Source organism: Schaalia canis (assembly GCF_003858455.1).
Taxonomy (GTDB): domain Bacteria; phylum Actinomycetota; class Actinomycetes; order Actinomycetales; family Actinomycetaceae; genus Pauljensenia; species Pauljensenia canis.
In genome coordinates, this window is record NZ_RQZF01000001.1 from 1 (window position 1) to 57,671 (window position 57,671).

Annotated in this window: 49 protein-coding genes and 1 tRNA gene; 34 read left to right on the plus strand and 16 right to left on the minus strand. The window is 57.2% G+C overall.

All coding sequences use genetic code 11. From position 1 onward, the window contains the following. Positions 1-390: 390 nt before the first annotated feature. Entirely contained in the window at positions 391-1,032 is a 642-nt protein-coding gene (locus EII11_RS00005) for a hypothetical protein (protein ID WP_124867353.1), read from the minus strand. A 251-nt stretch (positions 1,033-1,283) separates the two neighbouring features. On the opposite strand from EII11_RS00005, the gene EII11_RS10425 reads away from it, so the two are divergent. From EII11_RS10425 to EII11_RS00110, 22 genes are all read left to right on the plus strand, one after another. Then, positions 1,284-1,448 carry a hypothetical protein gene (locus tag EII11_RS10425; RefSeq protein ID WP_165867005.1) on the plus strand — a complete coding sequence of 55 codons (165 nt, stop codon included), beginning with the start codon at positions 1,284-1,286 and terminating at the stop codon, positions 1,446-1,448. 215 nt (positions 1,449-1,663) lie between these two features. Next, positions 1,664-2,503, plus strand: a complete 840-nt coding sequence (locus tag EII11_RS00010) for an alpha/beta hydrolase (RefSeq protein ID WP_165867006.1) — start codon at positions 1,664-1,666, stop codon at positions 2,501-2,503. Between the two features lie 167 nt (positions 2,504-2,670). Continuing rightward, entirely contained in the window at positions 2,671-4,032 is a 1,362-nt protein-coding gene (locus tag EII11_RS00015) for an MFS transporter (protein ID WP_124867357.1), read from the plus strand. Positions 4,033-4,099: 67 nt separating this feature from the next. Beyond that, complete coding sequence (locus EII11_RS00020; protein WP_240622986.1) at positions 4,100-4,966, plus strand: phosphatidylinositol-specific phospholipase C domain-containing protein; 867 nt, start codon at positions 4,100-4,102, stop codon at positions 4,964-4,966. Positions 4,967-4,981: 15 nt separating this feature from the next. Further along, positions 4,982-5,758: an inositol monophosphatase family protein gene (locus EII11_RS00025; protein ID WP_124867359.1), complete on the plus strand. Its 777-nt coding sequence runs from the start codon at positions 4,982-4,984 to the stop codon at positions 5,756-5,758. A 176-nt stretch (positions 5,759-5,934) separates the two neighbouring features. Beyond that, the gene (locus EII11_RS00030) at positions 5,935-7,053 is read left to right on the plus strand and encodes a LacI family DNA-binding transcriptional regulator (RefSeq protein WP_165867007.1); all 1,119 of its coding nucleotides are present in this window, start codon (positions 5,935-5,937) and stop codon (positions 7,051-7,053) included. A 163-nt stretch (positions 7,054-7,216) separates the two neighbouring features. Further along, positions 7,217-8,188: a hypothetical protein gene (locus EII11_RS00035; protein ID WP_124867363.1), complete on the plus strand. Its 972-nt coding sequence runs from the start codon at positions 7,217-7,219 to the stop codon at positions 8,186-8,188. Then, a complete protein-coding gene (locus tag EII11_RS00040) occupies positions 8,185-10,065 on the plus strand; it encodes an HAD-IIA family hydrolase (RefSeq protein ID WP_240622987.1) in 1,881 nt (626 codons plus the stop codon). The genes EII11_RS00035 and EII11_RS00040 overlap by 4 nt, the downstream gene beginning before the upstream one ends. Further along, entirely contained in the window at positions 10,065-10,256 is a 192-nt protein-coding gene (locus EII11_RS00045) for a hypothetical protein (RefSeq protein ID WP_124867365.1), read from the plus strand. Before EII11_RS00040 ends, EII11_RS00045 begins: the two co-directional genes overlap by 1 nt. Further along, entirely contained in the window at positions 10,253-11,098 is an 846-nt protein-coding gene (locus EII11_RS00050) for a TlyA family RNA methyltransferase (protein ID WP_124867367.1), read from the plus strand. Before EII11_RS00045 ends, EII11_RS00050 begins: the two co-directional genes overlap by 4 nt. Positions 11,099-11,109: 11 nt before the next feature. Beyond that, the gene (locus EII11_RS00055; protein WP_124868210.1) at positions 11,110-11,994 is read left to right on the plus strand and encodes an NAD kinase; all 885 of its coding nucleotides are present in this window, start codon (positions 11,110-11,112) and stop codon (positions 11,992-11,994) included. Then, on the plus strand, positions 11,991-13,658 hold the full coding sequence (gene recN, locus EII11_RS00060) for a DNA repair protein RecN (protein WP_124867369.1): 1,668 nt from the start codon (positions 11,991-11,993) through the stop codon (positions 13,656-13,658). Before EII11_RS00055 ends, recN begins: the two co-directional genes overlap by 4 nt. After that, on the plus strand, positions 13,655-14,860 hold the full coding sequence (steA, locus tag EII11_RS00065) for a putative cytokinetic ring protein SteA (protein ID WP_124867371.1): 1,206 nt from the start codon (positions 13,655-13,657) through the stop codon (positions 14,858-14,860). Before recN ends, steA begins: the two co-directional genes overlap by 4 nt. Before the next feature lie 15 nt (positions 14,861-14,875). Beyond that, positions 14,876-15,799: a copper transporter gene (locus tag EII11_RS00070; protein ID WP_124867373.1), complete on the plus strand. Its 924-nt coding sequence runs from the start codon at positions 14,876-14,878 to the stop codon at positions 15,797-15,799. Between the two features lie 91 nt (positions 15,800-15,890). Further along, positions 15,891-16,541 carry an NUDIX domain-containing protein gene (locus tag EII11_RS00075; protein ID WP_124867375.1) on the plus strand — a complete coding sequence of 217 codons (651 nt, stop codon included), beginning with the start codon at positions 15,891-15,893 and terminating at the stop codon, positions 16,539-16,541. Positions 16,542-16,739: 198 nt separating this feature from the next. Further along, positions 16,740-17,435 carry a helix-turn-helix transcriptional regulator gene (locus EII11_RS00080; protein ID WP_124867377.1) on the plus strand — a complete coding sequence of 232 codons (696 nt, stop codon included), beginning with the start codon at positions 16,740-16,742 and terminating at the stop codon, positions 17,433-17,435. Between the two features lie 41 nt (positions 17,436-17,476). Beyond that, on the plus strand, positions 17,477-18,925 hold the full coding sequence (sufB, locus tag EII11_RS00085; RefSeq protein WP_124867379.1) for a Fe-S cluster assembly protein SufB: 1,449 nt from the start codon (positions 17,477-17,479) through the stop codon (positions 18,923-18,925). Between the two features lie 61 nt (positions 18,926-18,986). After that, entirely contained in the window at positions 18,987-20,126 is a 1,140-nt protein-coding gene (gene sufD, locus EII11_RS00090; protein ID WP_240623018.1) for a Fe-S cluster assembly protein SufD, read from the plus strand. Positions 20,127-20,205: 79 nt separating this feature from the next. Continuing rightward, on the plus strand, positions 20,206-20,958 hold the full coding sequence (gene sufC / locus EII11_RS00095) for a Fe-S cluster assembly ATPase SufC (RefSeq protein WP_124867383.1): 753 nt from the start codon (positions 20,206-20,208) through the stop codon (positions 20,956-20,958). Between the two features lie 71 nt (positions 20,959-21,029). Continuing rightward, on the plus strand, positions 21,030-22,358 hold the full coding sequence (locus EII11_RS00100) for an aminotransferase class V-fold PLP-dependent enzyme (RefSeq protein ID WP_124868212.1): 1,329 nt from the start codon (positions 21,030-21,032) through the stop codon (positions 22,356-22,358). After that, positions 22,358-22,828 (plus strand): Fe-S cluster assembly sulfur transfer protein SufU, encoded by a 471-nt coding sequence (gene sufU, locus EII11_RS00105; RefSeq protein ID WP_124867385.1) that lies wholly within the window; start codon positions 22,358-22,360, stop codon positions 22,826-22,828. Before EII11_RS00100 ends, sufU begins: the two co-directional genes overlap by 1 nt. Then, positions 22,825-23,253: a metal-sulfur cluster assembly factor gene (locus EII11_RS00110; protein WP_240622988.1), complete on the plus strand. Its 429-nt coding sequence runs from the start codon at positions 22,825-22,827 to the stop codon at positions 23,251-23,253. Before sufU ends, EII11_RS00110 begins: the two co-directional genes overlap by 4 nt. Positions 23,254-23,527: 274 nt before the next feature. Here the strand turns inward: EII11_RS00110 and EII11_RS00115 are convergent, their stop codons facing one another. The 4 genes from EII11_RS00115 to EII11_RS00130 all read right to left on the minus strand — a co-directional run bounded on the left by EII11_RS00115 (position 23,528) and on the right by EII11_RS00130 (position 28,407). Next, positions 23,528-25,228 carry an AMP-binding protein gene (locus EII11_RS00115; protein WP_124867387.1) on the minus strand — a complete coding sequence of 567 codons (1,701 nt, stop codon included), beginning with the start codon at positions 25,226-25,228 and terminating at the stop codon, positions 23,528-23,530. 139 nt (positions 25,229-25,367) lie between these two features. Next, a complete protein-coding gene (ypfJ, locus tag EII11_RS00120; protein WP_124867389.1) occupies positions 25,368-26,264 on the minus strand; it encodes a KPN_02809 family neutral zinc metallopeptidase in 897 nt (298 codons plus the stop codon). A gap of 2 nt (positions 26,265-26,266) precedes the next feature. Next, the gene (gene tgt / locus EII11_RS00125; RefSeq protein WP_124867391.1) at positions 26,267-27,622 is read right to left on the minus strand and encodes a tRNA guanosine(34) transglycosylase Tgt; all 1,356 of its coding nucleotides are present in this window, start codon (positions 27,620-27,622) and stop codon (positions 26,267-26,269) included. Next, positions 27,619-28,407: a queuosine precursor transporter gene (locus EII11_RS00130; protein WP_124867393.1), complete on the minus strand. Its 789-nt coding sequence runs from the start codon at positions 28,405-28,407 to the stop codon at positions 27,619-27,621. Before EII11_RS00130 ends, tgt begins: the two co-directional genes overlap by 4 nt. Before the next feature lie 147 nt (positions 28,408-28,554). On the opposite strand from EII11_RS00130, the gene EII11_RS00135 reads away from it, so the two are divergent. Beyond that, positions 28,555-30,165, plus strand: a complete 1,611-nt coding sequence (locus tag EII11_RS00135; protein ID WP_124867395.1) for an ABC-F family ATP-binding cassette domain-containing protein — start codon at positions 28,555-28,557, stop codon at positions 30,163-30,165. On the opposite strand, the gene metX is transcribed toward EII11_RS00135, so the two are convergent. The 6 genes from metX to EII11_RS00165 form a co-directional block, all read right to left on the minus strand. Next, positions 30,162-31,382, minus strand: coding sequence for a homoserine O-acetyltransferase MetX (metX, locus tag EII11_RS00140; protein ID WP_124867398.1), 1,221 nt, complete (start codon positions 31,380-31,382; stop codon positions 30,162-30,164). The genes EII11_RS00135 and metX overlap by 4 nt on opposite strands. 355 nt (positions 31,383-31,737) lie before the next feature. After that, positions 31,738-32,517, minus strand: coding sequence for an amino acid ABC transporter ATP-binding protein (locus EII11_RS00145; RefSeq protein WP_124867400.1), 780 nt, complete (start codon positions 32,515-32,517; stop codon positions 31,738-31,740). Continuing rightward, on the minus strand, positions 32,514-33,455 hold the full coding sequence (locus EII11_RS00150) for an amino acid ABC transporter permease (protein ID WP_124867402.1): 942 nt from the start codon (positions 33,453-33,455) through the stop codon (positions 32,514-32,516). Before EII11_RS00150 ends, EII11_RS00145 begins: the two co-directional genes overlap by 4 nt. Positions 33,456-33,527: 72 nt before the next feature. Beyond that, positions 33,528-34,463 carry an ABC transporter substrate-binding protein gene (locus EII11_RS00155; RefSeq protein WP_124867404.1) on the minus strand — a complete coding sequence of 312 codons (936 nt, stop codon included), beginning with the start codon at positions 34,461-34,463 and terminating at the stop codon, positions 33,528-33,530. A gap of 171 nt (positions 34,464-34,634) precedes the next feature. After that, positions 34,635-35,333 (minus strand): DUF4191 domain-containing protein, encoded by a 699-nt coding sequence (locus EII11_RS00160; protein ID WP_124867406.1) that lies wholly within the window; start codon positions 35,331-35,333, stop codon positions 34,635-34,637. A gap of 153 nt (positions 35,334-35,486) precedes the next feature. After that, on the minus strand, positions 35,487-36,692 hold the full coding sequence (locus EII11_RS00165) for an MFS transporter (RefSeq protein WP_124867408.1): 1,206 nt from the start codon (positions 36,690-36,692) through the stop codon (positions 35,487-35,489). Positions 36,693-36,876: 184 nt separating this feature from the next. Here EII11_RS00165 and EII11_RS00170 point away from each other — a divergent pair, with 184 nt between their 5' ends. Then, the gene (locus EII11_RS00170; protein ID WP_124867410.1) at positions 36,877-38,277 is read left to right on the plus strand and encodes a protein kinase domain-containing protein; all 1,401 of its coding nucleotides are present in this window, start codon (positions 36,877-36,879) and stop codon (positions 38,275-38,277) included. 105 nt (positions 38,278-38,382) lie between these two features. On the opposite strand, the gene sucB is transcribed toward EII11_RS00170, so the two are convergent. From sucB to EII11_RS00190, 4 genes are all read right to left on the minus strand, one after another. Continuing rightward, complete coding sequence (gene sucB, locus EII11_RS00175) at positions 38,383-40,137, minus strand: 2-oxoglutarate dehydrogenase, E2 component, dihydrolipoamide succinyltransferase (protein WP_124867412.1); 1,755 nt, start codon at positions 40,135-40,137, stop codon at positions 38,383-38,385. 27 nt (positions 40,138-40,164) lie between these two features. After that, positions 40,165-41,538, minus strand: a complete 1,374-nt coding sequence (lpdA, locus tag EII11_RS00180; RefSeq protein WP_124867415.1) for a dihydrolipoyl dehydrogenase — start codon at positions 41,536-41,538, stop codon at positions 40,165-40,167. Positions 41,539-41,703: 165 nt separating this feature from the next. Continuing rightward, positions 41,704-42,165, minus strand: a complete 462-nt coding sequence (locus EII11_RS00185; RefSeq protein ID WP_124867417.1) for a tRNA (cytidine(34)-2'-O)-methyltransferase — start codon at positions 42,163-42,165, stop codon at positions 41,704-41,706. 24 nt (positions 42,166-42,189) lie between these two features. Continuing rightward, the gene (locus EII11_RS00190; RefSeq protein WP_124867419.1) at positions 42,190-42,723 is read right to left on the minus strand and encodes a YbhB/YbcL family Raf kinase inhibitor-like protein; all 534 of its coding nucleotides are present in this window, start codon (positions 42,721-42,723) and stop codon (positions 42,190-42,192) included. A gap of 100 nt (positions 42,724-42,823) precedes the next feature. On the opposite strand from EII11_RS00190, the gene EII11_RS00195 reads away from it, so the two are divergent. Genes EII11_RS00195 through EII11_RS00210 form a run of 4 tightly spaced genes read left to right on the plus strand, consistent with a single transcriptional unit; the run spans position 42,824 to position 49,002 of the window. Further along, entirely contained in the window at positions 42,824-43,357 is a 534-nt protein-coding gene (locus tag EII11_RS00195; RefSeq protein WP_124867421.1) for a hypothetical protein, read from the plus strand. Next, positions 43,354-45,060, plus strand: coding sequence for a DNA polymerase Y family protein (locus tag EII11_RS00200; protein ID WP_124867423.1), 1,707 nt, complete (start codon positions 43,354-43,356; stop codon positions 45,058-45,060). The genes EII11_RS00195 and EII11_RS00200 overlap by 4 nt, the downstream gene beginning before the upstream one ends. A 43-nt stretch (positions 45,061-45,103) precedes the next feature. Beyond that, positions 45,104-45,718, plus strand: a complete 615-nt coding sequence (locus EII11_RS00205) for a thymidine kinase (RefSeq protein ID WP_124867425.1) — start codon at positions 45,104-45,106, stop codon at positions 45,716-45,718. 50 nt (positions 45,719-45,768) lie between these two features. After that, complete coding sequence (locus tag EII11_RS00210; protein WP_165867009.1) at positions 45,769-49,002, plus strand: DEAD/DEAH box helicase; 3,234 nt, start codon at positions 45,769-45,771, stop codon at positions 49,000-49,002. A gap of 61 nt (positions 49,003-49,063) precedes the next feature. Here EII11_RS00210 and EII11_RS00215 read toward each other — a convergent pair whose 3' ends face one another. Further along, positions 49,064-50,098, minus strand: a complete 1,035-nt coding sequence (locus tag EII11_RS00215; protein ID WP_240623019.1) for an alcohol dehydrogenase catalytic domain-containing protein — start codon at positions 50,096-50,098, stop codon at positions 49,064-49,066. A gap of 78 nt (positions 50,099-50,176) precedes the next feature. Between EII11_RS00215 and EII11_RS00220 the strand changes: the two genes are divergently transcribed. The 6 genes from EII11_RS00220 (at position 50,177) to EII11_RS00245 (ending at position 57,629) form a co-directional block, all read left to right on the plus strand. After that, positions 50,177-53,497: an error-prone DNA polymerase gene (locus EII11_RS00220; protein WP_205649180.1), complete on the plus strand. Its 3,321-nt coding sequence runs from the start codon at positions 50,177-50,179 to the stop codon at positions 53,495-53,497. Between the two features lie 121 nt (positions 53,498-53,618). Further along, the gene (locus EII11_RS00225) at positions 53,619-54,101 is read left to right on the plus strand and encodes a MarR family winged helix-turn-helix transcriptional regulator (RefSeq protein WP_205649198.1); all 483 of its coding nucleotides are present in this window, start codon (positions 53,619-53,621) and stop codon (positions 54,099-54,101) included. A 237-nt stretch (positions 54,102-54,338) separates the two neighbouring features. Beyond that, a tRNA-Leu gene (locus EII11_RS00230) sits at positions 54,339-54,425 on the plus strand. Between the two features lie 181 nt (positions 54,426-54,606). Beyond that, a complete protein-coding gene (locus EII11_RS00235; protein ID WP_124868218.1) occupies positions 54,607-55,293 on the plus strand; it encodes a DsbA family oxidoreductase in 687 nt (228 codons plus the stop codon). Continuing rightward, a complete protein-coding gene (locus tag EII11_RS00240) occupies positions 55,290-56,363 on the plus strand; it encodes a GNAT family N-acetyltransferase (protein ID WP_124867434.1) in 1,074 nt (357 codons plus the stop codon). Before EII11_RS00235 ends, EII11_RS00240 begins: the two co-directional genes overlap by 4 nt. Before the next feature lie 168 nt (positions 56,364-56,531). Beyond that, on the plus strand, positions 56,532-57,629 hold the full coding sequence (locus tag EII11_RS00245; protein ID WP_124867436.1) for an NAD(P)/FAD-dependent oxidoreductase: 1,098 nt from the start codon (positions 56,532-56,534) through the stop codon (positions 57,627-57,629). The last annotated feature ends 42 nt before the right edge of the window (positions 57,630-57,671 follow it).

Consider the following 57,671-nt stretch of genomic DNA (forward strand, 5'->3'; position numbering starts at 1 on the left):
CAGACGACGAAGTCAACGTAGTGTAGAAGAGGTAACACACAATCATCCGAGCAAGGAGCTCTTATGAATCTCGATGACCTCAAGAAGGCCGACTCAGCCCAACGGCGGCGCTGATTTCGGAGCAAATTCTCTCAGCAAGTGTCTTGAGCTGTAAATCTGAGAGCTCGTGAAGCAGAGAACGCCCAGGTCGGGCAAGGAAGTCAGTTTTGAGTTCTGCGCAGTCGGCATAGTGACGTCGCTCTTCAGCAAATTGCCCGAGCGCTTCAACGATAAGTGCAGATGTCCCAGGCTTTTGGAAGCAGCCACAAACTTATCTCGATGCCGAGATAAGTTTGTGGGGGAGAGATTTAATCGCTAAGGAAAGTCGCTCCTTCCTTGATGGGGGCACTCTTAATGTAGAGAGGATGAGATCAAGTCCTTTCTATGCCTCACAATCAGGAAATGAGAAAGGAAGATCACCACGAGGCCCACATTTGCCCCCATCAATACCCGCCATACGAGGAGTTCTGCCGCAGCAGCGCCGCCATACTCAAGAGGTGGTGGCGGTGCCACAAGAAGGACCAATGCTAGACCCAGTGGCACACACAAGCGCGCCAGTAAGCCCAACAGTCCGGGGATTCTTCCGAAAGCGCCGACAACAGCGATGCCTGCAGCAGGTATCGCGCAGAGTGCTAGGGCTGTGAGGGCGAGTAAGGGGAGTTGTGTACTTGGAGTGAGAGGGCCATACCAAGCAATGGTCGTTGCAGCCAGAAAACCTAGGCAGAGAAAGAAACTTTGCAGGTAACGGCGCCACCCAGACCGCTGCGAATGGCGCATCCCAATCCATGTAGAGGCGCATGCCGCGACCGCCCACAGCCAGGTGCCGCTCGTCAGATGATTCACGAGCCACAATGGTGATCCGGCTTCAGGGGCGGCAGGGGCAGCCTCGATAATCAGGCGCGCCAATGTGCCAAAGAGGGCGCCCCCACTCAGAAAAAGGACAATCGACCACAGAAACGAGTGGCTGTGAGACGGCGCTGCGCGGGTGCTCATGGGCTCATTGTAAAGCAGCACATCTCGGTCGCTGATGCTGAGCGCGTCACTCATGACGGCAGTGGACAAGTGCGTACTTATGAGCACTGATCGCACAGCGCACGAAGATAGCCGGATAGTCTTAATCAAGATGATAGGGTGATGCTGAAGATTCAGTCACACTTTGCGCAGGTGCAAGGGGCACTTCATGACTGACTGTACCCTCATTCTCCACAAGATGAGGCTCACGACGAGGGGAGCAAAGAATGTATATGTCTCATTCTGACGAGCAAGAAGTTCGTCGAATCACGCAGGTTCCCGATGGAGACCATTGGCGCGATAACTATTTCGCTACTCGTCTTATGTTCGGCCCGCTTTCTGCAGCATTTGGTGTCATCGCGGGGATCATCGCCGTCGTCGGCTATTTCTGGGGATGAGAATACCTCGGCTCTAAAAGCTCCCGCACTTGTGGCAGTAACAGACAACCTCCCCAATCCTGGTGCCACCTGTGCGTTTATCGCTCTAAGCTGAGGCAATGGACTATCGCAACTATGGGAGTTTTCTTCCCCATCCGCGACAAGGAGCCGCCACAGATCCTGCGACATCGCAGTCGTGGGCATGGAAGGGGCATACGATTCATGTCGCCCGGCGAGTGAACGCACACGCACCTGTCCAGATGATTGTCTGTCACGGTGCCGGAGGGTACTCGGACGCGCTATGGCCGATATGCGCTCAAATCCCCGTGCGCCTATGCGACCTTCATATTCCTGATCTTCCTCTTTACGGGCACACCTCCACCTCCGAACCGCGCATGGTTCGCTACGGGGACTGGATTGATTGTCTACACGACTACATCCAGAACATTGACGACGGACGCCCAGTTATCCTCTGGGGTTTTAGCATCGGGGGACTACTTGCTCGCGAGGTCGCTAGTCGCTTGCCTTTCGTCAACGAAGTTATCGCGACCTGCCTCGTTGATCCGCGTTCCCTTCGTGCTCGCCTCCATATTGGACGCTGGGGGTTAGGTGTGATGGGAGCGCCTTTCCTTGGTCTAGGCAGGCGTTCTCCGTTCGCAGAGCTCATGATTCCCATGCGATATGTCGCCAATATGGGGCGAATGAGTCGCAATAGTGACCTTTCGCTCCTGTGTATGCGTGATCCACGCGGAGGGGGAACAAGAATCCCTCTTGGCTTCTTGGCATCGTTCCTTACGTACCGTCATGCATTCACGACATCTCAAGGCCGGGAACCTGTACACACAACCCTCGTTCACCCTGCAAAAGATGCGTGGACGCCGCCCTCGTTAAGCGTGAAGACCTTGGATCGAATGGATGGATCGAAGCGGATCGTCATGTTGGAAAACTGCGGTCATTTTCCCGTGGAAGAACCGGGCCTGACACAGCTTATTGCTGTGGTGACCCAGCTCCTTGAGGACGCTACTAGAACTCCTGAGAAGAGCAGATCGAAACGTTTGATAAAAGGGAATGAATAATTCACCTCTAGAGGAGTAGGCGAGAGTTGTAGCGCTGAAAAATAGCCAAAAAATCGTTTCGACATCGGTTGCAAGGTGGCCCTGGCAGGTTTAGCATGGCGATAAGCGCGCACGCAACGGAGCATGATGCGCTAACACCCTAACCACGCATCAGCAAAGGAGCTGTCATGCCGCAGGTATTGAAGAACCTTGGGTTCTCGCCCCTCGCCCTCTTCCAACTCGCCCTCATCACCGTTAATGCCCAGCTCATCTATGCTTTCTGGGACATTCGCAACACCCTCCCCAAAGACTTCCCCACGGCAATGGGAGTCACCGACGCCCAAGCTGGCCAGCTCTACGCCATGCAAGGCCTGGTGATTCTCCTCGGTACCATCGCACTGGGATGGATTGGCGATCGCTTCTCCATCCGCTCCATCATGCTCATCGCCACCATGGGTGTCGGTGCGATCTCCCTCTTCATCACCGTCAGTTCGCCCAACCTGTCCTTCCCCGTCCTTCTCATCTGCTTCTTCTCCATGCTCCTGCTCTCTGAAGTACTCTTCAAACCAGCAAACTTCAAAGCGGTGCGTATCTCAACGACAGAAGAACACCAGGGCGCAGCCTTTGGCTTCTTCGAGTTCGGCCGCGGCCTGCTCGCTTTCCTCATCTCCCTGCTGTGGACAGCCATGATCGGAGCAGATGCCTCTCCAAAGACCATCATGATGACTGCATCAATCATCGTGCTCGTCACCGGCATTGCTGTTTACTTCGTTGTCCCCAAGGACACGCGTGTTGGAGACGACGAAGAGGTCACTGTTTCTAGCACGAAGGAAGCCATCAAGGGCGTAGCTGAGGTCGCCAAACTCCCTGTCGTCTGGGTAGCTGGCATTAACGTCTTTTGCATTTACGGCACCTTCGTTGCAGCGGGTACCTACTTCGCTCGATTCCTCCAAGCTGGCTACGGTACGAGCGCAGTCGCCGCAGCAGCCTTTGCCACCACTGTTATTGCGCTGCGTATGCTGCCGTTGGTATCAACGATTCTTGTTGAAAAGGTCTTCAAGACAGCCACCCGCTTCATGCGCGCTATGGAAGTTGTCCTTGCAGTGCTGCTGGTTATCATCGCTGTCATGTTCTACACGAACCCAGCCTCCGTCTCTGAGTTCCCAGCAGGACAAGCTCCCGACGGAATCGTCAGCAGTGGCGTCTTCTGGACGCTCATTGTCCTCATGCTCATGGCTTCAGCCGTCACCTTCATGATCCGCGGCGTCTACTACGCTCCCATCGGTGAATTTGGCGTACCCAAGAAGCAGTCATCTTCGGCAATGTCCTTCGCCATCACCTTGGGATATATTCCAGCCCTACTTGCACCGCCGACCCTCGGTGCTCTCATTACGCCAGCCGTTAAAGATGCGGACGGTACCGTTGTGACCGAGGTCCTCACACCAACAGCAACCTTGGGAACCGCCTTCATCGGACTGGCAATTCTGGCACTCGTAGCGGCAGTACTCTCACACATTCTTGTCACCATGCACGCCAAGCGCGCTGCCTGAAACCCTCGTGGGTGGGCGGAAGGCAACCCCTTCCGCCCACCCCAACACGACAGAGGAAATGAAAGCCATGAGCCTTGGAATCCCTCACACCCGAAACACCACATGGATGAGCGCACTCACAGACGACACTGCGCTTACCGCCCTCGCCATTCCCGGCACTCACGACACCATGACTGCACGGTGCACTGAGCGTTACTACGCCACCCAAGAAGACTCACTCGCTGAACAACTCACCTACGGAGTGCGTTTCCTCGACATTCGCCTTCGACGCACCCTCGTCGCCGCCCACCGAGAATGGGTAAGTGACATCTCAGGCCAGGATATCCTCGACACAGTCGGACAATTCCTTGCCGACAACCCCAGCGAATGCGTCATTATGCGTATCCAAAATGCCAACGAGGCAAAGGACGACTACCCCGCCTACGGAGAGGCCATTCACGGCCTCATCGGAGCGAACCTCGACATCTTCCACCTCTGGGAAACACCACACTCCCCCTGGCCAACACTCGGACAATGCCGAGGCCGCGTGCTCGCACTTGAGTGTGCGCCCCCAATGTACGCATTCAGCGAGCGGCAGGGGATCGTGTGGGCACAAAACTGGCACGACAACCCCTACCTCGATATTCAAGATCTATGGGATGGCCCCAGTATCGAGGACAAGAAAAACGCCATTGCACGGGCGTTGCGCCACGGTGACGACGACTTAAATACCCTTATTATCAACCACATCAGTGCAACGAACGGCGAACTTGGCTACCCCGATGCCTACGCTCAGATCCTTAATCCCTATACGCGGACGCTCAATGAGGCGATTCGCCACGAAGCAACCACGGAATCCGAAAACTACAGGGGGAGAGGAATCCAGATTTATGACTTCATCAGTCCTGAATTAGCGGCTGCGGTCATTGAACTCAACGACAAGAAAAACCACTAGGGAAAGAAGATCGTCATGCCACTCAACCGAGAAAAACTCCTCGAGATCGCGGTTGACGTTGTCGCAGAGGCCGCACGCTTAGCGCGAGAATCACACAAAACATACGAAGTCTCGACTAAGTCAACACGCAATGATCTTGTCACGACCGTCGACATAGCGATCGAAGGACTTATTACCTCCCGTCTGCACTCCAAGACCGGCTACCCCTGCATGGGAGAAGAAGGCCACAGCATCGACTCCTTTGCTGGACCCGTATGGGTCATTGATCCAATCGATGGGACAATGAACTACGTCATGACACACAGAGACTACGCCATATCATTGGCCCTGTGCGTTGACGGGATTCCAATCATCGGCGTGGTGTGTGATGTCACCGCAGATACCGTTTACACCGCCATCGAAGGGCAGGGAGCATGGTGTGACGGCAAACAACTCTCTTCCGTCCCCGAAAACACCTCATTTCGCGAGGGAATACTTATTGCCGACGTCAAGGAACTAGAAGCCCTGCCGCGCCTCACGCAGCTCGTGCGAGAATCGCGCGGACACCGCCGTTACGGATCGGCTGCCCTTGAATGTATCGAGGTCGCCCGACAACAAGCTGCAGCCTTCGTCCATCTGTGGGTCTCTCCATGGGACATAGCTGCAGCCCAACTGATTTGCCAAGAAGCTGGTGTGCGCGTAACGCGGATGGATGGCACCCCCTTGGATACCCGGTATAAGGGGTCCATTCTGGCTGCTTGGCCACAGGCGCACTCAGAGATGCTCCAACGACTCTGCATCGACCCCTGCTGAATGTGGCACGTCAGTGTGGCTGCCACAGCCCTAGACGCAGATCATGAAAAACAACGGAGGGAAATAGAACAGAATTCGCGTGCACATTAACGATGCGAATAAAAGGCTCTCAACGGCGAAAGATATACTCACACATGTCACATCTATGACAGATAAGAGAGATGTTTGGAGGGGAAATGAAACAATCGCGCGTCACCTTGCGCGACATTGCCGACACAGTTGGAACCTCAATCAGCACCGTCTCTCTGGCACTACGCGACGACGCCCGTGTCAGCGAAAAACTACGCCGAACCATTCAAAACACCGCAGCAGAACTTGGGTACAAAGTTGACCTGCTCGGTTCCATGATGCGCTCCAATACCCCCCATGTCCTAGGAGTCGTCGGAAGATTCGACCAGGAACTACATGCACATTACATCCGCCTTCTGGGGGAAGAAGCCCGATTGCGCGGTTATCAGCTTGTTGCAGAGAACGCCGCTGCCTACGAGCACATGAGCGAAGCATTCAAAACACTTGCCCAATTCCGAATTACGACAACTATTGCCATTAATCCTGACCCGGATGACCATAACGAGAGCTCTGAAAATGGGCCAAGCGTGGTTATCGGACAGGAAAGGGTTTTCCCACACGCTGACCTTATGACCAGCCGAAATGAATCCGGCGCAGAAGAACTAGCCGAACATCTTGACACACTTGGCCATCGTTCCATTGTCTACTTCGATGGTGAACCCGGCGTATCAGCGCAAAGCCGACGTGAGGCCGTAATCGCGGCATGTCATCGCCACCGAATCCGAGTCGACACTGTTGCCGCCGGCGCAACGATGGATGCTGGTTTTACCGCAGCCTCCCGTTTGATGGCTGACCAGTGGGCGCAACGACGTCAAAGGACGCGAAGAACAGACGGCGGACGACTTGGAGACTACTCTGCGCTTGTGGGCTACAACGACCATTGCATCCAGGGCGCCGCTGTCGCGCTCATGGGGGCCGGCGTGCGTATTCCCACAGATATCTCCCTAGCCGGCTTTGATAACTCTCAGGTCGCTCAGTCAACGACCTTCAACCTCACCAGCGTTGACCGCGGAGTCCGAAAAATCGCCACAATCGCCCTTGATCGCGCAATTGAGCGCATTACACATCCTGACCTTGACGGCATCACCATAGGCGTTGATTCGCACCTTGTCATCCGCACATCAACCGGACGGGCGTTCTACCTCAATGACTCAACGCCTATCCTCTTTCCTAGCCGGAATCCTCCGACAGACGACAGCGTGGGCAGAGCCACATGTGAACACTGAGTTCGCCTCTCCACCTGCATGCGGATGCCGCGTATGATGAGAAGCAGTGTGAATGGCGTGCGCTCCAAGGACCCGCACGCCTCTGAATGCCCAGGCTATCTTGCGACACCACTGCGAGAACCAGTCCTGCGAAGCAACCAACAAACGACGAATACGATCGTGAATGAATGCGTCCCAACTGGGACTGGCAGAAGAGACAGAAAACAATCGCCGCAACGGCAGAAATAGAGGAACACCATGGCAGACGATTACCGAGGACGACCCGACAACTCTCATGGTGGGCCCCGCCGTCAATGGCGCGATTCTGGTGACCGATCATGGCGCGGCGAAGATCGCCCACGTCGCTCATTTGGCGATCGGGATGATCGCCGCAACAATTTTGATCGTGACGATCGTGGGGATCGTCGTTCCTTTGGTGATCGGGATGATCGTCGCGGTGGATTTGGCCGTGATGACCGAGGGGAACGTCGTGGCGGTTTTGGCCGTGATGACCGAGGGGAACGTCGTGGCGGTTTTGGGCGTGATGATCGCCGTGGTGGTTTTACCCGTGATGATCGTGGGGATCGTCGTTCCTTTGGTGATCGGGATGATCGTCGCGGTGGTTTTAGCCGTGATGACCGAGGCGAGCGTCGTGGCGGTTTTGGCCGTGATGATCGCCGTGGTGGTTTCACTCGTGATGATCGTGGGGATCGTCGTTCCTTTGGTGATCGGGATGATCGTCGCGGTGGTTTCACTCGTGATGACCGAGGCGAGCGTCGTGGCGGTTTTGGCCGTGATGACCGTCGTGGTGGTTTCACTCGTGATGATCGTGGGGACCGTCGTGGTGGTTTTGGGCGTGATGATCGCCGTGGTGGTTTTACCCGTGATGATCGTGGGGACCGTCGTTCCTTTGGCGATCGAGGCGAGCGTCGTGGCGGTTTTGGCCGTGATGACCGTCGCGGTGGTTTCACTCGTGATGACCGAGGGGATCGCCGGGGCGGCTTCCAACGAGACGACCGACGCGGAGGCCGCGACCAACAACGCGGCGCAGACTACCGCTCCACCGACGAATACGTTTCTCCCACAGGTGACGAACCGACAATTCCCGCAGGCGTATCTGCCGAAGAACTTGACGCCCTCGCACTACGCTCTTTGAACACCCTGTCAGGGGCAAACCGCGATATCGTCGCACGCCATCTCGTCATGGCAGGCCAGCTCATCGACCTTGACCCCGAACAGGCCTACGCCCACGCTCAGGCTGCCGCCAAGCGCGCGGGACGAGTCGATGTTGTCCGTGAAGCAGCAGCACTTACCGCCTACGCTTCGGGCCGCTACGAAGAAGCCCTGCGCGAGGTGCGTGCCGTACGCCGCATGCGTGGCGACAACTCCCTACGAGCAGTCGAAGCCGACGCAGAACGCGGAATGGGACGCCCCGAAAAGGCTATCCAAATCATCGACGAAACCGAGACGAAGGGCATGGAGCTTTCCGAGCAGGTTGAGCTCGTGCTCGTCTCCTCCGGTGCGCGGGCAGACATCGGACAAAATGAAGTTGGCCTACTCATCGTCGACGAAGCTTTGGCAGCACTGCCTGAAGATACCGACCCGGCACTGGTCATGCGACTCATGTCTGTTAAAGCTGATCGCCTGCGTGAACTCGGCCGCGACGAAGAAGCCGACACAGTTGAGGCTGACATGCCCACGATCGTCGAGGATCCTGAGATCGTTGATCTTTCTCTCTACGCTGATGCGGATGTCGATAAGAAGACCTCACCGCTGCGAGGCACCGAAGAAGCCCTATGCGCCACCTACGACGTGGCCCTACTTGATCTTGACGGCACCGCATACCAGGGCAAGGAACCCATCGAACACGCCGCGCAAGCTACCAACGAGGCACAAGATGCTGGCATGCTCGTTGCCTATGTCACGAACAACGCCATGCGTACGCCGGCCGCGATTGCTGAACATCTCAAGGAGCTTGGTTTCGATGCCGCGCCCGAGGCCGTCATGACCTCCTCCATGGATGTCACCGCCCTCATGGCCGAAGAAATCGAAGAAGGCTCCACAGTTCTCGTCATTGGCGCTCAGGGACTGCGCGAACCCATCGAGGCCGCCGGATACGTCGTTGTCGAATCCGCCGACGATGCCCCCGCTGCCGTCGTACAAGGCCTGGACAAGTCCCTCAACTGGGCAACCCTGTCTGAGGCAGCCTTCGCCATCCAGCGCGGCGCCAAATTCTTCGCCACCAACCTAGACTCGACCCTGCCCGTTGAACGAGGCTTCGCTCTGGGCAACGGCGCGCTCGTACGCGCGGTCCAGCATGCTACCGGTGTGCGCCCCATTGCCGCAGGCAAGCCTGAAGCTGGTATCTACCATCGGGGCGCCGCCCTTGTTGGTGGCACCAACCCGCTGGCAGTAGGCGATCGTCTCAACACTGACATTGCCGGTGCCGTCACTGCGGGTATTCCCTCGCTGCATGTCCTCACCGGTGTTTCCTCTGCGCGCGATGTCATCTGCGCCCAACGAGGCCAACGCCCCACATACCTTGCGCTCGACATGCGCGGACTCAATGAGTCCCACCCGCGCCCCAAGCACCACCGCGACGGCACCTGGACCTGTGGTGTCTCCCAAGTCGCCAAGGTCCTGCGTGACGGTACCCTGACTGTTGACGGCGTTGCCCTGACCAGTGACGTTACCGTTACCCTGGATACCTACCGCGCCTTGGCTGCAGCCGCATGGGAATATGCCATGGAACAACGTGCCGACGTTATCTGCCCTGAGATCACGGTTGTTGAAAATGACGATCCGGCGGGTCTTGTTGTCGCTCCCGAAGAACCCGAGCATGTTGAGGCTCCACTCGATACCGATGCAGAAGAGGCTGACGGCTTCGACGACGCTGACATGGAACTCGGCGCCCATGCTGATGGTCTTGATGACGCTCCCGAAGAGACCGTGACCTTCCTTCCCGGAGAGGAAGAACTCGAAGAACTCCTCGGTGACATCTCCGACATGGATGACATCGTTGGGGACAACTGATGACTGACCCCACATCTGTGGGAAGAAACGCCGTCCCCTCTCCAGCAGAGGGGACGGCGTCCCTCGTCCCCGACATTACCGCTCAGCTTGCTGATCTTGACGACCATGATCTCGACACACAGATCACTCTGTTGGGGCGGGCTGAGGCTCAACTACGTTCGGCACTTGATGTCACCAGGCAGCGTGTATGAAACTACGACGCATTGACTCAGAGTTGGTCCGCCGCGGCCTTGCACGTTCACGCACGCATGCCCAAGAACTCATTGAAGGAGGACGTGTTGCGCTTGACGGGCAGGTCGTCACCAAGCCTGCGCGCCAAATGGATCCTGCCCAAGCCATCGTCATCAGCGAAGAAACCGGTGACGAATACGTTTCCCGAGGTGCCTTCAAACTTGCCGGGGCCCTCGACGCACTCGGAGAGAGAGCCCCTCGGGTAGAAGGGCGCCGCTGCCTTGATGCGGGGGCTTCTACAGGAGGATTCACCGACGTGCTTCTGCGTCGGGGTGCCACGCACGTTGTTGCTGCCGATGTTGGCTATGGTCAGCTCGCGTGGAAACTCCAACAGGACGAGCGTGTCGAGGTACGTGATCGAACGAATGTGCGCACCCTCGCTGCCGGTGACATTGAACCTGCCCCTGAACTGGTTGTTTCGGATCTCTCGTTCATCTCCCTCACCCTTGTTCTTCCTGCTCTTGTTGCCGTTGCTGAACCCGACGCGGATTTTCTTCTCATGGTCAAGCCGCAGTTTGAAATCGGTAAGGAACGCCTGGGGCATGGGGGAGTGGTACGAAACCCAGAACACCATGTAGAAACCGTTGAATCCGTTGCCCGGGCCGCCCAATCCCTTGGTCTTGAGATTCGTGATGTTGAAGCCTCACCACTCCCTGGGCCCTCAGGCAACGTAGAGTATTTCTTATCAATGCACGCCACCGGCAGAGGAGATCTGCGTGACGAGGCGGACGACCTCCACGAGAGGATCGTTGACGCCGTCCGTCGTGGGCCAGCCGGACAGGGGAAGAAAGGCAGAAAGTGACTCAGCGGGTCATGGTGGTACGCCACGTCCACCGTCCAGATGCCATCGCTGCAGCCGAAGTGGCGCGGCGTGAACTCGAAGCCTACGGCATCGAGGTTCTTCCTGAGAACTGCACTGATTGCGAGGTCGATCTGGTCCTTGCGCTTGGTGGGGACGGAACAATCCTGGCTGCTGCAGACCTTGCGCGAACACATGACGTGCCACTGCTCGGCGTCAATATGGGGCACATGGGCTTCCTTGCTGAGGTTTCAGGCGAAGGCATCCCGAAGGTCATTGAACAGCTTGCACGCAACGATTACCGCGTCGATACCCGAATGACTCTTGACGTTACCGTTCGATTCCCCGACGGTAGCGAAGTGCATGATTGGGCACTCAATGAAGCCGTGCTTATTCATACCGATGTCGCCCATCCAGTGCAGCTCGCCCTTGTTGTCGACGGGCAAGATGTTTCCACATACGGGGCCGACGGCATCATCCTGGCAACACCCACCGGCTCCACTGCCTACTCCTTCTCTGCAGGAGGGCCAGTGGTCTGGCCCGATACGGAAGCTATCGTGATCTCCCCCCTGGCCGCACACGGCCTCTTTACACGTCCTCTCGTGGTGGGGCCCTCATCCGTTGTTGAAGTCATTGTTCTAGAACACGACTGGTCAGCACCGGAAATGTGGTGTGACGGTCTACGCCAGACAACAGCTCCGGTTGGGACGAGCATTATCACCCGAGTTGGACAACGCCCCGTACGTCTTGTTCGCCTCGATGACACTCCATTCTCTACCCGACTGGTGCACAAGTTTCACCTACCGGTTCGCGGATGGAGACAACGCCAAGAAAACCGCTCCCACCAGGACACAGAACTTCTCGGCGAACACAATCAGCGCACTGGAGCACACGGATGATTCATTCCATCACAATCTCCGCCTTGGGCGTCATCGAAGCAACCGACGTTGAGTTCGGACCGGGCCTGACCGTACTCACCGGTGAGACAGGCGCTGGTAAAACGATGGTCCTCACCTCGGTGAACCTCCTCCTGGGACGACGCGCCGACCCCGGCCTCGTACGGGCAGGCCACAACGCCGCCACCGTTGACGGCATTTTCAGCCTGACGCCCGCCCTCGCCAAGCGCGCTGAGGAGCTGGGCGCACAAACAGATGATGACGAAATCATCGTCTCCCGAACGGTGGCCGCGCAGGGACGCTCACGTGCACACCTGGGTGGACGCCCGGTACCCGCCGCAGTGCTCGCTGAGCTCGCTGATCAGCTTGTCACCATTCATGGGCAAGCCGACCAACTGGAGTTGCGTGGCACAAGCGCACAACGTGAGACTCTTGACGCTCACGGCGGAGCACCCCACGCTTCTCTTCTTGCCGCGTACAACGAGGCCTGGGCGCGTGCGGTGGCCGCCAAACGCGCCTTCGATGAGGCGTTGAACTCCCACGAGGATCGCAGCGCCGAAATTGAAAGCCTGCGCGGAGCGATTACAGCTATCGCTGAACTCAACGTTCAAGCGGGCGAGGAAGACGAACTACGCGCAGAAACTGAGCGCCTCACCAACATTGAGGACCTTCGCCAATACATCGGAAAGTCCCACGCGATGCTCACAGCGGGGGAGAGCTCATCAACTGCTCTTGACCTTGCCCGCCAATCCCTGGAAGAACTTCGTCACGCAACCCGCTTCGACCCTAGCCTTGATACCTTCTACGAACGTCTCAACAGCCTGTGTCTTGAGCTCGATGCCTTTGCTGACGACCTCGGCCACTACCTGCGCGGCCTCGAAGCCGATCCCGTACGCTTAGCTGCGCTTCACGACCGCAGGGCTGCTCTGCGCGAGCTTTTGCGCGGTCGAGCGAGCGACACCGCTGAGCTGCTCGACTGGTATGAGAAAGCTCAACAACGCCTTGACCTGTTGGAAAACTCTCGCCAAACACCCGAGGAATGTCAGCGCATCCTTGAGGAAGCGAAAGAGGAAGTACTGAGGATCGGCGCTGAACTCACTGCAGCACGCCAACGACACGCAACCAGCTTGTCTGAGGCCGTCACCACCGAATTGCGCGCCCTGGCTATGCCTAATGCGCGCTTCATCATCGAACTCACACCGCGCAAGCCTAGCCCGCACGGTTGTGAGGATGTCACCTTCCTCCTCCAAGCGCACCCTTCAATGCAGGCTCGTCCTCTGGGACAGGGGGCATCCGGGGGCGAACTCTCACGCATTATGCTCGCCCTGGAAGTCGTGCTCGGACAGGGGAGTACCTCACCGACCTATATTTTTGACGAGGTTGACGCCGGTATCGGTGGTCGCACCGCTACAGAGGTCGGACGACGACTAGCGAAACTTGCCCGGCATAAGCAGGTCATTGTCGTCACTCACCTTCCCCAAGTGGCAGCCTTCGCTGCGCAACATCTTGTTGTCAACAAAGAAGGGGCAAGCACGACAGTCCACGCTGTCAACGGAAACGAGCGCGTCGATGAGCTGGCACGCATGATGGGAGCCGATGAGGGCTCTGACGTGGCACGCCGACACGCCCAAGAGCTCCTTGAGAGCGCGAGCATGGAAGAATCATGACTGTGAACCCCATCGACCGTTCCCAGAGTTCATCGCCACAGTCTGATCCGGCAGCCGGAATCCGGGCCCGAGTACGCGTTGACGCCCGAGCGCGCAAACTGGCTGCACGTCTTGAACGAGGCGAAATTGCCGTCATTGACCACCCTGATGTTGATCGCGCAACAGCACAAGCTCTTATTAGCGCCGGCGCAGTAGCAGTCTTGAACTCGTCTCCGTCATCGTCAGGCCGCTATCCCAACCTTGGACCAGCGCTCCTTCTGGAGGCAGGCATCGTTGTCATTGATGACTGCGGCCCCGACATCATGACTTTGCGTGAAGGAGACGAAGTCGTCATCGTTGATGACCGAGTAACGCGCAGCGGCACAACCATCGCTACCGGCGTGCGGCAAAGCCTGGCTGACATTCAAGCCTCCATAGAAAACACCCGTGATGGCCTGTCCACTCGGGTTGCAGCATTTGCCGCTACCACAGGAGAATACTTCGAACGAGAAGCCCCGTTGCTTCTTGAACAGGTTGGCTTGCCTGAGATCGAAACAAAACTCGAAGGCGCCACAGTCCTTGTCGTCTTTGACGATCCAAACTCTGCCCAGGAACTCAAAGCATGCCGAGAGTGGATTCGAGACACCAACCCTCTGGTTATCGCTGTCGAAGGCGGCGCTGACATCGCGGCGAAGGCACGACTCCATCCCTCAATCATCGTGGGTGACATGGAACTTGTCTCCGAAAAACTTTTGCGTTCACGTGCTGAACTGATTGTCAGCGAGAGCCTTGACCGTCCTAGCCCAGGCAAGGAACGACTCAAACGCATGGGCCTGGAATACCGGGTGATGGAGACGTCCAGCACTGCCAAGGATGCAGCTATCTTGCTGGCAACACTTGCACAAGCCCAAGTGATTGTTACGGTCGGTGATCGAACCAGCCTTGATGACTTCCTTGACCAGGGACGTACGGGCATGGCAGGAACTTTCTTCACGCGCCTTCTTGCAGGGACGCGTTTAGTATCGGCTGCAGCCATCGCAGCCACCCATCGTCCGCGCATCCGAGCAGCATCTGTGCTGTTCTTGATTCTCGCAGCCGTTGCCGCTCTAGGTGCAGCATTGAGCGTTACTCCTTTAGGGGAGGATCTCATCGGATACTTCGGTGATCTTGCCGGGGTATGGGTAACGCAAACTCCCCAGTCAGATACCGTTGTTGGGCAGTGAAAGAGAGCAAATTTTATGATTAATTTCCGCTACCACCTGGTTTCTCTTATTGCTGTGTTTATCGCCCTTGCCATCGGGATTATCTTGGGGGCTGGGCCTTTGCAAGCACGTATTGCACGCTCCGTCACTCCCGCTGAGACAGGCGCCATCAATGTTGATACCGAGGCTCTTGCCCAAGCCGAAGTTCTCATCTCCGCTGAAAGGGCAGGCCTTGATCATCTCTCCTCACGTTTAAGCGCTGGAAGCTTGAAGGGAATCCCCGTCGTAACTGTTGCTCTGCCAGGCACTGATGGCGCGGATATTGCCTCGGCACGCAATGCGTTGAGCCAGGCGGGCGCAACAATGGCAGGCGCGGTGACACTGACTGACAACTGGGATATTCAAGGAATGGAGCAGTACCGCCAGACCTTGTCGACCCCCTTGTCTTCCCACACGGTTCGTCAGATTCCTGCAGATGCAACCTCTGATGCAGTCATTGCCTACGCCATCGTTGATGTCCTCACGACCACTGGTGCAGAGCGCGATATCGCAGCCGAGATCCTCACCGATGCTACGACCCCGATTATGACGCTTGACGAGGATCCGAAGGGGACTGCGCAAGCAGTCGTCGTTATCGGCCCTCGCAACTCAGTGCCGAAGAACATTGCCACGGATGAAAATATTCCCGTGCGTTCTTCGTCTGCATGGATGGGCTTGGCTCGCGCTATCGCTGTTGCCCCGCGTGGCGGTGTTCTGGTGGGGGATGCATCGCACGCACAATCAATGCTCTCGCAAATCCGATCCCTGAGTGTTCCCGTCACGACAGTCGACCAAGTGGGCACCAGTTCCGCGAACCTGGCTATGGTTCTTGCCTTGCCAACAGCCAATGAGCAGGCTCGTTCGTATGGGGTTGGGGAAGGGGCAAGTGAGGTATTCCCTCCCATTGACAAGCTGAAGTAAGGCATACGCGCGTCAGTGCCGCAGGTGCCCAGTTATCGTGCACTAAGCCCTCGCAATCAATAGAGCTCGCTCAGACACATCGGAGATCAGAATGCCCCTGAAAGAAATTGATCCTTTTATTGATGGTCCTCTCGTTGATGAGCCTTCAACACGTCGCGTGCATGCCCGCACTGACATCTGGCAGGGGAGGATCGTTGCTGTCACGGCAGAAGAGGTCGAGGTTGTTGAGGGGAGCGCTCCTGTCACCCGTGAGTACATCATCCATCCTGGCGCGGTCGCCGTGGTGGCTCTGCGGGGCGAGCCGGGTGCTGAGGAAATCCTCCTTGAACGCCAATATCGCCATCCGGTACGAGCCAACCTTTGGGAGATCCCAGCGGGTCTTCTTGATGTTGAAGGTGAAGACTATCTTGCAGCGGCTCAGCGTGAACTTGCTGAAGAGACTGACCTGCAGGCGGCAACGTGGCATGTTCTGACTGACTACTTCAATAGTCCAGGGGGCTGCACCGAGTCGGTACGTATCTTCCTCGCGCGCGATATTACTCCCACAGGGGAGGAGTTTGAACGCGAGGATGAAGAGGTTGATATGGTCGCTGCGTGGTGTCCGTTGGACGAGGCTGTTGCCGCTGTGCTTGAGGGGCGATTCCACAATCCTTCTGCTGTGGCAGGTATTTTGGCTGTTGCGGCTGCCCGCGCGCGCGGGTGGAAGGATCTGCGTCCCGCAGACGCTCCGTGGATGCGTTAAGGGATCCTTGGGAGATTTCATGGCGTGACGTCAGGAAAGTTGATATGTCTCACCTTCCGCAACGGGCAATTTAGCAACGACTATCTTCCCAAAAAGACGTACACTGGACTCTGTCAACTTAAACGGCGGGGATGAGTGCTCCTTGCGCCGAGGTGTCATGCCCCCAACAACGGGAACAGAGAGAAGGTGGTGACAGCGATGTCAGAGCATGTTGACGTTCGTACTCGCCAACAAGTCCTCGACCTCATTGTTGAAAAAGGGCCGGTAACGGCCTCGGCAATCGCCCGAATTCTTGGCCTCACCACGGCGGCAGTACGACGCCACATTACCTTGCTTGAAGAAGCCCACGAGATCGCTGAACGAGAACCCGGCAATATTGGAAAACGAGGCCGTGGCCGTCCCGCCAGGCACTATGTTGCTACGGAGCGGGCACATGAGAAGCTCACCGACGGTTACCTCGAACTTGCCCTCAAGGCCCTGTCCTACCTCGGACAACTCAACGGTGATGAGGCTGTAGATGATTTTGCTGCAGCTCGATCCCGCGAAATCGAACGACGCTACGCGCCCATAGTGCGTGAAGCAGGGAATGACCCTCGAGTTCGTGCTCAAGCTCTCGCTGACGCGTTGACCCAAGACGGCTATGCTGCCACAGTGCGTGATATTGGCGGAGGAACCTTTGCCATTCAGCTCTGTCAAGGTCATTGCCCAATTCAGACAGTCGCTGGGGATTTCCCCCAACTATGCGATGCTGAAACCCAAGCTTTCTCTCGGTTGCTCGATGTGCATGTCCAAAGGCTTGCCACACTCGCCGGAGGAGAACATGTGTGCACCACCCACATTCCCGTGGGAGCACCGATCATTCGCCCGGGAAGTCGGGCCGCATTGCGTAAATGACGTAATGCATTGAGATTCACGATTACGACACAAGGACAAGTATGACTCAGTCACCGCCGGTGCCTACCGCGGAAAACCGCCCCATGAGCGATGAGGAAATCATCGACTCCATTGGCGCATATGAGTTCGGCTGGCATGACAACGATGACTACTCCAAGGATGTCCCCTACGGCATCAATGAGGACATCGTTCGCCAGATCTCGGCACACAAGAACGAACCTGAATGGATGCTTGAGCGTCGACTCAAAGCCCTTGAAATGTTCGAGCGCAAGCCGATGCCTACGTGGGGTCCCGACCTGTCGTACTTGAACTTTGATGATTTCAAGTACTACGTGCGTCCCACCGACCGACAGGTGAAGTCCTGGGAAGACCTCCCCGAGGAAATCCGCGACACCTACGATCGCCTGGGCATTCCAGACGCGGAAAAGAACCGTCTCGTTGCTGGCGTTGCTGCCCAGTACGAGTCTGAGGTCGTCTACCAGCAGATCCAAGAAGACCTTGAACGCCAGGGCGTGATCTTCCTCGATACCGACAGCGGCCTGCGCGAATACCCCGAGATCTTCAAGGAATACTTCGGTAAGTCCGTTCCCTCCGGTGATAACAAGTTCGCTGCACTGAACACTGCCGCATGGTCGGGTGGTTCCTTTATCTACGTCCCCCCGGGCGTGCATGTTGAGATCCCCCTGCAGGCCTACTTCCGCATTAACACCGAAGCAATGGGCCAGTTCGAGCGCACCCTCATCGTCGCTGACGAAGGCTCCTACGTTCACTACGTCGAAGGCTGTACCGCCCCCATTTACGACGTGAACTCCCTGCACTCAGCCGTTGTGGAAATCTTCGTCCGCAAGGACGCTCGCGTGCGATACACCACCATCCAGAACTGGTCCACCAATGTCCTTAACCTGGTGACCCAGCGCGCCATTGTCGAAGAAGGCGCAACTATGGAATGGGTGGACGGCAACATGGGCTCAGCCGTCACCATGAAGTACCCCGCCTGCTTCCTCATGGGTGAGCACGCCCGTGGCGAAACCCTGTCCATTGGTTTTGCCGGGCCGAATCAGCACCAGGACACGGGCGCCAAGATGGTGCATATGGCCCCCCATACTTCCTCGTCCATCGTGGCGAAGTCCGTCTCCCGTGGCGGCGGTCGCACCTCCTACCGCGGCCTGGTTGAAGTCCACCAGCGTGCGCGTCACTCCAAGTCCAACGTGCTCTGTGACGCCCTGCTCGTTGACAAGATCTCCCGCACCGATACCTACCCCTATGTCGACGTGCGCACCGACGACGTTGAAATGGGGCACGAGGCAACCGTGTCCAAGGTCTCCGAAGACCAGCTCTTCTACCTGATGAGCCGCGGCCTGGATGAAAACGAAGCAATGGCAACGATCGTTCGCGGCTTCGTTGAACCCATCGCGAAGGAACTCCCCATGGAGTACGCCCTCGAACTCAACCGCCTCATCGAGCTGCAGATGGAAGGATCGGTCGGCTGATATGACCCAAGAGACCACCACCCCCACCGACGACGTTCAGCGCAACGGCGCCAGCGACTCCATGGTGCACGTCACCCGCGCAGATCGCTTCACCTCCTTCGACCTCGCTGAACACCCCGTCCCTCACGGCCGTGAAGAAGACTGGCGCTTCACCCCGATGCGTCGCATCCGTCATCTTTTCGACCCGGCAACCTACGATACGAGTGACGCTCCTATCAGCGTTCACGCCACCGATGAGGTCACCGTCGAGACAGTCGCCCGCACAGACGAGCGCCTCGGCACCGTCCTCGCCCCGGGTGACCGCACCGCGGCTGTGGCATGGAATGGCTTCTCTGAGGCGACCATCGTTACCATCCCTAAGGCTGCTGCCGTTGAAGCCCCCGTTGTTATCACCATTGATAACGTCGAGGGCGCACACAACCAGCACCTGATGATTCGTGCCGAGGAGCTTGCCTCCGCAACGGTTATCATCAACCACACCGGGTCGGCCCAGGCAGTGCTCAACCAGAGCGTCGAGATTGAAGCAGGGGACGCCTCCCAGCTCACCGTCGTTTCCGTCCAGGAATGGGATGACAGCACTGTCCACGCTTCCAACCACCGCGTGGCACTGGGACGCGACACCGTTCTGCGCCACATCGTTGTCACCCTTGGCGGCGACCTCGTGCGTATCAACGCCGAAACCGACTTCCGCGGCCCAGGCGGTCAGCTCACCATGCTCGGCCTGTACTTCGTTGACGCCGGTCAGCACCTTGAACACCGCGTTTTTGTGGATCACTCACAGCCCAACTGCTACTCGCGCGTGACCTACAAGGGCGCACTGCAGGGCAAGGACGCACACTCGGTGTGGATCGGTGACTGCCTGATTCGTGAGGCCGCTGACGGCACCGATACCTACGAACTCAACCGCAACCTCGTTCTTACCGAAGGCGCGAAGGCGGACTCGGTGCCCAACCTTGAAATCGAAAACGGCGAGATCGCAGGAGCCGGACACGCCTCCGCCACCGGCCGTTTCGATGACGAGCAGCTCTTCTACCTGATGAGCCGAGGCATCAGCGAAGCCGACGCCCGTCGCCTTGTTGTACGAGGCTTCTTCGCCGAGCTCATCGAGCAAATCGGAGTTCCCGCCGTCCAGGACCACCTGATGGCCTCCATCGAAGCCGAACTTGAACGCGCCTCAGCCGCTGGGGCACAAACGGTCTGAAAGACGCCCGTGCGTCTAATGACCACCGTATTAACAGACTGACAAGCAACACAGCGGCTGAGACCGCAAGGAGAAATACATGTCTACTTTGACCATCAAGGACCTGCACGTGTCCGTGGAGACCGCAGAAGGTCCCAAAGAAATCCTCAAAGGCGTCAACCTCACCATCAACTCCGGTGAAATCCACGCCATCATGGGCCCCAATGGCTCCGGCAAGTCCACACTGGCCTACGCCCTCGCTGGCCACCCCGCCTACGAAATCACCTCCGGTGAAGCATGGCTCGACGACCAGCTCATCACCGAAATGAGCGTTGATGAACGTGCGAAGGCTGGCCTCTTCCTCGCCATGCAGTACCCCGTTGAGGTTGCTGGCGTCTCCGTATCCAACTTCCTGCGCACAGCCAAGACCGCCATTGACGGCGAAGCCCCCCAGATCCGCACCTGGGTCAAGGACGTTAAGCAGTCCATGGAGAACCTGCGCATGGATTCTTCCTTCGCTGACCGTGATGTGAACGTCGGTTTCTCCGGCGGCGAGAAGAAGCGTCTTGAGATCCTCCAAATGGAGCTACTCAAGCCCTCCTTCGCTGTCCTTGATGAGACTGACTCTGGCCTTGACGTTGACGCACTGCGCATCGTGTCCGAAGGCGTGAACCGCGTGCACGCTGAACAGGGCTGCGGCATCATGCTCATCACCCACTACACCCGCATCCTGCGCTACATCCACCCCAGCCACGTCCACGTATTCGTTGACGGCCGCGTGGCAGCAGAAGGCGGTCCTGAGCTGGCTGAACAGCTTGAGAATGAGGGCTACGACAAGTACCTCGCTAACTGAACTTCCCTACAAGGAAGCCCCCGCGCGTAGTACGCCCGAAAGCGAAGAATGATGCCCGAAAGCGAAGAATGATGCGAGAGAAGTCGGCCCCCGCATACCTTGACGATGTGGTGACACGCACCGCCCATCCCTTTAGCGACGCCGAGTTGGCGAAAATCCGTCAGGATTTCCCCATCCTCGATCGTGTTGGACGAGGCGGACGCCCTATCGTCTACCTTGACGCTGCCGCGACGGCTCAAAAGCCGCGCAGCGTCATCACTGCGGAGGCCGACTTCTACACTCTGCGCAACTCGGCCGTTCACCGCGGCACTCATTTGCTGGGCGATGAAGCCACCCAAGCCTACGAGGACGCCCGTTACGACCTGGCTGCCTTCATCGGCGGACGCGGTGACGAGATCGTGTGGACCAAGAACGCCACCGAAGCCATCAACCTCGTCGCCTACTCCATCGGCAACGCCTCCATGGGACGTGGGGGAGAGGCCTCCCGATCCTTGAGGATCGGGCCAGGTGACCGTATTGTCACCACCCGTGCAGAACACCACGCGAACCTCGTGCCATGGCAAGAACTCTGCGCGCGCACAGGAGCCGAACTGGCCTGGCTTGACCTTGACACACACGGGCGTATTGACCTCGATACCCTTTCTGTCATCACCCCCAATACGAAGCTCGTCGCTTTCACCCATGTGTCGAATGTGACGGGTGCAGTCTCACCCGTGGCAGAGATTGTTGCTGCTGCACGCAATGTGGGGGCACTTGTTCTGCTGGACACCTGCCAGTCTTCTGCGCATATGCCCATTGATGTGGCGGCATTGGGTGTCGATTTCGCCGTATTCTCGGCGCATAAGATGATGGGACCAACCGGCATCGGTGCCCTGTGGGCACGCCGTTCACTGCTCGAAGCCATGCCCCCAGTCCTTGCTGGCGGCTCCATGATTGCCAGTGTCACCATGGAGGGCGCCGAGTACATGCCGCCGCCCGAACGTTTCGAGGCCGGAACCCAACCCGTCGCTCAGGCCGCCACCTGGCCCGTTGCCTTGGCCTACCTCAAGTCTTTGGGCCTGGACCGTATCCACGCTCACGAAGCTGCGCTGACGGCTCACCTCATTGACGCCATCACCGACATGCCCGGTATTACGATCTTGGGCCCAACCGCACCCCGTGAGCGTATCGGCGTTGTTGCCTTCGCCGTCGATGGAGTGCACCCCCACGATGTTGGCCAGATTATGGATGGGGATGACATTGCTGTGCGGGTCGGCCACCACTGCGCTATTCCACTCCACCATTTCTTCGGAGTACGTTCCTCTACCCGAGCGTCACTTTCACCGTTCACAACAGTGGCCGATATCGACCGTTTTGTGGAATCCTTGGGACGTGTCGGTTCCTACTTCGGAAGGGTCTAATGTCTAGTCTTGAACAGCTCTACCAGCAGGTGATTCTCGATCACTCTCGCCTGCGCCGCGGCAGTGGCACCGTTGATGACAGCATGGGGGCAACCTCGCACCAGGTCAACCCCACCTGTGGCGACGAGGTCACCATGGGCGTGAGCCTCGGCGCCGATGGCAATATTGAGAGCATGGTGTGGGACGGAGACGGCTGCTCCATCTCTCAGGCGTCCCTGTCCATACTCAGTGATCTCATTGACGGCAAGGACCTCACGCAAATCTCCGAGCTCTATGCCGCCATGGAAACAATGATGCACTCACGCGGTAAAGGCGTGCCTGACGAGGTTCTTGACCTTCTTGAAGACGGCGCCGCCCTTGAAGGCAGCTCCCAATTCCCTAACCGCATTAAATGTGCCCTGCTTGGCTGGTACGCTCTGCGCGATGCCTTGGCCAAGCTTGGAACCGACATTGCAGGAGAAACCCGATGAGCCACACCGATTCGGCTGCCAACCCTATGGCGCAAAGTGACCCTGTCGAACAGCGCTTTGCCCCAGTTTTTGAGGAAGTCAAGCAACTCGAAGGCACTGAAATTATCGAGCAAGGCACCCTCGCAGGTGAGGATGTCCTTGAGGCGCTTAAAGATGTCATCGACCCTGAGCTTGGCATCAATATTGTTGACCTTGGCCTGGTCTATGGCGTCACCATCACGCCGGAAAACGCTATCCGCCTCAATATGACGCTGACCTCCGCAGCCTGCCCGCTGACTGATGTCATCGAGCGTCAGGCTGAAATGATCCTTGCTGAGTTCTCCTCCGAGGTATCGATCAACTGGGTGTGGCTGCCGCCGTGGGGGCCGGATCGCATTACCGCTGATGGTCGAGATCAATTGCGCGCCCTGGGGTTTAACGTCTGAGGCGTAGGGCATCGGCTTCCATTTTGACAGACCGGCGAGGCGCCACCGTCGCTAGGCCGCCAACGTCTCGCCGTCGCCGGACCGCTAGGGTGCACTGCTCATGCCCATGAGCCTTTACGTCGTTAGGGCGCATATGCTCATACGCACGCTGAAAGAAGTGAGTAGCCCAGTGCGCCCTGGCGGTCTTTGTACGCTGGCGGTTTTCTTCTCGGAGACGAGACAAGGCTTTTTGGTTCGCACATGCGTGCGCCCTTAATGTGCGGGGAGGACGACTCTACTTGCCACGCAGGCGGCTGATGATGTGCTCCTTGACGAGGCGACGTTGAACCTTACCGAGCTGATTGCGGGGCAAATCAAGGATGAACTCAATGCGGCGGGGGAGTGCATAATGGGGAAGAACTCGCTCTGCCCATGCGCGTACCTGGTCCAAAGAGAGGGCCTCCGCAGCGTTCTTGAGGATGATCGCGGCCGTCACTTCCTCGCGTGCATCTCCAGCAGGCAGGCCAATGACAGCGACATCTTCAACCTCGGGCATCGTGCGGATTGCCTGCTCCACCTGAGTGGGATAGACATTAAAGCCGCCCGACAGGATCAGTTCCTTCTTCCGGTCAGACAAGACAATGTAGCCGTTCTCATTCACACCGACGTCGCCCGTCCTGAACCAGCCGTCCTCTGTGAAGACCTGAGCATTCTCTTCGGGGGCATCAAGGTAACCTGAAAACACATTTGGACCCTTGAGGAGGATCTCGCCAGCCTCACCATCTTCCACGTCGCGGGAAGGATCCTCCAGATCAACCAGGCGAATCTCCATTGACGGGTAGGGCAAGCCCAACACGCCGTGACGGCGATTGGGGGACAGTGGAGAGCCGCAGGACACTGGGGAGGTTTCCGACAGGCCGTAGCCTTCAATAATGGCTCCGCCCGTGTACTCTTCCCAGCGCCGAGCTAACGCTCCTGACAGCGGCATCGCACCACAGACCGACCAACGAACAGAGCTCAAAGGCTGTTCGGCCTTCTCTGCCGCCAGCAAAATACGCTCAAACATGGGGGGCACACCAGGCATGAAGGTGACCGGCCTTCGGCGCATTGCCTCCAACGTAAGCTCAGCGTCAAACTTTGGCAACACCAATTGAGTAGCAGCCAAACGAACAGCACAGCATAACAACAATGTCAGGCCAAAAGCATGGAAATAAGGCAGGGCTGACAAAAAGGTCTCGGCCCCCTCATGCAGCTTCCACACCCAGAACACATTCTGGTTGACGTTGGCGCCAATATTGAGATGCGTCAACGGCACCGATTTAGGAACGCCATTCGTGCCACCCGTATGAAGAATGACCGCACGATCTTCCACCGACGCATGAGGAGTGGCATCAGGCAGTGGAGAAGCCGCCGCAACCGCACGATCCCACGAACGTGTGCCCGCGGGAACCTCGCCACGCATCTGAGCGCGAGTCTCGCGTGCTTTCGCCACCGGCAACGACAGCAGGAAACGATGCCCGGTCGGCATATGCGCTGAAATATCAACGGTGAAGACCTGCTCAATCGAGGTCGAGCCATCAAGCGGATATGCCTCAACAGACTTCTCCCACACGACAGCCACGCGTCCACCGTGACGCTCCAACTGCCCCTTGACTTCGGCAGCGGGAGCCAAAGGATTATGCTGCGCGGCTACCGCGCCAATACGCATACACGCCCAGAAAACAACGAAGGCCTGCGGACAGTTTGGCAGTGCGATGGCCACCACGTCACCCTTTGACACCCCCGCCTCAGACAACACTTGAGCGGCACAAAGGACTTGGTGATGGATTGCTTGGTAAGTGGTGGTCGCCCCGAAATAGTCGATCGCCGTGCGCGTGGGGTAGAGGCGGGCAGCATCGTCAAGTAAGGCAAAAAGAGAGGCCTCAGGGAGAGGGATCTCGTAGGGACAGCCCGGATCGTAGTGCGCGTGCGCCTGCTCAACGATGCTCGCGGCCATAACTATTCCCTTCGACGACGAATTACCTTCCCAGGGTACTCCTGTTGCGAGGCCGCCCCTGACACTTCCAGCGTAAAAAGACAAAGCCACGTGCTCACACGTGAGCGATCGGTGCGCGCCTTGCCCGTAGCGGCGCAGGTCAGAGCGAGCGGGCTTCCCACGTATTGCAGGCAGCAATAGAACCATTACTCAAGCCGTGCATCAGCCACTTCTGACGCTGCTCTGCCGAGCCATGCGTCCAAGACTCTGGATTAGAACTGCCCTGGAAGCGCTCTTGCAGACGGTCATCACCGATGGCCTGAGCGGTCTGCAGAGCCTGAGCAATTTCCTCTGATGTCGGCGTCTTGAGGAAGGCCGTTCCTGACTCTGGATCAACCGTGTTTGACGCCCAGTGCATCCACACGCCCGCGTAGCAGTCCGCCTGCAGCTCTGAACGCACGCCGCCACCATTGGGGCCAGCCTCGCGAGTGTTGTAGCGAGAAAAGACGCCCGAAATATTCTGGATGTGGTGACCCCACTCGTGGGCGACCACATACTCTTGCGCGAGAGGAGCGTTAGCGGCGCCAAAATCGCGTTCCATCTGAGTGAAGAAATCAAGATCGAGGTATACCGTGTGGTCGGCTGGGCAGTAGAAGGGGCCGACCGCCGAGGTCGCATTCCCACAGCCTGTCGATACCGAGTTCCTGAAGATCTCAAAGCCGGGCATCTTATAGGGCACGCCTGTCTGCTGCTGGGCCAACTGCGCATTCCACACCACGTCAAGAGAATCAGCAGTGGTGACCATACGGCACTCGGTGTAGGCATTCGCATCGGCGCCTGTCTTGCAATGAGACAGGTCAACGGCGCTTTGCGTGGGACCTTGAGCAACGGGGCTATCTGACAGCATCGAGGTCAGATCAATACCCGTGTACTGAGAGATCAGGAATAGTGCGATGACGCCCAGGATGGACCCGCCGCCAAGGCCTGCGGCGCGGCCTCGACCACCGGAGGTCCTCACTCGGGAGGAGTCTGATCGAACGCTCTCATTGAAACTCATGGTCAGCCTCTCTTTGCTGCCAAGGCGCCGACACGGTAGCGGCCCAGCATCTCGTCGCGGAATGACTCGTAGGTGCCTTCTGCAATGGAGCGTCGGATTCCATCCACCAAACGCACGGTGAACCACTCATTGTGGATCGTTGCGAGAGTGGAGGCCAGAATCTCCTTTGCCTTGAAAAGGTGGCGGACATACGCCCGGGTGAAGTGAGTGCAAGTGTAACAGCCACAGCCTTCAACCAGCGGGGTGAAATCTGAACGGAAACGCGCATTCGTGATGTTATAGCGGCCATCAGGCGTGTAAATGGACCCATTACGCGCCACACGAGATGGGTTCACACAGTCGAAGGTGTCGGCACCGGCCTCGACAGCGCGGAAGAAGTCATCAGGTTCTGAGATGCCCAACAAGTGGCGAGGCAGATCCTCGGGCAGCTCCTCACACACCCAGGAAACAATGGTGCCGAGGTTTTCTTTCTCCAGCGCTCCACCGACACCAAAGCCGTCAAAACGCTGGCCGTCAACCTCCATCTGGGCCAAAGTGCGGGCAGCTCGACGACGTAGATCCTCGTACTGGGCACCCTGAACAACGCCCCAGAGCTGCTGGTAGGGTCGGTGGGAGCGTTCCTCGGTCAGGCGCTTGTGTTCGCGCAGACAACGCACGGCCCATGCTTCCGTGCGATCCAGCGACTCCTCCTGATAGGAGCGTGGGTGCAACAGGGAGGTCAGCTCATCGAAAGCGAACATAATGTCCGAACCCAGCTCGTGCTGAATACCCATCGACACCTCGGGGTTGAAACGGTGGGCAGTACCATCAATGTGGCTGTGGAAGATCACGCCGTCATCGTCAACGACAGCGCGCGAGGCCTTCACCACCTGACGCAAGAGGGCCTCATTCGTGGTGTCGGCATTGCCGGAAAACTCCTCAGAGAGCACCTTCTTGAAGCCCGCGCCCAGGCTGAGGACCTGGAAGCCACCCGAATCGGTGTAGGTTGGCCCGCGCCAGCCCATAAAAGACCCCAGACCACCGGCGGCATCCACCAGGTCAGAGCCGGGCTGGAGGTACAGGTGATAGGCGTTGGCCAGGACAGCCTGAGCTCCAAGACCCGCCACCATTTCGGGAACGAGGGCCTTCACATTGGCTTTCGTGCCCACGGGGATGAAAGCCGGGGTAGCAATGTCTCCGTGGGCGGTGTGGATGACGCCGGTGCGTCCCAGGCCCGCACCAGTATCGAGGCGTTCGCCCAGGGTAAAGCCACGATCAGCGGTAACAGCAGGTGCCTCTAAAACGGGGAAAAAAGACGAAGCAGCAGCGGAGGTTTTCTCTGTCTCAGCAAGAGGAGCTTCGATCCAATGGGCGTTCATGCGGTGGGCTCCTGCGTGGTCGAGGGGGAAACGGAGGTGGCGGCAGGGGAAGACGCGAAAGAGGCTGCGGGAAGGCCGGTTGAGGGAGCCTCGTCCACGGAGTTTGTGAGTCCTTCAAAGCGACGCACCCAGGCGATCACACGGTAGGTCAACGGCAGAAGAATAATCTCCACACCAACCTTGTAGAGATAGCCAACGATGATGTAGTTGAGGAAATCAGCACCAGGGATAACCCCAAGGAAGGCGATCGTGCAGAAAATGATGGTGTCAGCAGCTTCACCTACCACCGTTGAACCGACAAGACGCGCCCACAGGTGCTTGTCACCCCAACGTTGACGGATGCGCACAAGAACCAGAGCATTAAGGAACTGACCGGCAAGATAACCGATCACAGACGCAGCAACGATACGCGGAACAAAACCAAGCACCGCTTCGAAAGCAGCCTGATTCTCATAACCGGGGCCGACGGGGGCAAGCTGGACAAGGAAGAACGCAAGGGATGCGAGCAGGGAAGCGGCAAAGCCTAAGAAAATCGCTCGGCGTGCCCGCGAGAAACCATAGATCTCAGCCAGGACATCCCCCAGGATGTAGGTGAAGGGAAAGAGGATTGCCCCGCCATCAAACACAAGATGAGCTGGACCTACGTCAATACCAATCACCTTCGTTGCCGCAATATTTGAGATCAGCAAGAAAGACACAAACATGACGACAACAACGTCGTAAGCGCGAGGAAGCGCAGGTGTCCGATTGAGCGCAGCGGCAGTAGATGAAGTCTGAGTAGGCATGAACTCTCCGGTGTCGATAGTCTTTCCCACCATTGTGCCTAATGACGCCTACTCCTCTCATCTTGATAGGGGTGGGAAGGCACACAACGCGTAGGGCGCTATGGGCGAAAGGCCAACACCCACGGGGCACACGGTAGAATTCCACGAGTGATTAACGTCCAGAACTTCTCCCTGCGAATCGGCGCCCGCGAACTTGTCAAAGACGCCTCCTTCCGCGTTGACAAAGGAATGCGCATCGGTCTTGTTGGTCGTAATGGAGCCGGGAAAACCACCACCATGCGCCTTCTCGCAGGCGAGGACGATCGCGGCATCGCAGAACATGAGGGCGTGATCAGCCGCTCTGGCACAGTCGGCTACCTTCCTCAGGACACCCAGGCCGGAGACCCGGAACAAAAAGCCCGCGAACGCATTATTTCGGTGCGCGGTATCGACACCATCATTGCCCGCATCCGCAAAGCCGAACGTGAGATGTCCACTAGTGAAGGGGCGCGCCAGGTCAAGGCGATGGAGCGCTATGTGCGTCTCGATCAAGAATTCACCAACGCGGGTGGATGGGCGGCTAACGCGGAAGCCTCGCAAATTGCCCATGCCCTGGGTCTGGAGGATCGCGTCCTTGACCAGCCTCTTGCCACGCTTTCTGGCGGGCAACGCCGCCGCGTTGAGCTCGCCCGTGTGCTTTTCTCCGGTGCTGACGTGCTGCTTTTGGATGAGCCCACGAACCACCTCGACCACGACTCCATTGTTTGGCTGCGTGACTGGCTTAAAACCTTCCCCGGAGGGGCCATCATTATCAGTCACGACGTGAAACTCTTGGGGGATACCGTCAACCAGGTGTTCTTCCTTGACGCCACCCGCGCCGTGATCGACATCTACCACCTGGGATGGACCGCCTACCTGCAGCAGCGCGCCGAGGACGAGCGCCGCCGCCGCCGTGAGCGCGCCAACGCCCTGAAGAAAGCTGAGCAGCTTCGCGCACAGGGGGAAAAGATGCGTGCCAAGGCAACGAAGGCCGTCGCTGCCCAGCAGATGCTCAGGCGCGCTCAAGAACTCCTTGAGTCTGTGGGCGAGGAACGCCAAGAAGAAAAAGTTGCCCGATTGCGTTTCCCTGAGCCTGCACCCTGTGGGCGGGTTCCTTTGAGTGCTGAAGATCTTTCCAAGTCCTACGGCTCCCTGGAGGTATTTGCTGGAGTTGATCTCTCCATCGACCGTGGAGCAAAGGTCGTTGTGCTGGGATACAACGGTGCCGGCAAGACGACTCTTCTGCGTATTTTGGCCGGTATTGAACAGCCCGATACCGGTGAGGTGCTTCCTGGTCACGGGCTTAAATTGGGTTACTACGCCCAGGAACATGAAACCTTGGATGGTGAAGCGACGGTCTATGACAATATGGCCCGCTCAGCCCCTGGTTTGGATAATACGCAGATCCGAAATGTTCTGGGACAGTTTCTTTTCTCTGGTGATGATGTAGAAAAACCGGCGTCGGTACTCTCGGGCGGGGAAAAGACGCGTCTGGCCCTGGCCACGTTGGTGGTATCGGCAGCTAATGTCCTCCTCCTGGATGAACCCACCAATAACCTGGACCCAGCATCGCGTGAGGAAATCCTCTCAGCACTGCGTACTTATGAAGGTGCCGTTGTCCTTGTTACTCACGACCCCGGTGCTGTTGAAGCGCTGAATCCTGATCGGGTTCTGCTCCTACCCGATGCCGATGAGGACCTCTGGGACGAGTCCTATCTGGATCTGGTGACGCTCACCTAATCGTTGAGTGCCGCATTGGCATAGAAACGGCAAATAGCATCGCTCACCTGATCGGATTCAATAAGAAAGCCATCGTGTCCACACGCAGAGGTGATCTCAACATAGTGGGCGCCCGGGATCACCTGCGCGCAGGCGCGCACTTCCTGCGGGTAGAAAAGGCGATCAGAGTCCACGCCAATGACAAGGGTTTCAGCGCGAACGCGGCCAAGGGCACGCTCAAGACCGCCCCTACCACGGCCGACATCATGTGTAATCATTGTCCGGCACAGGGCAACATATGAGCCAGCATCGAAACGACGCACAAGTTTTTCACCGTGGTAGTCCAGGTAGGAGGCAATGGCCAATCGGCCACCGACGAGCGGGTTCTCGCCTTGCTGAGCCTCGTTACCGAATCGCGCGGCAAGTTCTTCAGGGGCGCGATAGGTGGTGTGGGCGATCTGGCGTGCAAGAGCCAAACCGCGAGTAGGCGCTTCACCACTGGCGTAGTAGTCACCTCCTTGCCACGAGGGATCAAGAGTAATGGCCTGGATCTGCGTGTGTGCCCAGGCAGCCTGTTCGGCGCTGGCCCGTGCGCTGGAGGCCACAATAATGAGGCGTTCAAGACGCTCAGGGTAGCTCACCGCCCACTCGTAGGCGCGTTGGCCGCCCAGAGAAGCTCCAATGACAGTGTGCCAGCACTCAATACCAAGGTGGTCGGCAAGAAGCGCTTCAGCGTTCACCTGGTCGCGGGTGGTGAGTAGAGGGAAACGAGACCCCCACTCAAGTCCGTCAATGCTGGACGAGGACGGGCCGGTTGATCCCTGACATCCGCCCAGAACGTTTACGCCAACCACAAAGTGCTGTGTCGTGTCGATAGCGCAGCCTGGGCCAACGACCTCGTTCCACCATCCAGCAGTGGACTGTCCGGGAGTCGCTTCACCACCACTCCCACAGACATGAGCATCTCCAGTGAGCGCATGAAGGATGAGGATGGCGTTGCTGCGATCCTCATTGAGAGTGCCCCAGGTTTCGTAGGCCAGGCGCACATGCGGCAGGAAGTCGCCATTTTCTAAGGTGAGTCCACCGAGGTCAGCAAAGCGGCGTTCGCCGGCTGGATCGCCCTCTCTCCACCCTCCCTGACGGTGAGCCTGAGGCGCTGAAGATAATGGTGGAACGAGGGAGAGTGCGGGAGAGTTCTGCGTGTTGGCAGGAAGGAAAGGTCGGGCAGCAGCAGACATGGCGTTACCGTTCTGTTTTCTTCAAGGACCGTGGGGCATGTACCTACATCAACGTAGGGAGCACGCAGGGGCCGTAACGCTATTTCGATCTGAGCGCAGATATAAACCTGGGGCTAAGGCTGCGTGCTCAGCTACACATTCGACGCGTCAATCGAGAAAACATACGTTGAGTCTAAGTATCAATCTGGGTGAAGGTAACGTTCTTCTCACAATGAAAGACAGCGTATGAATGATGTACGACGTGTGTCGGTATTGTGATGATCTGCAGACTGCACTTCTTACAGCGAATAATGCGGGGCCCGTGGGCTCTGCACAATACCAGTGCATAGCCCACGGGCCACCCATTAATAGAGGATCACAAAACCTTGGAGAAAAACTCCTTGGTGCGCTCCTCCTGAGGACGATCAATCACCTGTTCAGGGGAACCTTGCTCGACAATGACCCCACCATCCATGAACACGACAGTGTCGGCAACTTCTCGAGCGAAGCCAACCTCGTGGGTAACGACAACCATCGTCATTCCTGACTCGGCAAGTTTCTTCATGACTGCCAAGACCTCGCCAACGAGCTCAGGGTCAAGAGCGGAGGTGGGCTCGTCAAAGAGCATGAGCTCTGGTTCCATGGCCAGCGAGCGTGCAATGGCGACACGTTGTTGTTGACCACCGGATAGTTCTGAAGGGTAGTGGTCGGCGCGATCAGCGAGTCCGACAAGAGCGAGTAACTCCTCAGCGCGAGCCTTCGCTTGGGACTGAGGAACCTTGGCGACGTGAATGGGCGCTTCCATGACGTTTTCCAATGCCGTCATGTGAGGGAAGAGATTAAATCGCTGAAAGACCATGCCAATCTTTGAGCGTTGTCGGGCGATCTCTTTATCCGGTAGATCGTGGAGCACTACCTGCCCGTTTTTTTCTTCCTCTCGATAGCCCAGCAGAGTGCCATCAACATACACGCGCCCGGCACTGATCGTTTCCAGTTGGTTGAGGCAACGAAGCAGGGTCGATTTACCTGACCCTGATGGGCCCAGAATGACACAGACTTCACCCGGTTGAACATCCAGATCCACACCGCGTAGCACATGGAGGTCGTCAAAGAACTTGTGGACGCCTCGGAGTGAGACCTTTGCTGAAGCGCTCATGGGGTTACCTCGATAAAGGGATCGTCATTGGTGGTGTGGGAGCGGTTGATCGCTGCCTGGCGATCGTGAGTGGGAGTAGGGGAGTCGCGTCGGTCAAAGCCCTTTCCGAAATGGCGCTCAATACGGCTTTGAACCATCATCAGCAACGTGGTGATAAGCAAGTACCACAGGGCGGCGGCAATGAGTAGCGGGATCGGCAAGAAGAGCGCCTGACCCTTTGTGCGCGCGACAAAAGTGAGTTCGTAGGTGTAGGGGATTGCGCTGACTAGCGAGGTGGTTTTGAGCATGGAAATTGTCTCGTTCCCAATCGGAGGAACGATGACACGCATAGCTTGGGGCAAGATGATGCGGCGGAAAATCATCGGACGCGGCATTCCCAGAGCTGTTGCAGCCTCCCATTGGCCTTTATCGACAGATAGCAGGCCTGCGCGAATGATTTCGGCAAGGTAGGCGCCTTCGTTGAGTCCTAAGCCAATGAAGGCCATCCACAGGGGGGTGAAGTAATCAATGGTAGGAAACTCGACGAAAGGTTCCATGAACGGGATGCCAATACCAATCGTGGGGTAGAGGCTGGGAAGCAAGGACCAAAAGATGAGCTGGGTGTAGATGGGAGTGCCGCGGAAGAACCAGATGTAGAAGGTGGCAACCGCTCGCAGAATGGGGTTGACCGACTGGCGCATGACAGCCATCGTGATAGCCAAAACGGTACCCAAAGCCATTGCGAGGACGGTGAGGAGCAACGTAAAGAAGACGCCGCTCACGATGGTCTGCGAAAAGACCCACTGTGCCACGACGTCCCATTGATAATTGGGATTCGTTGCCAGGGAGTGCACAGCGATGACAGCAATGAGGCCAATAAAGGCGGCAGAAACCCATCGTCCAGGCCGAGGGACAGGCTTTGCCTCGAGGAATTGGATTCCGTTGTTCACAGGGGGCATAAGAGAGGTCTTTCCGCGTGATGCAACGTCGTGGGATGCTCATATTGGAGCATCCCACGACGTGTGCTGTGGTCACTTACCGGGGTTGAGTTCTGCGGTTGTCAGTGCAGCATCTTCTGCGCCGTAGGCGCCGAGAATCTTGGCGAAATGGCCGTTATCCATGAGGTACTGAAGTGCGGATTGCACGGCCTTAGCCAGTTCAACATTGTCCTTAGCGACGGCGATCCCCTGAGGCTCAGACTCAATGACCTCACCGATCTGTTCGAGCTTGCCTTCGGCAAGTTCAACGGTAAAGCCAATCACCGTGGAGTCAGCCAAGGTGGCGTCGTATTGCCCACCAATAACCTTTGTTGCGATGGAGGTTTGGACGTCTTCCGGCTTGATCTCGATAGCTGCTTTGCCGTCAGCAACACACTTGTCAGAGAGCTCCTGAGCATAGTCTTGCTGATAAGTGCCGTTCTGGACGCCGATAGTGGTCCCGCAAGGGTCCTTCGGGTCAAATCCCTTCGGGTTTCCTGCTGCCACGGCATAGGCTGAGCCAACCTCAACGTAGGAGATCATGTTGACTTGCTCAAGACGCTCAGGGGTGATGGTGAAGGAAGATGCTGCCACGTCAAACTTCGTGCCGAGTGCGGGCAAGATGGTGGGGAACTCCGCATGGCTGGTTTGGCCGTCCTTGAGGCCCATCACCTTTGCGATGGCCTTAACCAGGTCAACGTCGTAGCCGACGGGGGTTTGACCGTCATCGCCACGGAATTCGCCGGGGGCATAGTCGGTGGAGGCGCCGTTGGTAAGAATGCCCTTCTCCTTGATGTCTGCAGGAACAAGGGCGGCAATTTCGGGAACCTCTGAGAGCGTCGAGACATCAAAGGGGGTGATGCCTGCAACGCCAGCGCCAGCGCTTGAATCGGCTGCGCTTTGTGTCGCACCGGTTGTGGGGTCTGCGCAGCCAGCCAAAGCCAGAGTAGCGGCAGCGGTGAAACCGATGAGTGCGTTCAGCTTCTTCATGGGAGTGCCTTTCTTTGTGGAGCAACTATGACAAGTATGCGCATATTCGCATAATATGCGTTGGGATGTCTCGATATAAGAGACACGGCATGCCAATGCTCCAAAACACCGCAGAGATGACAATGATGGCCCTCCCGACAGAACGGGAGGGCCATCATGCACGGAGGAAAATCAGCGTCCGCGTAATGCTCGGCGATTCATACGCACTCGATTGGGATCAATCCCCTTAGGAATAGGAGCGCTCTTTGAGGTCAAAGCATTCAGACGCTGACTCACAGAAGGCACTTCTTCACGGGTCAACACATTCTTAAACTTACGCAAACGTGACTGAAGGTCAGCGAGCCGAACCTGTCCCTCGCCGGTGCCAACCTGCAGGACATGCACGGGCACGTTCTGAGCCACACGCTGAACCTTCTTGCGTTCTGCTTCAAGCAGCGGACGAACGCGGGAGGATGGCCCCTCAGAAATCAATACGACACCAGGACGGCCAACAATACGCCACACCAGATCCTGCTCACGAGTGGCATTAATGGGTTGCTCGTGAACAATCCACCCACGCTTAATCTGGCTCAAAACGGCGTAGACGGCTCCAACGGTTCCTTCGATCTGCATGTACATCGCTCGGGGGGCGAAGTACGACAGAAGGAGGGTTGCAAGAAGGATGCCGGTCATCACACCCATGAGGATCCACAGGATAATGCTGCCCTCAGACAGAACAGCAATCACGATGCTCAGCGCAATCGAAACAACGACGACAGCAGCAAGTACCCATTTAAACCACGGGTAAGAGCGTGCAGTAATCCGATAAGCGTCGGCCAGATTGTGGTACCAACGACGCTTCTTCACGGGGGAGGGAGTCTTATCAGCCATAGCCCTTTGATCTTAGCGTGTTCTCCGACAATATGAATACTTCATGCCATGTGCTTGAACATGTCCACCCCGGTGTTTCTCCGTCTGCAGGCGAAAGACCACCCGGAAAAGACCACTCAGAGAGGGGCGAGGCTTCCCCACGCGAAAACCTCGTTACGTAGTAGCGCGCGAACGCGCAATAAGCGGAAGTGCGCTCAGCGCGGCCACCGCGCACGCCGCCACGGAGACAAGGAAAGCAGCGTGTGGACCCGCTTCGGAGGCAGCAAAACCACCAAAGATTGACCCCGCTGAGACTCCGATGGTGATAGCCGCAGGCATCGCCGTCATCGCAACCGCTAAACCTCCTGGGGGCGACAAACGTTCGGCATTGGTGAACGAGGTAACCAGCATGATGCCAATATTGAGACCGGCAAGGAAAAGCACGCCCGCAATCACCGCCATTGAGGAAAGCTGGCTGGCTATCCACATTGCCACCCCCGCAAAAAGAGCCGGAAAAGCGACTCGCATCGGTGGAGTCATGGACTCAGGAATCACCACTACCATGATCGCCATAATTGCTGAACCAATGCCCATCGCCCCATAGACAACACCAGCCTGCCCAGGAGCCCCAATAGCAGAAGCAAGAGCTGTAAGACCCGCCTGAGTGGAACCAAAGAGAGTGCCAATGGCAGTCATCGCAACAATCGCAGGGGCAATTGCCCATAGAACACGGGGAATACTTGGACGCCGTTGCCCCTCAGCAATCTGAGAATCAGTCAACATGCGCGGAGCATGGTAAGCAAAAAGGCCGCCTGCCACACTCACTAGAGCAACAGCAAGAGCGAGTGGAGCTGCGGGGAAAAATACCGCAGTGAGGCCAACTAGAACGGGGCCAAAGACAAACATCAGCTCGTCGACCATGGACTCGTAGGAAAACGCCGTAGCCAAAAGGCGCGGAGTCAACGAATGCGATACCCAGCGGGCGCGTGTAAGAGAACCAATTGGTAGCGATGTGAGGCCAGCAAGAAGGCAGGACAGCCATAGGCGCCAGTCTGACCACCCCATCAGGGCTGACAGTAGCAAAAGCCCTAATGACAGTGCCGATAGGGGCGTCATGATGAGAAGCATCCGCCTCTGACCGGCGTAGTCAGACCAGCGTCCGATAAAGGGGGAGGCGAGTGCTGTCGACAAAGAGACGACGCCGGTCGCGAGACCACCTAATGCCACTGAGCCGGTAGACGAAGTGATTGCACTCATCGTTCCTAAAGGAACCATGGCGTAAGAGGCGCGTGCCGCGGCTGCAACGAGGAGGCGGCGCCAACTGACGATCTGAGGGAGGGATCGGTAGTGCGCAAGAGCGCGGAAAGGTGAGGTTTGCACGTGTGTGCTCCGAATAATCGACTGCCCACAAGGGTCCCATCGTGGGGAGCATGTGGGCGTGCCTCGCGAGGCGAGGTAACGGGAGCCATTTTATCGCGTGAACGATGACTACGGGGACGGCAGAGTTATCCACAGATCGTGAGAGTCACTTGGAGAAGCGTGCAATAGTCACCATTCTTGAGTTATGGACGTCGATGGCTACGAAATTGGTGAGATTGCCTACCTCCGTGGAGGTGGGCCGCTGTGGGCTGCACGAGATGCACAGGGACGCGATGTACTTATCTCTTTTCATGCTCCAGCAGAAGGTGAAGAAAGAAGTGATCGCTGGCGGCAGTGGGCGAGTATTGCCAGTGCGCATGTTGCGGGTCTTCTTGATGTTGTTCGTCATGAGGACGGACGCTGGGCTTTGGTGCAAGAACGCATTGAGGGTGAGTCTCTCTCCATTCTTTTAGCTAATGGTGGCGTCCGCGAGAAAGCTGCTCGACATAGGATCTATCAGGGCATTTGCGAAGGCGTCGAGGCGATGCACCGCGTGGGTTTGGTGCATGGGGATCTCAGCCCAAATAACATCATCATCGCTCCGGGAAACAGGGCTGTCATCATCGACCTGTGTGACGATCCTGAGCTTCATGCTGGAACGGAGGGATGGAGCTCGCGGGAATCACCCAGCATGGAAGCTGATATTGATGCTGTTGAAAAAATACGCGATGCTCTTTTGGCCACAGAGGGGATCGGTGAGGTAAAGGATCCGGCGATTCGCCTGCGACTCCACGCCACGCTGCCGGAAACACAACTGCGTTCGCCTGAAAAGATGTTGAGCAGGAGGGAGCGCTCCGCTCGCGCATCTTCTGGAGCGCGATGGGGGCGAATACGTCCCGCGATTCTTCTGAGCGCCGGTATCGTGACACTGTCGATTCTCGCCGGAGCTGGATACGCTGTCGCAACAGCTCAAGGCGCCGAAAACGCCGCTTTCTCTACTCAAAAGACAAACACACAGGCGCCAAACACTCAGGCCCCAAACACACAAGGCGCGAGAGAACAGGGCGCAAGTACGCAGGGGCATCCTGGTACAAGGGACTCTGGCGCAGGGGAGTCAGGCGCAGGGGAGTCTGGCGCACTCGAATCGCGTGAAGTCGTCAAAGGAAAAAGCCTTGAGCAGCGTGCAGCGCACACGGAAAATCTCCCCTACGCAGAAGGAGTTGATCGAGGATCCTTCTGCGATGGCGATGAGATAGCGGCCAGAGTCAGCGCTATCATGACGCTTCGAGATCAGGCTTTCAACAAGGCTGATTCTGGCAGCTTGTCGCAAGCGCTTGATGGAGCCTTACTGAGTGCAGACGAAACTCTTATCCGTCGTCTTCGTGAGGAAGAGATAAGTATTCATGGCTTTACAACGGAGGTGAGAGCTTTATCTGTTCAGACCTGCACCGAGGATGTTGCCAGGGTGGAAGTTACCCTTCGTCAAAACGTTCACGAGCGTTGCCAGAAGGGGACATGCGTGCAGATCCCAGCAGGAGAGGAACAGATGCTCGCCCTTGACCTTGCCGGGAATCCGTGGAAAGCAGTGCATGCCCTTCAGAAGTAGCCTGATGCGCTCGTGGGGATCATGGCGAAGAAAAGGTGGGGGCCACACGCATGAGCGTGTGGCCCCCACCTTTAAGCCGCTGTCTTTAACGGCGACAGAGTAGCCTCAGGCGAGGTCCGCTTCGAAAGCTGCCTCCTCTAGGCGCTTCTTCACAGCCATGAGGTAGCGAGCCGCGTCAGCGCCGTCGACCAGACGGTGATCGTAGGACAGGGACAGGTACACCATCGAGCGGATGGCGATAGCGTCATTTCCTTCAGCGTCCTTGACCACCACGGGGCGCTTGACGATGGTTCCCACACCCATGATTGCGGTTTCAGGCATGTTAAGAACAGGGGTATCGAAGAGAGCGCCACCAGAACCAGTGTTGGTAATGGTGAAGGTCGAGCCGGTCAACTCTTCAACGCCGATCTTTCCGTCACGAGTGCGTGCAGCCAGGTCGTTGATGGAGCGGGCAATATCAGCAAGAGACTTTTCGCCAGCGTCCTTAATGACGGGAACGAAGAGGCCCTTGGGGGTGTCAACGGCGATACCAATGTGCTCGTGGCCGTGGTAGGTGACCTCGGTGTCATTGATAGAAGCGTTGATCTTGGGGTGGTAGGCAAGAGCTTCAGTTGCGGCCTTGACGAAGAAGGGCAAGAAGGTGAGCTTAGTGTTCTCGCGGGCCTGGAAGGCGTCCTTGTTGCGTGCACGCAGGGCTGCGATGCGGGTGACATCAACCTCGACAACGGTGGTGAGCTGGGCTGCGGTCTGCAGCGACTCCACCATGCGGCGGGCGATGGTCTGGCGCAGACGAGACATCTTCTCGGTGGTTCCACGTAGAGGTGAAGGCTCCTGAGCGGGGGCGGCAGGGGCAGCCGGCGCAGCAGGGGTTTGAGCGGGAGCTGCAGCCACGGGAGCGGGAGTAGCAACTGCCTGTCGAGCAGCAATAGCAGCTTCGACATCTTCACGACGGATGCGGCCGCCGACACCGGTGCCGGTCAAGGTGGCCAGGTCAATATCAGCCTCGCGTGCGAGCTTACGCACGATGGGGGTGACGTAGCCATTGATGGCCGAGGCCGGAGCGGGCACCTCGTCAGCCTTCACGCCAGCGCTTTGGGCTACGGGAGCCAAAGACTCAGCGGTGGGGAAGGAGTGCGCGGGGGCGGCAGGCGCGGCCGGAGCAGGGGCAGGGGAAGGAGCGGGAGCTGGAACTGGTTCGGCAACAGGTGCTGGAGTGGACTCAACTGCCGGAGCAGCTTCAGCAGCGGGAGCACCCGCCTGATCAGCAATAACAGCGAGAACAGTACCGACAGCGACAGTTTCATCTTCCTGGACGCGGATTTCTACGAGGTAGCCTGACACCGGGGAGGGAACCTCAGAGTCAACCTTATCGGTTGCCACTTCAAGCAGAGCTTCGTCAGCCTCAACCTTGTCGCCCACGGACTTGAGCCAAGTAGTGACGGTGCCTTCAGCAACAGATTCACCCAGCGCGGGCATCGTCACCTCGGTACCTGAAGCCGGGGTGGCGGCAGGTGCTGCGGCTGCCGGCGCAGCCGGTGCTTCAGCGGCGGGGGCAGCAGGTGCAGCCGGTGCAGGTGCAGCGGGGGCTTCTTCTGCAGCGGGTGCAGGGGCGGAGGCCTCGGAGGCATCACCAATCATGGCGATGGTGGTGCCAACCTCAACGGTTTCATCCTCACCAACGAGGATCTCCAGCAGAACGCCGGCGGCGGGGGAGGGGACCTCAGAGTCAACCTTATCGGTGGCGACTTCAACGAGGGGTTCATCCAGAGCGACGGTATCGCCCACGGACTTGAGCCAAGTGGTGACGGTTCCTTCGGCGACGGATTCGCCCAGGGCAGGCATAGTCACTGCGGTTGCCATTAGATTCTTCTCCTTGTTGACTTTTGGTCAGTTATGGGAGTGGAGAGGCTTACCCGCCAAGGCGAGGGCAGCTTCACCGATGGATTCGTTTTGAGTGGGGTGAGCGTGAATGAGCGCAGCCACATCTTCAGGGTACGCCTCCCAGTTCACCAAGAGTTCGCCTTCACCAACCTGTTCGCCGATGCGGGCACCAATACCGTGGAAGCCCACGATTGGACCACCCTCAACGGAAACCAGCTTAATAAAGCCGGTAGTACCAAGGATATTGGACTTGCCGTTGCCTGCAAGGTTGTATTCAACGGAACGCACAGCATCGCCGTACTGTTCACGGGCTTGCTTTTCAGTCAGCCCCACAGAAGCAATCTCAGGCTCACAGAAGGTCACGCGGGGGATTCCAGATTCCACAATGGGAGCAGGGTTAAGACCAGCGATTTCTTCGGCAACGAAAATGCCTTGAAGGAAACCACGGTGAGCGAGTTGCAGCCCGGGCACAATGTCGCCGACGGCGTAGATATTGCCCACGCCGGTGTGGAGACGGTCATTGGTGAGAACGAAACCGCGATCCATTGAGATGCCAGCTTCTTCATAGCCCAGACCCGCGGTAACAGGGCCACGGCCAACGGCTACAAGCAACACATCAGCGTCGAAGGTTTTGCCATCCTCGGTCGTCACATGGACACCTGATTCATCCTGGGTGGCACCAGTGAAGCGAGTGTTGGTGTGGAAAGCGATACCGCGCTTACGGAAAGAACGCTCCAGGTGCTTCGAGATGGCCTCATCTTCGTTAGCTGCCAGGTGGGGCAGTGCCTCAAGGATTGTGACTTCAGCACCGAAAGAACGCCATACGGAGGCAAACTCTAGGCCAATGACGCCGCCGCCAAGGACGATGGCCTTCTGGGGAACCCACTCCATCTGGAGAGCCTGATCGGAGCTGATAATGCGCCCACCAATCTCCAGGCCGGGGATGGACCGAGAGTAGGAGCCGGTGGCAAGAATGACATGACGGCCAGTGATTCGACGACCGTCAACCTCGACGGTGTCCTGGGAAACCAGTCGGCCCCACCCCTGGATGATGTCAACATTGCGCGATGCGAGGAGTCCCTGCAGGCCCTTGTAGAGCTTCGTAATGACTGAATCGCGGTAGGCCCCCACCTTGGCCATGTCAATACCGTGGAAGGTTGATGACACGCCAAATTGTTCGGATTCACGAACGGCGTCAGCGGTTTCGGCGGCGTGCAGGTAAGCCTTGGTGGGGATACAACCGCGGTGCAGGCAGGTGCCGCCAACTTTGTCGCCATCGATCAAAGCTACTGTCATGCCCAACTGAGAACCGCGAAGGGCAGCAGCATAGCCGCCCGATCCAGCACCCAAAATGACGAGGTCGTACGTGGGTTCGCTCACGTAATCCACTCCTTAATTGTGAAAATAACGGGGATGTCCGTATGGGCCTATTGTCCCACTCTGGAGCGCGCTTTTCCTCCCTCTTTTGCAAAAAATCAGGGTGGGAACTCCCACATTAGGAAAATGTGTCCCACTGCTGTGTGGGAATACGGCGCTCTGGGGAGATCAAGCGCCTCCGGGGAAACCGCACTGGCGCCAGGCCTCGTACAGCGCAATAGAAGCGGAGTTCGCCAGATTCAAAGAGCGAGCCCCTGGGCGCATATGGATGCGCACGAGGCCGTCTACTTCGGGGTGGTCAAGCACCCACTGAGGGAGTCCATCTGGCTCTGGCCCAAACAGGAGGCCGTCACCGTCGCTGTAGGAAATGTCGGTGTAGAGAGTGGAGCTGTGCCCGGTGAAGGCCCAGATTTTGCCAGGGATCTCTGCCAAAGCATCTTCCAGCGAAGGGTGAACTTTCACATGGGCTAGGTCGTGATAATCCAGGCCAGCTCGACGTAGCTTCGCGTCATCCATATCGAAAGCCAAAGGCTCAATGAGATGGAGCATTGACCCTGTGCACGCCGACAGGCGAATTGCTGCGCCGGTATTTCCAGGGATCTTTGGTTCGAAGAAAATAATGTGAAGCATCGGCTCTCAACTTAGACGAGGAACTTAGGCGATGGCGTAGGTGGCAGTAAGGGTTGCCCGCGCAATCGTATGGAAGGCGAGATGAAAGGCACACTCGGCGGGAGTGGCTTCATCGTCAATCCCTAAAGTTTCCACATCAAGGGCGTGGATCGCAAAAATATAGCGGTGCGGGCGATCCTGGGGTGGGGGAGCGGCCCCAAAATACTCTGCCCCTCCGTGGTCGACGCGCAGGTGGAAGGCTGCGCCGTCAAGCAGAAGATCTGATCCCCCCTGGCCCTGGGTAAGCTCAGTTGTTGAGGCGTCAAGATCAACGATTGTCCAATGCCACCATCCCGAGGGAGTAGGGGCGTCGGGGTCGAAACAGGAGACAACAAAGCTTTGCGTTTCCTCTGGGAAATCTGACCAGCGCAAATGGGGGGAGACATTTCCTCCTTCAGCGCTATGAAGAGGTGGCAGAGCCTGTCCATCCTGCAGATCGTCAGACTCGAGAATGAAAGAGGGGACGGGAGGGAGAAGGTCGTAGGGATTAGGAGCAAGGGGGCGGTCAAGTGATGTCATGGCCGGGCCTTCCGGTGTGAAACGACAAAAACGGGATCCCTCCCCTACAATCATCGAACAGGTGTTCGATAGTTGTTGTGGGGAGTGAGGTGTTCATCCGATGGCGCAAGAAAATGTTCATAGACTTGCGCACGCTCGTGACATTCTCATGGGCGCACACAACGCTATGGGAATAGCACAGACACGTCCTGACCTCCAGCTTGCCTCAAAAAGTGGCAGAAAAACACCCCCAGGAACGATCTACTTCATTTCAGGAGCACAAAAAGACTTTAATGATGCGCTTTTAGACTGTGCCACCCCTCTGTCCTGGGTTGCTGTTGCAGCACTACCCGAGATTGGTTGGCAACGCTTAAGCGAACAAGGGCTCAATCTCGACAGGGTTGTCATTATTCCCGAACTGGACGTTCTCGGTGAAAGAGTGCTCTACATTCTGGCCTCTGCGATGGACATTCTGTGTGTGGGGGATGTTCCACTCAGTGCCCAAGGACGTAAACGCATTGCAGCAAAAGCTCGACAAAAGGGCTGCCTCATTCTCAGTGCAACCCCGTGGCAGGGACTCTCGCGTCCTTTCCCTCAAACCTCACAGGCAGTAGATGCGGCAGGGCATCTCTCTTCACGGATGGTGGGAACATGACCAGGGGAATACGGCGTTTTGTTCTTTGGGTACCTGACTGGCCCACAGCCTGCTTGATCCTAGGAACTCCTCCAGGCGCGCCAGCCGTCCTCGTTGAACGTGGTCGCATACACCACACCACTGTTGCTGCCCGCCAAGCGGGGGTGCGAACGGGGATGAGTACACGCACTGCTCAGCATCTGTGTCCAGAACTCCTGATGAGCAGCGCCGATCCTGACGCAGAAGCCGCTTACTTTGAAGAAATTGTGCAAGCCTGCGAAGAAAAGGTTGCCAATATTGCTGTATTGCGCCCAGGACTTGCCTGGGGCCCCATCGGGCCTCCAGCGCGCTGGCACGGCAGTGAAGAACAGGCAGCAGAAGAGATCATCGACTCAGTGAGTCAACGCACCGGGGTTGAATGCTTCATTGGAATCGCCGACGGAACACTGGCCCCCCTACTGGCTGCCCGCTCAGGAAAGATCATTCCTCCAGGTCAGAGTCAGACTTATCTTGCAGATCTCTCTCTTGAGCGTATTCCCTATCTTCTTCCTGGATATGGAGACATTTTCGCCCCGCTTATCGCCACTCTCAACAAACTCGGGATGAGTCATGTCCGAGATCTATATCGTGCCGATACTTACGCTCTGCGCTCTCGTTTTGGTCGACCAATGGAGTCCCTCCTGGCATGTGTCACCGGCTCAGATCTACACCTGGCTCACAGGCAACGCGCCTGTACCGAACTCACATTCTCATGCGGCATTGACCCTCCTGCATACCAGGTCGAACATGCGATCATTCCAATGCAGCGCATCGCTCAAGAAATCGCCGACGCTCTTGGCGCGCGTGGCGTGAGCGCCCAAAGCCTCAGGATCACTCTGCACAGTGAGGCCGGACAAACCCGAACCCGTACCTGGAATGGCTGCGATGCGCGCGATACTCACATTGTCCTTGAGCGCCTACGATGGCACGCTCAGGGCTGGATGACTCTGAATGACCTGTCTTCCGAAGACGCTCCCCGCGGCCCGCTCAGTGCGATTGATGTAATTGTCAGTGATTTTATTTCTGCCCCTGAAAGTGACTACCTGTGGGGAAAAGAAGCACGCAAAGAGGGCATTGACCGCGCCATCACGCAGATTCAGGCCCTACTCGGTGAAGATGCCGCCCTCAGCGTGACCCTCCAAGGAGGACATGATCCACGCAGCCGGACTCTTTTGCGCCCGTGGGGAAACAGCAAGGCAGGGGCAATCTCCTGTGAAGGAGAATGGGAAGGAGGCGTCACTCAAAACCCCGACACCCTCTGTCACCCTCCTATTCCCGCCACTTTATCGAGTGCGCAGGATCAAGAAAGCACAGAGGCGGAGGTACACCTTCTGACCCCCGGGCCCCTAGCCTCCTCACTTGCTCAAGGTAGTGCCTCTGGGCGAGAGCCCTGCCTACCCCCCAAGCCGGTGGTCGTCACCGCGCGAGGAGTGCTGAGCGCCATCCCAACTCACATGAGTCTTCGTGCACGCCCTCGCTCGGCCGCTCTGGCTCATTGGGAAAAAGACCACCTCTACGCCATTCAAAGTGTGAGTCCCCTGTGGGTTGTACGCGGCCGATGGTGGGACCAAAAGGATCACGACAGAACACACAGAGCCTACATGCGCGTCACAACAGAAAAAGGGCCGGACCTGCTTCTGATGTTTCGTGCAGGTCAATGGTGGGTTGAAGGAGCCTACGCTTAGAGCGCTAGGATGACAGGGACAACTCTTAAAGAAGGGGAGCCGAATGGCTAAGTTGTACTTCCGGTACGGAGCGATGAACTCAGGGAAATCAACCGCTCTGCTGCAAGTCGCTTACAACTATGAAGAACGAGGGCAACGTGTCCTTCTAATGAAGCCCCACATCGACATCAAAGGGGATAAGAACATCCTCTCGCGTCTTGGAGTTGCTCGCGAAGTTGACATTCTCATCGAAACAGAAGATTCCCTCCGCGAGCGCGTCGCCTGTGCCAGCGCCCAGGATGCGCAATCTCCCGAACATCCCCGGCCCGTAGCCGCCATTTTGATTGATGAAGCGCAATTCCTCACGCCCACGCAAGTAGACGATGCCCTGAGGCTAGCGGTAGAGGACAATATTCCCGTACTTGCGTACGGTATTCGCACAGACTTCAAAACCGTGGCTTTCCCGGGCGCTCGACGTCTTTTAGAAATCAGTCATTCCCTTGAGGAGCTCAAAACCATCTGCCGATGCGGCCGAAAAGCAATCTTCAATGGGCGTCGAATCGGAGACGCCTTTGTCTTCGACGGGAATCAAGTATCTATTGACGGTATCGACGCTGAATATGAATCCCTCTGCGGAGTGTGCTACCTCCAAGAATCCCACGGAGCGTTGGGGGAATAACGATCGACACCGCCCGTACTCCACGCCAGCAGGAGCTCTTGCACCTGCTTATGCGTCTAAGCGATGAAGACCTCAAAGCACAGGTTGGAAGCGTGCAATGGGGCCACGGTCAACGTGCCTTTCACCAGGGGCGAGTTTCCTCCTGCGAATGGGATGGGGACGCCGTAGCGGGTCGCATCCGAGCCGATGGCTTGGCCTACAGGGCTGTACTCGCCGCTCATGACGGTCGACTGCGTTCCCAATGTGCATGCCTTCTGGAAGGCGATTGCCAACACACGGTTGCGCTTTTTCTTCGGGCTCGGGAAACAGCTATTGCTCAGGAGCAACGCCTGCAGGTCAACGTTCAACATTGGCGTGAAGAACTCGATCTGCTGCTGGGGGGAAGTGGCGCTTCAGGTGATTCCCTTGCCCTTTACATTGAAGTCCGCGCACCCGGAGAAGAAATATGGCTCACCCCTATGCGTCCCGGACAAACTCGACGGTGGGTGACAAAACGAGCAAGTTGGACTGATCTGACATCTACCCAATGGGCATCCGTTACGGACGGATTAAATCCCACCCACGTTGCAGCCTTCCGAGACGGATACAGAATGTCACGGCGAGGCCGCCAATGGTTTTCTCCCGGAGAAGTGAGCCTGTCCTCCATAGGAGAAGAAGCTTTCAGTTGGCTACGACGTCTTCAGAGCATGGGCGTCACCCTGCTATGCGACACCCACGAATGGCAAGAGATCGTCTTAGAACACAAAGGACCCAGCTCCTTCTATTCCTTGAAGCGCACAACAGAAGGTATTACCCTCAGGCCGCAGCTACGTCCTGCCCCTCCATCACATGCTGTAGGCTTCCACGACCCTGATACCGGCCTGTTCATCATGGAGGGTGGTTGCCGCCTTCGCAGCCAAGACAGTAACGCAGAAGCCTGCCTCGAAGAACTGCCGATACTCAACATTCCTCACAGCGACGAGGCGGAGTTTTGGGCCTACCATCTTGAAAGTCTGAAAGCACGCTACGACGTGGAAGTCGATAGTGACGCGGCCGTAGAAGCCCCTCGAGTCTGCCTGAATGTCGCAACAAGTAGCAAGGAAAAGATTCATGTGACATGGGGACTCACCTATGTCACCCCACAGGGGCCAACTACCGTGCCTCTAGATCCAGACTTTTTGCGTGAAGGAGTCATTGACCCGCGTGTGCCGCCCCTCTTGGAGCATGTGCGACGCTCCATCTGCGCCAGCGATACTGAACAGCTCCTCAACATGAGCACAGAGAAAGTTGCGCAGCATACTCGCGCATGGGAACCTCTTGCCCTGCCCGCTTGGCGCGCTCCCGAACTCCTCGACATGTCCGATTCTCTCTCAGAACACCCGCATATCGTGTGGCAGATTGCCCCCGAGATCGCTGAACTCGTTGTCAGCGACACGCCTTTGGAACTCGCAATTGACCTCCAAGCGACACGCGACAACGACTGGTTTGATCTACAGGCCACCCTCAGCGTAGGAAATGAGAAGGTTCCCTTTGAACGCGTACTACGCGCCGTTGCCGCAGGAGAAGAATATCTTCACGTCAACGGCACATGGGTACGTATTGAATCCGAACGCATCGAAGAACTCCGGGACCTACTCGCGCAAGCTGCACTCATACACCCCACATCCACAGGGAAAGCTCGCCTTCAGCCCTGGCATGTCAGCCTCTGGGAATCAATCTGCGGGCTCTCCCACCACGCTACCGCCTCTCAACAATGGACCGAACGCATACAGTCTCTTCCTGGACGAGGCAGCATCGACCCACTTCCCCTCGCAGGCATCGACGCTCACCTATTGCGTTCCTACCAGCGCGCAGGGCACGAATGGCTAACGGGCCTCATGCGCTCCAATATGGGAGGGATTCTTGCCGACGACATGGGCCTGGGAAAGACCCTACAGATCCTCGCAGCTATCGCCTCATACAAGCAGCATCAGCTCACACTCTCCACCACTCATAGCACAACACCATCCACACAACCAGAAACAACTCCTTATAGCAACGCAGGCAAGGACGCGCGCACCCTTCCAATTCTGGTTGTCGCTCCCACCTCGGTCGTGGGAATCTGGGAGGCTGAATCACGCCGATGGTTCCCTCACCTCAAGATCGAAACAGTTACCACCACGCAGAAAAAAGCCCTACACGCCCTCACCCACATCCGAGAAAAAGCCGATATCGTCGTCACCTCCTACGCTGTCGCTCGACTCGATGCCTCCCTCTGGGCCGAACACCCCTGGGGCGGCCTCATCATCGACGAAGCGCAAATGGTGAAGAATCCCCGCACTGCGGCTCACAAAGCCCTCGCTGATCTCACAACACCCTGGTGCATCGCAGTAACGGGAACGCCCATAGAAAACTCCCTGACTGACATATGGGCCATTTCTCGCCTCACCTGCCCGGGGCTACTCCCACGCTGGACAGACTTCAACGAAGGCATGCGGCGGCCCATCGAACAGGAGCGCTCCACACGTCACCTGCAACGCTTCCACTCCCTCGTTTCCCCCTTCATTTTGCGCCGAACAAAAGAAGACGTTGCCGCAGACCTTCCTGAACGCAGCGATTTCCTCCTCGAAATCCCCCTCACCGTCGAACATCGACGTCTCTACGAACGCCACCTCACCCGCGAGCGCGCCCATGTGCTAGGGATTTTGCGCCACGGGCGCGCCAACCGGATGGAAGTGCTGGCCGCTATGACGCGATTGCGACAACTCGCACTCGACCCCGCCCTCGTTGACCGAGAACACGCGGATATCTCCTCAGCAAAAACAGACTTCCTTGTCGAACAACTCGAACAAATCGTGCCCGGCGGACACCAAGTACTCGTGTTCAGCCAATTCACCTCCTACCTGGCACGAATAGCTCGCGCACTCGCAGGCGCTGGAATCTCTTTCGTGCAGCTTGACGGCACAACTCGCCACCGGCAGGCAATCATCAATACCTTCCGCGAAGGCAAAGCAAGCGTTTTCCTCATCTCCCTCAAGGCAGGCGGAACAGGCCTTACCCTAACGGAAGCCGACTACGTCTACGTCATGGATCCCTGGTGGAACCCTGCCGCCGAAGAACAGGCCATCGACCGAGCTCACCGCATCGGTCAAGACAAGAAAGTCACGGTCTATCGCCTCGTCGCACAGAGCACCATCGAACATAAGGTTATTGCCCTTCAAGAACGCAAACGCGCCCTCGTTGATGCAGTCATGAGCGAAGAATCCTTCGGACAAAATCAGCTCAAGGTAGAAGATATACGCGCCCTTTTCGACTCCGTCTGGTAAGCGCCGCCCAATCTGCAGGCAGGAAAGCAGCGGATTCGGGGAGTATTTCTAACGGTCCTGTTTACGGCAGGAGCGCTACTTTCAGCCCCAGGCGCTCGCGGACCGTGCGCACAGCTTCTTCAAGTTTGCTCAAGGGGAAGGTGTGTGTCACAAGAGCAGAAAGATCAATCTCTTCGTTGGCGATCATCTGCACAGCTCGTCGATGGTCCTCGAAGCGAGCATTTGCACTTCCCACGATGCTGATCTCACGATAGTGGATGGCATTGGGATCGATGTCGACCGTGATTCCCTTCGGGAAACCGGCAAAGAAATCGATCGTTCCACCGGAACGCACACATTCCAAGGCGGGCGTGATCGCTTCAGAGGCGCCTACTGCAAGAATGGCGAGGTCTGCTCCCTGCCCTTCGGTTTCATTGAGGACAAAGTCTCGTAGGTCCTCGCCCGTCAGGGAAGTTGTCACGGTGGCGCCCATGCTGTGGGCAGGAGCGAGTCGCCCCTGCCTGCCGCAGGCGATCACCCGCGCACCTGCATGAGCGGCCAGAGCACAGTGCATCAATCCGATTGGCCCTGTGCCAATGACCAGCACGGTCATGCCAGCATCAATGGGACTACGTCGCTGCCCGTTTAAGCAGCAGCTTAAAGGCTCAGCCAGGGCCAAAAGCGGGGCTGGCACTTCCTGTGGAGGTGAGATCACGCATCCGCGTTCTAAAGCAGCGGCGGGAATACGCACATATTCTGCCAAACCGCCATCAAACTCATAGCCAAAGAGTTTCAGAGAATCGCAGAGATTCTCTTGTCCACGTCGGCAAGGTGGACACTGTCCGCACACCACAGCGGGGGAAACCGAAACCTGCTGACCAATATGCCAGTTCTTGACAGCGCTGCCGACTTCAGCAATGCGACCGGCAAACTCGTGTCCAAGAATGACGCCGGGGCGAACACCGGCAGTTTTTGTCCCATCCATCAAACGTAAGTCAGTGCCGCAAATAGTGTTGGCTTCGATGGCAACCAAAAGCTCATTGGCATCAATCGTGGGGCGGGGCACGGGCTCATAGCTCAAATGGCCAGGCCTATGAAGGACGGCAGCGTTCATCATCACTGTTCTAGCCTAGTAATTTCAGCGCATGAGGCAAAACAAAAACAGGGAATCGAACATATGTTCTATACTGTGGGGATGGGCCCCGCAGCTTACGCAGAACTTCACGCACACTCAGCTTTTACCTTCCTGGAAGGCTCTTCCCAACCTGAGGAACTTGTTGCTGCTGCCCGCAATGTCGGATTAGAAGCCCTTGCAGTCCTTGACGTCGACGGCATGTATTCGGCGATTCAAAGCGCAACGGCCGCACGACTTCAAGGGGTGCCCTATGTGCACGGTGCTGAACTGACCCTCGATCCGACCTATTTTGTTGACCTTCGCTTCAACGAGGCTCTTTCCCCCGGCTGGGGGCTGGTAAAAGGTGCTGATGAACCGGGTATTCGACTGCCGATTCTTGCTCAAACTCCTGAGGGATACACGCGTCTTTGCCGGGCTATGAGTGAGTACACCCTTTCTCACCCGGGGCAGCGCTTCTGCCGTCATTACCTGCCGACCTTGGCAGAACACGCTGGGGGCCAGTGGGCCGTGCTGACAGGAAGCGCACGAGGCCCCCTTCGCCGAGCGCTCCGCAGTGAAGGCATTGATGCCGCACGGAAAGTTCTTAGGGAGCTCATTGAGCTTTTTGGTTCTGAGAACGTGCTGGTGGAAAGCGTCTTGACGCCAACAGACCCCCCAGAATTAGCTGACACTCTTGCTGAACTTGCGCAGTGGGCGAAACTTCCCCTTGTCGCCACCGGGGCAGTGCGCAGTGCAACTCCCGCTGGTCAACACCTCGCAGATGTATTGACAGCAACGCGTCTGCACGCCACTTTGACGCAGGTGGAAGCCCACCTGCCTGCACAAGGGGCCTTTTTGCGCAGTGCTGAAGAAATGTGTGCCATCCACTGGCGTCATCCGCAGGCTGTCAGAACTGCTGCCGAATACGGGCGAGAGTTCGCCTTTGATCTACGACTTATTGCCCCTGAGCTCCCACGCGCATATGTACCCGCAGGTCATACGGACGCGACATGGCTCAGAGAGCTGACCTACCGTGGTGCTCAAGAACGCTATGGTACGCGCGAGGAACATCCACGGGCATGGCGCACTATTGATCACGAACTAGAAGTCATCGAAGCCCTCACATTCCCCGGATATTTTCTTATCGTCAAGGAAATCGTTGATTTCTGCGCTCAGCAGGGTATCTACTGTCAAGGGCGTGGCTCTGCAGCAAACTCAGCGGTGTGTTACGCCCTCGGAATTACCGCCGTAGACGCCGTCCAGCATCAGTTGCTTTTTGAACGTTTCTTATCAACAGGTCGCTCGGGGCCCCCAGATATTGACATTGACATTGAGTCTGAGCGCCGTGAAGAAGTCATCCAACATGTTTACGCTCGTTACGGACGAGAATATGCCGCACAGGTAGCTACAGTGATTAGCTACCGTGCTCGTTCAGCAACCTACGACGCGGCAAAGGCACTCGGCTTTCCTGAGGAAGTTTCTCGAGCATGGTCAAAGAATCGACATCGCTGGGAAGAAGAGGAAGCGAGCACCATCCAGCAGCTCACGCAGGAATCCCCAGCCGACACCGACAACAATCGTCGTGAGCAAAGGAACCCTAGCCCCACACATACCGCGGTCTCGATCTCTCAACTCCCGACACAGGTGCGCCGTGTTGCTGACGCTCTGAAACGTTTGCCTCGCCATATGGGAATCCACACCGGAGGGATGGTTCTGACAAAAACTCCAGTCTCAGAAGTGTGTCCAATTTCCTGGGCCGCCACCCCCGATCGCAGTGTCCTGCAATGGGACAAGGACGATTGCGCGGACGCTGGCCTTGTGAAGTTTGATCTTCTTGGTTTAGGGATGCTCAGTGCTCTTCGGCGTGGTTTTCAATGGATTGAATCCTTCGGTGAACGTGGGGATGAGGGAACGCCGTACTCTTTACATAATCTTCCTCACGAAGATCCTCGTATTTACGACCTGCTGTGTGCAGCAGATACGGTTGGGGTGTTTCAAGTGGAGTCGCGAGCGCAGATGAACACTCTGCCTCGTCTGCGACCGCGTTGCTTTTACGACATTGTTGTTGAGGTGGCCCTCATCCGCCCTGGGCCTATCCAGGGGCAGGCCGTTAACCCCTATTTGCGGCGTCGACGAGGTGAAGAAGCGATCACATACCTGCATGAGGCTCTCAAACCTGCCCTTGAAAAAACTATGGGAGTAGCGATCTTTCAGGAACAACTGATGCAGATCGCGATGGATGCAGCAGGTTTTACTCCTGCGCAAGCTGATGAGCTGCGTCGTGCCATGGGGTCTAAACGATCACCGGAACGGATGGCGGCTCTTTACCCCCTATTGGTTGAAGGGATGGCTGAGCGGGGGATCGGACAAGAAGTGGCCGACCAGGTGTATCGGCATTTGCAGGGCTTTGCTGAGTTTGGTTTTCCAGAATCGCATGCTTTTTCTTTTGCTCACCTGGTGTACTCCTCATCCTGGATGAAGGTCTACTACCCGGAAGTTTTCTATGCGGCGCTTCTTGCTTCCCAACCAATGGGTTTTTATTCGCCGGCTTCGCTTGTGCATGATGCGCGACGCCATGGCGTGCGTGTGGGGCGTCCTGATGTGAATCTTTCGCAGATAAAGGCCCATCCGCGATTGTGCTGTGAGGAACAAGACGCTGAGGAAAGGCGCTGGAGCAGGGGAGTGAGGGTGTCTTCCCGGTGGGAGTTGCGACTTGGATTGGACAGTATCGCAGGACTTGGCGAGGCCGCTCGCCGGATCGTTGACGCCAGGGGAGAGCATCCTTTCGTTGATAGTGCGGATTTAGCTCGGCGCTCTCGTTTAAGTCGGCATGAAATGGATTTGCTTGCTCAGGCTGGCGCTCTGGAGAGTATGGGAATCGAACGTCGTGCGGGGATGTGGGAGGCGGCACAAGTTGGGGGAGAGAAGGAAGAACAAGCAGTTCTGCCGGGATTGGAGCTTGTTGTCCCGTCTCCCCAGTTCGATGCCATGAATGGTGCTGAAGTTCTGGTTGCTGACTACGAAGCCATGCGCGTGACCCCGGAAAGTCACCCTATCGAGCATATTCGTCAGCGCTTAGATTCAAGGGGGGTCAGCAGGGCGGATCGCATCTGTCGAGGATTAAAAGGGCAAATCGTGAGTGTTGCCGGATTAGTTACTCACCGCCAAGCTCCTGCAACAGGGAAGGGGATTGTTTTTCTCTCCCTTGAAGACGAAACAGGTCTTATTAACATCACCTGCAGCGCGGGTATGTGGAAGAGATTCTCAACCGTGGGCCGAGAAAGCTCAGCATTGATCGTTCGGGGCATGGTTGAGGAAGGACATGGTGCGGTGAGTATCCTGGCACATCATATGGAGCCAATAGCAGGACGAAAGATGGTTCACTCTCGTGATTTTCGCTAACTAGGTCTAAGGGATGTTAGAGAAGAGCAAAGAGTATGCCAGACTATTGGTGTGTAGACATACTTTCTCATAAAGGGAGCTTAATATGTCTGCCGAGGTGACCATGAAATCTGGGGGAACTATGACTGAAGGACAACGAAAAAATCCGATCAATGAGTTTGACAACCAGCGCTCCAAGGCCTGGCGAGTATTTTTTGAGGCGTCGGGTCGCCTGCAAGGCATCCTTGAAGCGCGTTTGAAGAAGTCGTACAACGTTAGTCTGCCTGACTACAACATTCTTCTGGCGCTATGGGAGGCTGAGCTTCACACCCTGCGTATGGGGGAGATTGCCGAGAAGGTTGTCTACTCGCCCTCTCGAGTGACCTACCTGGTCAATAACCTCGTCAAGGACGGGCTCGTTGAACGAGTGCCAGCGGCAAACGATGGCCGAGGCTATGACGCAGTTTTGACAGAAAAGGGCGTCACAACAGTTCTGAAGGTGACTGAATTGCACCAAGAGACTGTGCGTGAGTACCTGCTTGATGGCATGACAGAAGAAGACATCGACCAGATTGTTCGCGTCTTCTTGGCCGTTGAGCGACGTCTGAAAAAGAGCGCTATCTGAGTGCGAGTGACTTTCTAACGAGCTCTCAGTCGCACTCTTCATGCGTCCGACGTGACTGACGCCACTGCCTTAATTAGTGGCTGAAAGTGCGTCGAAGTCGGGTTCAAACCCGAAGAAAACGCTCAAACCTGCGGAAAAATCGAAGAATACAGCCGATTTGGCGAAGGTGACCCCAAACGTGCTAATCTCTTACTCGCACACGGGGCCAGAACTTGTGACTGACTCGTGAAGTCACCTGCGCGGGTGGCGGAATAGGCAGACGCGCTAGCTTGAGGTGCTAGTCCTCATTATTCGAGGGTGGGGGTTCAAGTCCCCCTCCGCGCACTTAACTGAATAGGTGGGAAACCGCCAGTCAGTTGCGGCGACATGGTTTCGACCATGTCGCCGTTTTTCTTTTCTTCTGGTGAATCCACGCTGAACCGCATACCTGAGTCGGCTCAACACTCACCGAAAATAGCTGAGTTACGACACGCTGCTCGTGGAGATGACTCTTAAGGGAGGCACAATGCATATTGACGTGTGGGCCGATGTCACCTGCCCGTGGTGCTACCTGGGGGTGCGCCACCTACGCGGAGCACTCGCCTCTTTCCCTTATGCTGATCGTGTTGAGGTCGCACTCCATGCGTACTTCCTTGATCCAGAGCTTGACGTGCGCTGGGAAAAATCCCACGCCCACTACATGACGAACCGTCGAGGCTGGGACTTCCAAGAACTGCAGGCAGCATACGAGCGCCTGGACAAACTTGGTCGCGCTGAAGGGATTGTCTTTGATTGGGATCGCACTGTCGTTGCCCCCACGTCTAATGCCTTCCGTCTGATTGCTGCAGCGCGTGAAGAAGACCTCTACCGCGACCACACAACGGGGGCAGACACCCTCCACTTCAAGGTCTGGGAGGCAATCGCTCGCGCGCACTTGGAGATGGGCCTCGATATTTCCCATCCCGAGGAGCTTGTCGGCTGCGCTCAGGATGTCGGCATGGACCCTCACGATGCCCTCAGCGCTTTAGCGGACGAGGAATACGCCGCTCAGGCATTTTCCGACTACCAGATCGCCGTACAAATGGGTATTGAATCTGTGCCCACCTTCCTCATTAATCAACAATTCGTTGTCCAAGGTGCCCAACCTGTTACCGCTATGACGAATATGCTGACAACCGCTTGGAATACCACCCATGAAGGAGACCCCCGATGAGTCGAAACGGCCAAGTTGACGCACTTGAACCCCGCACCCTTATCGGTGAGCGCATCATCCTCGCGCCCTTGACGCTTGACGACGTGACGGATATGCACCATCACGCTCAAGACCCTGAAATTCCGCGCTGGACCACAGTCCCCAACCCCTACACCCGAGATATGGCCGAGGAATGGATCAAGGGAGCGGTTCAGGCCACTACCTGGGACAAAGGCGAGCCTATCTGGGCAATTCGTCAGAGTGGCGCGGGCACATTCATGGGTCTTTTCTCTCTGTTCCGCGCAGGCGACCGCGCCCACGAAGTCGCCTACTGGATTGGAAAAGAATTCCGCGGCCAGGGTTACGTGACCGAGGCTGTTAATCTTGTTGCCGATTGGGCATTTCGTGACCTTCATGCGGGTCGTATCCTCTGGCGTGCCAAGGTCGGAAACTGGCCCTCCTGGAAGATTGCTTGGCAATGTGGTTTCAAGCGCGAAGGCGTCTGGCGCGGTGTGACAATGGGGAATGAGGTTACCGACCAGTGGGCAGCGTCCTTGCTTCCTGGCGATACTCGTAGCCCTCGCACGCCGTGGGACGGGCCTGGCCCCGCAGCAGGCCAAGGGCCCGCACTTGATCCCTCGCAGCCGGGGGAACTGGTTGCCCAATTCCACCGCACCTACTCCATGCCTGACCGCCTGGCAGCAGGTGAAACGCCTACGGTGGACTACGAGCGCCTCAATATGCGTATGGGACTCATTGGCGAGGAATTTGCCGAACTCATGGGTGCTGTTTACGGGCCCCAGGCGCGTGCCATTACGGAAGAGGCTTTCGCTCGTGGCGTAGCCTCTGACGAAGGCTCACGCGACGTCGTAGAGGCAGCAGACGCCCTAGCTGACATGATCTACGTCATCTACGGCATGGCCCTCGAATCCGGCATTAACCTTGACGCTGTTCTTGCTGAAGTCCAGGCATCCAACCTCTCCAAGCTCATGCCCGATGGCTCCGTGAAACTGCGAGAAGACGGCAAAGTCCTCAAGGGGCCCGATTTCTTCCCGCCAAACGTGGCACGCGCCCTCGGCCTCGACAAATAGGAACGGCCCGAAACGGTCGTGAGGGATTCCGAGGCGTCCCCACGACCAAACAGGGAGGCAATAGCGTCATCATCCTCACACTACTGAGTAGGCCCTCAGTCATCTATTACGGATGGCACCTGACGTGAGATGATGGAGTGAGTTTTAAAGCAGACAGGAGAAACAACTGTGGCTCGTATCGTGGTGATTGGTGGCGGTTATGGCGGCATTACCGTAGCGAAGGGGCTTGACCCGCTGGCCGACGTCATTCTCATCGAACAAAAAGATCAGTTTGTTCACCATGCTGCCGCACTGCGCGCAGCCGTTGATGACGTGTGGGAAAACGCCATCTTCATGCCCTACTCCAACCTCCTTACCCGCGGCACCGTTATCCAGGGAACCGTCGCGAAGGTTGAAGGCACCACCGTTTACGTTTACGGTCAAGACCCTATCGAAGCTGACTACGTCATCTTCGCAACCGGGTCAACCTACCCCTTCCCCGCGAAGTATTCCTCCTCACGCGCTCAAGTTGCTAAAGCCCGTCTGGAACAGCTGCATGAGAACCTCGCCGCAGCCGAATCCGTGCTCATTGTTGGTGGCGGCACCGTCGGTATCGAACTCACCGGCGAGCTAGCCAGCGCCTTCCCCTCCCTCCAGATCACCATCGTGGAAAAAGCTGACGATCTGCTCTCCAACCCGGGTTACACCAATGAACTGCGCGAAGAAATCAAGGACCAGCTCAAGGAACTCGGCGTCCGCGTGATCACCGGAGCTGAACTGGCATACCTTCCGCCTCACAATGTCGGCGAACTCGGACACTTCACCGTTGCCACTAAAGACGGTGAAACCATTGAGGCTGACATCTGGTTCCAGTGCTTTGGATCCCGCGCAAACTCTGGCTACCTAGTTGGCACTGAATACGAGGCGCTTCTTCACCCCGATGGCACTTTGCGGGTCGAACCGACCATGCAGGTCACCGGACACGAGAATGTCTACGCCGTGGGTGACCTGACCGACGTGCGCGAATCGAAGCGAGCCGATGCCGCTCGTCAGCAGGCCCGCGTTGTCATCTCTAATATTGCTTCGCAGCTTTCTGGCGATGCACCCGAAGTGTCCTACCAGCCCACGAAGGAATGGGTCATTCTTCCCCTCGGGCCACAGATGGGTGCTTCGCAGCTTCTCGATGCCGATGGTGAAACCCGCATCCTTGGTATGGAAGAAACTGCGGAAATCAAGGGAACTGACCTGATGGTGTCGGTTATCCGATCGCAGCTCAACCTGCCCTGATCGATAACAGATAGGCTGCTTTATGAGCCCCCGGTCACACCG

Coding starts and splice junctions, on each gene's coding strand:
- EII11_RS00005 (WP_124867353.1), bottom strand. CDS start 1,032: ATGAGCACCCGCGCAGCGCCGTCTCACAGCCACTCGTTTCTGTGGTCG.
- EII11_RS10425 (WP_165867005.1), top strand. CDS start 1,284: ATGTCTCATTCTGACGAGCAAGAAGTTCGTCGAATCACGCAGGTTCCC.
- EII11_RS00015 (WP_124867357.1), top strand. CDS start 2,671: ATGCCGCAGGTATTGAAGAACCTTGGGTTCTCGCCCCTCGCCCTCTTC.
- EII11_RS00020 (WP_240622986.1), top strand. CDS start 4,100: ATGAGCCTTGGAATCCCTCACACCCGAAACACCACATGGATGAGCGCA.
- EII11_RS00025 (WP_124867359.1), top strand. CDS start 4,982: ATGCCACTCAACCGAGAAAAACTCCTCGAGATCGCGGTTGACGTTGTC.
- EII11_RS00030 (WP_165867007.1), top strand. CDS start 5,935: ATGAAACAATCGCGCGTCACCTTGCGCGACATTGCCGACACAGTTGGA.
- EII11_RS00035 (WP_124867363.1), top strand. CDS start 7,217: ATGAATGCGTCCCAACTGGGACTGGCAGAAGAGACAGAAAACAATCGC.
- EII11_RS00045 (WP_124867365.1), top strand. CDS start 10,065: ATGACTGACCCCACATCTGTGGGAAGAAACGCCGTCCCCTCTCCAGCA.
- EII11_RS00050 (WP_124867367.1), top strand. CDS start 10,253: ATGAAACTACGACGCATTGACTCAGAGTTGGTCCGCCGCGGCCTTGCA.
- EII11_RS00055 (WP_124868210.1), top strand. CDS start 11,110: ATGGTGGTACGCCACGTCCACCGTCCAGATGCCATCGCTGCAGCCGAA.
- recN (WP_124867369.1), top strand. CDS start 11,991: ATGATTCATTCCATCACAATCTCCGCCTTGGGCGTCATCGAAGCAACC.
- steA (WP_124867371.1), top strand. CDS start 13,655: ATGACTGTGAACCCCATCGACCGTTCCCAGAGTTCATCGCCACAGTCT.
- EII11_RS00070 (WP_124867373.1), top strand. CDS start 14,876: ATGATTAATTTCCGCTACCACCTGGTTTCTCTTATTGCTGTGTTTATC.
- EII11_RS00075 (WP_124867375.1), top strand. CDS start 15,891: ATGCCCCTGAAAGAAATTGATCCTTTTATTGATGGTCCTCTCGTTGAT.
- EII11_RS00080 (WP_124867377.1), top strand. CDS start 16,740: ATGTCAGAGCATGTTGACGTTCGTACTCGCCAACAAGTCCTCGACCTC.
- sufB (WP_124867379.1), top strand. CDS start 17,477: ATGACTCAGTCACCGCCGGTGCCTACCGCGGAAAACCGCCCCATGAGC.
- sufD (WP_240623018.1), top strand. CDS start 18,987: ATGGTGCACGTCACCCGCGCAGATCGCTTCACCTCCTTCGACCTCGCT.
- sufC (WP_124867383.1), top strand. CDS start 20,206: ATGTCTACTTTGACCATCAAGGACCTGCACGTGTCCGTGGAGACCGCA.
- EII11_RS00100 (WP_124868212.1), top strand. CDS start 21,030: ATGCGAGAGAAGTCGGCCCCCGCATACCTTGACGATGTGGTGACACGC.
- sufU (WP_124867385.1), top strand. CDS start 22,358: ATGTCTAGTCTTGAACAGCTCTACCAGCAGGTGATTCTCGATCACTCT.
- EII11_RS00110 (WP_240622988.1), top strand. CDS start 22,825: ATGAGCCACACCGATTCGGCTGCCAACCCTATGGCGCAAAGTGACCCT.
- EII11_RS00115 (WP_124867387.1), bottom strand. CDS start 25,228: ATGGCCGCGAGCATCGTTGAGCAGGCGCACGCGCACTACGATCCGGGC.
- ypfJ (WP_124867389.1), bottom strand. CDS start 26,264: ATGAGTTTCAATGAGAGCGTTCGATCAGACTCCTCCCGAGTGAGGACC.
- tgt (WP_124867391.1), bottom strand. CDS start 27,622: ATGAACGCCCATTGGATCGAAGCTCCTCTTGCTGAGACAGAGAAAACC.
- EII11_RS00130 (WP_124867393.1), bottom strand. CDS start 28,407: ATGCCTACTCAGACTTCATCTACTGCCGCTGCGCTCAATCGGACACCT.
- metX (WP_124867398.1), bottom strand. CDS start 31,382: ATGTCTGCTGCTGCCCGACCTTTCCTTCCTGCCAACACGCAGAACTCT.
- EII11_RS00145 (WP_124867400.1), bottom strand. CDS start 32,517: ATGAGCGCTTCAGCAAAGGTCTCACTCCGAGGCGTCCACAAGTTCTTT.
- EII11_RS00150 (WP_124867402.1), bottom strand. CDS start 33,455: ATGCCCCCTGTGAACAACGGAATCCAATTCCTCGAGGCAAAGCCTGTC.
- EII11_RS00155 (WP_124867404.1), bottom strand. CDS start 34,463: ATGAAGAAGCTGAACGCACTCATCGGTTTCACCGCTGCCGCTACTCTG.
- EII11_RS00160 (WP_124867406.1), bottom strand. CDS start 35,333: ATGGCTGATAAGACTCCCTCCCCCGTGAAGAAGCGTCGTTGGTACCAC.
- EII11_RS00170 (WP_124867410.1), top strand. CDS start 36,877: ATGGACGTCGATGGCTACGAAATTGGTGAGATTGCCTACCTCCGTGGA.
- sucB (WP_124867412.1), bottom strand. CDS start 40,137: ATGGCAACCGCAGTGACTATGCCTGCCCTGGGCGAATCCGTCGCCGAA.
- EII11_RS00185 (WP_124867417.1), bottom strand. CDS start 42,165: ATGCTTCACATTATTTTCTTCGAACCAAAGATCCCTGGAAATACCGGC.
- EII11_RS00190 (WP_124867419.1), bottom strand. CDS start 42,723: ATGACATCACTTGACCGCCCCCTTGCTCCTAATCCCTACGACCTTCTC.
- EII11_RS00195 (WP_124867421.1), top strand. CDS start 42,824: ATGGCGCAAGAAAATGTTCATAGACTTGCGCACGCTCGTGACATTCTC.
- EII11_RS00200 (WP_124867423.1), top strand. CDS start 43,354: ATGACCAGGGGAATACGGCGTTTTGTTCTTTGGGTACCTGACTGGCCC.
- EII11_RS00205 (WP_124867425.1), top strand. CDS start 45,104: ATGGCTAAGTTGTACTTCCGGTACGGAGCGATGAACTCAGGGAAATCA.
- EII11_RS00210 (WP_165867009.1), top strand. CDS start 45,769: ATGCGTCTAAGCGATGAAGACCTCAAAGCACAGGTTGGAAGCGTGCAA.
- EII11_RS00215 (WP_240623019.1), bottom strand. CDS start 50,098: ATGATGAACGCTGCCGTCCTTCATAGGCCTGGCCATTTGAGCTATGAG.
- EII11_RS00220 (WP_205649180.1), top strand. CDS start 50,177: ATGGGCCCCGCAGCTTACGCAGAACTTCACGCACACTCAGCTTTTACC.
- EII11_RS00225 (WP_205649198.1), top strand. CDS start 53,619: ATGACTGAAGGACAACGAAAAAATCCGATCAATGAGTTTGACAACCAG.
- EII11_RS00235 (WP_124868218.1), top strand. CDS start 54,607: ATGCATATTGACGTGTGGGCCGATGTCACCTGCCCGTGGTGCTACCTG.
- EII11_RS00240 (WP_124867434.1), top strand. CDS start 55,290: ATGAGTCGAAACGGCCAAGTTGACGCACTTGAACCCCGCACCCTTATC.